The sequence below is a fragment of the Extibacter sp. GGCC_0201 genome (assembly GCF_017566055.1).
In the GTDB taxonomy this organism is placed as follows: domain Bacteria; phylum Bacillota; class Clostridia; order Lachnospirales; family Lachnospiraceae; genus Extibacter.
Map to the genome: position 1 here is coordinate 115,343 of NZ_JABFCH010000006.1, position 57,671 is coordinate 173,013.

52 protein-coding genes (2 of these 52 running past the window's edge) are annotated in these 57,671 nt (G+C 48.6%); 42 read left to right on the top strand and 10 right to left on the bottom strand.

The window, feature by feature from the left end:
* The 5 genes from HJV72_RS05985 to malQ all read right to left on the bottom strand — a co-directional run.
* A protein-coding gene (locus HJV72_RS05985; protein ID WP_208069506.1) for a UDP-N-acetylmuramoyl-tripeptide--D-alanyl-D-alanine ligase crosses the window boundary here: on the bottom strand, positions 1–336 show its 5' end (the start). Its footprint begins 1,038 nt before the window's first position; 336 of the gene's 1,374 nt are visible here — the first part of the coding sequence; the start codon lies at positions 334–336; the stop codon falls past the left edge of the window.
* A gap of 5 nt (positions 337–341) precedes the next feature.
* Positions 342–1,406 carry a D-alanine--D-alanine ligase family protein gene (locus HJV72_RS05990; RefSeq protein ID WP_208069507.1) on the bottom strand — a complete coding sequence of 355 codons (1,065 nt, stop codon included), beginning with the start codon at positions 1,404–1,406 and terminating at the stop codon, positions 342–344.
* Positions 1,407–1,424: 18 nt separating this feature from the next.
* Positions 1,425–2,879 carry a nicotinate phosphoribosyltransferase gene (locus HJV72_RS05995; RefSeq protein ID WP_208069508.1) on the bottom strand — a complete coding sequence of 485 codons (1,455 nt, stop codon included), beginning with the start codon at positions 2,877–2,879 and terminating at the stop codon, positions 1,425–1,427.
* Between the two features lie 136 nt (positions 2,880–3,015).
* Complete coding sequence (locus tag HJV72_RS06000) at positions 3,016–3,750, bottom strand: lysophospholipid acyltransferase family protein (protein ID WP_208069509.1); 735 nt, start codon at positions 3,748–3,750, stop codon at positions 3,016–3,018.
* Between the two features lie 26 nt (positions 3,751–3,776).
* Positions 3,777–5,288, bottom strand: coding sequence for a 4-alpha-glucanotransferase (malQ, locus tag HJV72_RS06005; protein ID WP_208069510.1), 1,512 nt, complete (start codon positions 5,286–5,288; stop codon positions 3,777–3,779).
* Positions 5,289–5,419: 131 nt separating this feature from the next.
* Here malQ and HJV72_RS06010 point away from each other — a divergent pair, with 131 nt between their 5' ends.
* The 13 genes from HJV72_RS06010 to HJV72_RS06070 all read left to right on the top strand — a co-directional run bounded on the left by HJV72_RS06010 (position 5,420) and on the right by HJV72_RS06070 (position 19,010).
* A complete protein-coding gene (locus HJV72_RS06010) occupies positions 5,420–5,827 on the top strand; it encodes a protease complex subunit PrcB family protein (protein WP_227188272.1) in 408 nt (135 codons plus the stop codon).
* 13 nt (positions 5,828–5,840) lie between these two features.
* On the top strand, positions 5,841–7,400 hold the full coding sequence (locus HJV72_RS06015) for a DUF3794 and LysM peptidoglycan-binding domain-containing protein (protein ID WP_208069513.1): 1,560 nt from the start codon (positions 5,841–5,843) through the stop codon (positions 7,398–7,400).
* 66 nt (positions 7,401–7,466) lie between these two features.
* The gene (gene ispE, locus HJV72_RS06020) at positions 7,467–8,342 is read left to right on the top strand and encodes a 4-(cytidine 5'-diphospho)-2-C-methyl-D-erythritol kinase (RefSeq protein WP_049729850.1); all 876 of its coding nucleotides are present in this window, start codon (positions 7,467–7,469) and stop codon (positions 8,340–8,342) included.
* A 2-nt stretch (positions 8,343–8,344) separates the two neighbouring features.
* Entirely contained in the window at positions 8,345–9,022 is a 678-nt protein-coding gene (locus HJV72_RS06025; protein ID WP_208069515.1) for a GntR family transcriptional regulator, read from the top strand.
* 89 nt (positions 9,023–9,111) lie between these two features.
* A complete protein-coding gene (gene spoIIR / locus HJV72_RS06030) occupies positions 9,112–9,792 on the top strand; it encodes a stage II sporulation protein R (RefSeq protein ID WP_208069517.1) in 681 nt (226 codons plus the stop codon).
* An 18-nt stretch (positions 9,793–9,810) separates the two neighbouring features.
* The gene (locus HJV72_RS06035; protein ID WP_208069519.1) at positions 9,811–11,007 is read left to right on the top strand and encodes a cation diffusion facilitator family transporter; all 1,197 of its coding nucleotides are present in this window, start codon (positions 9,811–9,813) and stop codon (positions 11,005–11,007) included.
* Between the two features lie 3 nt (positions 11,008–11,010).
* A complete protein-coding gene (locus tag HJV72_RS06040; RefSeq protein ID WP_049729854.1) occupies positions 11,011–11,721 on the top strand; it encodes an acyl-[acyl-carrier-protein] thioesterase in 711 nt (236 codons plus the stop codon).
* The gene (locus tag HJV72_RS06045) at positions 11,721–12,554 is read left to right on the top strand and encodes a CvfB family protein (protein WP_208069585.1); all 834 of its coding nucleotides are present in this window, start codon (positions 11,721–11,723) and stop codon (positions 12,552–12,554) included. The genes HJV72_RS06040 and HJV72_RS06045 overlap by 1 nt, the downstream gene beginning before the upstream one ends.
* Before the next feature lie 141 nt (positions 12,555–12,695).
* Positions 12,696–12,929 (top strand): hypothetical protein, encoded by a 234-nt coding sequence (locus HJV72_RS06050; RefSeq protein WP_006444854.1) that lies wholly within the window; start codon positions 12,696–12,698, stop codon positions 12,927–12,929.
* 160 nt (positions 12,930–13,089) lie between these two features.
* On the top strand, positions 13,090–16,569 hold the full coding sequence (locus tag HJV72_RS06055) for a DNA polymerase III subunit alpha (RefSeq protein ID WP_208069521.1): 3,480 nt from the start codon (positions 13,090–13,092) through the stop codon (positions 16,567–16,569).
* A 67-nt stretch (positions 16,570–16,636) separates the two neighbouring features.
* Positions 16,637–17,614 carry a 6-phosphofructokinase gene (gene pfkA / locus HJV72_RS06060; protein ID WP_049729857.1) on the top strand — a complete coding sequence of 326 codons (978 nt, stop codon included), beginning with the start codon at positions 16,637–16,639 and terminating at the stop codon, positions 17,612–17,614.
* Positions 17,615–17,742: 128 nt separating this feature from the next.
* Complete coding sequence (gene murI, locus HJV72_RS06065) at positions 17,743–18,558, top strand: glutamate racemase (RefSeq protein WP_198146310.1); 816 nt, start codon at positions 17,743–17,745, stop codon at positions 18,556–18,558.
* A gap of 8 nt (positions 18,559–18,566) precedes the next feature.
* Positions 18,567–19,010 carry a DUF1934 domain-containing protein gene (locus HJV72_RS06070; protein WP_049729859.1) on the top strand — a complete coding sequence of 148 codons (444 nt, stop codon included), beginning with the start codon at positions 18,567–18,569 and terminating at the stop codon, positions 19,008–19,010.
* A gap of 39 nt (positions 19,011–19,049) precedes the next feature.
* On the opposite strand, the gene HJV72_RS06075 is transcribed toward HJV72_RS06070, so the two are convergent.
* Positions 19,050–19,490, bottom strand: a complete 441-nt coding sequence (locus HJV72_RS06075; RefSeq protein ID WP_066572115.1) for a hypothetical protein — start codon at positions 19,488–19,490, stop codon at positions 19,050–19,052.
* A 143-nt stretch (positions 19,491–19,633) separates the two neighbouring features.
* Here HJV72_RS06075 and cls point away from each other — a divergent pair, with 143 nt between their 5' ends.
* Positions 19,634–21,109, top strand: coding sequence for a cardiolipin synthase (cls, locus tag HJV72_RS06080; RefSeq protein WP_049729861.1), 1,476 nt, complete (start codon positions 19,634–19,636; stop codon positions 21,107–21,109).
* Between the two features lie 126 nt (positions 21,110–21,235).
* Positions 21,236–22,312, top strand: coding sequence for a trigger factor (tig, locus tag HJV72_RS06085; protein ID WP_049729862.1), 1,077 nt, complete (start codon positions 21,236–21,238; stop codon positions 22,310–22,312).
* A gap of 174 nt (positions 22,313–22,486) precedes the next feature.
* On the opposite strand, the gene HJV72_RS06090 is transcribed toward tig, so the two are convergent.
* The 3 genes from HJV72_RS06090 to HJV72_RS06100 form a co-directional block, all read right to left on the bottom strand.
* On the bottom strand, positions 22,487–24,037 hold the full coding sequence (locus HJV72_RS06090; RefSeq protein ID WP_208069524.1) for a sensor domain-containing diguanylate cyclase: 1,551 nt from the start codon (positions 24,035–24,037) through the stop codon (positions 22,487–22,489).
* Positions 24,038–24,078: 41 nt separating this feature from the next.
* Entirely contained in the window at positions 24,079–25,758 is a 1,680-nt protein-coding gene (locus HJV72_RS06095; protein WP_208069525.1) for a bifunctional diguanylate cyclase/phosphodiesterase, read from the bottom strand.
* Positions 25,759–25,865: 107 nt separating this feature from the next.
* Positions 25,866–27,788, bottom strand: coding sequence for an endonuclease MutS2 (locus HJV72_RS06100; RefSeq protein WP_208069527.1), 1,923 nt, complete (start codon positions 27,786–27,788; stop codon positions 25,866–25,868).
* A 499-nt stretch (positions 27,789–28,287) separates the two neighbouring features.
* Between HJV72_RS06100 and spoIIID the strand changes: the two genes are divergently transcribed.
* The 20 genes from spoIIID (at position 28,288) to HJV72_RS06200 (ending at position 51,899) form a co-directional block, all read left to right on the top strand.
* Complete coding sequence (gene spoIIID, locus HJV72_RS06105; RefSeq protein WP_006444879.1) at positions 28,288–28,578, top strand: sporulation transcriptional regulator SpoIIID; 291 nt, start codon at positions 28,288–28,290, stop codon at positions 28,576–28,578.
* Between the two features lie 50 nt (positions 28,579–28,628).
* Positions 28,629–29,870, top strand: coding sequence for an ABC transporter substrate-binding protein (locus tag HJV72_RS06110; protein ID WP_243765537.1), 1,242 nt, complete (start codon positions 28,629–28,631; stop codon positions 29,868–29,870).
* On the top strand, positions 29,867–31,588 hold the full coding sequence (locus tag HJV72_RS06115) for a sensor histidine kinase (protein WP_049729866.1): 1,722 nt from the start codon (positions 29,867–29,869) through the stop codon (positions 31,586–31,588). Before HJV72_RS06110 ends, HJV72_RS06115 begins: the two co-directional genes overlap by 4 nt.
* Positions 31,585–33,105, top strand: coding sequence for a response regulator transcription factor (locus tag HJV72_RS06120; RefSeq protein WP_208069531.1), 1,521 nt, complete (start codon positions 31,585–31,587; stop codon positions 33,103–33,105). Before HJV72_RS06115 ends, HJV72_RS06120 begins: the two co-directional genes overlap by 4 nt.
* 193 nt (positions 33,106–33,298) lie before the next feature.
* A complete protein-coding gene (locus tag HJV72_RS06125; RefSeq protein WP_049729868.1) occupies positions 33,299–33,529 on the top strand; it encodes an HPr family phosphocarrier protein in 231 nt (76 codons plus the stop codon).
* 127 nt (positions 33,530–33,656) lie between these two features.
* The gene (locus HJV72_RS06130) at positions 33,657–35,018 is read left to right on the top strand and encodes an MATE family efflux transporter (RefSeq protein ID WP_208069533.1); all 1,362 of its coding nucleotides are present in this window, start codon (positions 33,657–33,659) and stop codon (positions 35,016–35,018) included.
* Between the two features lie 85 nt (positions 35,019–35,103).
* A complete protein-coding gene (gene guaA / locus HJV72_RS06135) occupies positions 35,104–36,651 on the top strand; it encodes a glutamine-hydrolyzing GMP synthase (protein ID WP_208069534.1) in 1,548 nt (515 codons plus the stop codon).
* Positions 36,652–36,778: 127 nt separating this feature from the next.
* On the top strand, positions 36,779–36,931 hold the full coding sequence (locus tag HJV72_RS06140) for a hypothetical protein (protein ID WP_208069536.1): 153 nt from the start codon (positions 36,779–36,781) through the stop codon (positions 36,929–36,931).
* Positions 36,932–36,991: 60 nt separating this feature from the next.
* On the top strand, positions 36,992–38,047 hold the full coding sequence (locus tag HJV72_RS06145) for a DNA cytosine methyltransferase (RefSeq protein WP_208069538.1): 1,056 nt from the start codon (positions 36,992–36,994) through the stop codon (positions 38,045–38,047).
* Positions 38,034–39,101 carry a DNA cytosine methyltransferase gene (locus HJV72_RS06150; protein ID WP_208069540.1) on the top strand — a complete coding sequence of 356 codons (1,068 nt, stop codon included), beginning with the start codon at positions 38,034–38,036 and terminating at the stop codon, positions 39,099–39,101. The genes HJV72_RS06145 and HJV72_RS06150 overlap by 14 nt, the downstream gene beginning before the upstream one ends.
* A gap of 2 nt (positions 39,102–39,103) precedes the next feature.
* The gene (locus HJV72_RS06155; RefSeq protein WP_208069542.1) at positions 39,104–40,615 is read left to right on the top strand and encodes a hypothetical protein; all 1,512 of its coding nucleotides are present in this window, start codon (positions 39,104–39,106) and stop codon (positions 40,613–40,615) included.
* Between the two features lie 1,005 nt (positions 40,616–41,620).
* Positions 41,621–42,721 (top strand): HNH endonuclease domain-containing protein, encoded by a 1,101-nt coding sequence (locus tag HJV72_RS06160; protein ID WP_208069544.1) that lies wholly within the window; start codon positions 41,621–41,623, stop codon positions 42,719–42,721.
* Positions 42,718–43,317 (top strand): class I SAM-dependent methyltransferase, encoded by a 600-nt coding sequence (locus tag HJV72_RS06165; RefSeq protein WP_208069546.1) that lies wholly within the window; start codon positions 42,718–42,720, stop codon positions 43,315–43,317. Before HJV72_RS06160 ends, HJV72_RS06165 begins: the two co-directional genes overlap by 4 nt.
* Positions 43,318–43,753: 436 nt before the next feature.
* Complete coding sequence (gene chvE, locus HJV72_RS06170) at positions 43,754–44,857, top strand: multiple monosaccharide ABC transporter substrate-binding protein (RefSeq protein ID WP_442899291.1); 1,104 nt, start codon at positions 43,754–43,756, stop codon at positions 44,855–44,857.
* 64 nt (positions 44,858–44,921) lie between these two features.
* On the top strand, positions 44,922–46,460 hold the full coding sequence (mmsA, locus tag HJV72_RS06175) for a multiple monosaccharide ABC transporter ATP-binding protein (RefSeq protein ID WP_208069556.1): 1,539 nt from the start codon (positions 44,922–44,924) through the stop codon (positions 46,458–46,460).
* Between the two features lie 17 nt (positions 46,461–46,477).
* Positions 46,478–47,629: a multiple monosaccharide ABC transporter permease gene (gene mmsB, locus HJV72_RS06180; protein WP_330618834.1), complete on the top strand. Its 1,152-nt coding sequence runs from the start codon at positions 46,478–46,480 to the stop codon at positions 47,627–47,629.
* A gap of 12 nt (positions 47,630–47,641) precedes the next feature.
* The gene (locus HJV72_RS06185) at positions 47,642–48,535 is read left to right on the top strand and encodes a 6-phosphogluconolactonase (RefSeq protein ID WP_208069557.1); all 894 of its coding nucleotides are present in this window, start codon (positions 47,642–47,644) and stop codon (positions 48,533–48,535) included.
* 19 nt (positions 48,536–48,554) lie between these two features.
* A complete protein-coding gene (locus HJV72_RS06190; RefSeq protein WP_208069558.1) occupies positions 48,555–49,583 on the top strand; it encodes a carbohydrate kinase family protein in 1,029 nt (342 codons plus the stop codon).
* Positions 49,584–49,618: 35 nt separating this feature from the next.
* Positions 49,619–50,680, top strand: coding sequence for an aldose epimerase family protein (locus tag HJV72_RS06195; RefSeq protein WP_208069559.1), 1,062 nt, complete (start codon positions 49,619–49,621; stop codon positions 50,678–50,680).
* Positions 50,681–50,744: 64 nt separating this feature from the next.
* Entirely contained in the window at positions 50,745–51,899 is a 1,155-nt protein-coding gene (locus HJV72_RS06200; protein WP_208069560.1) for an ROK family transcriptional regulator, read from the top strand.
* Here the strand turns inward: HJV72_RS06200 and HJV72_RS06205 are convergent.
* The gene (locus tag HJV72_RS06205; RefSeq protein ID WP_208069561.1) at positions 51,896–52,555 is read right to left on the bottom strand and encodes a DUF3298 and DUF4163 domain-containing protein; all 660 of its coding nucleotides are present in this window, start codon (positions 52,553–52,555) and stop codon (positions 51,896–51,898) included. The genes HJV72_RS06200 and HJV72_RS06205 overlap by 4 nt on opposite strands.
* Before the next feature lie 228 nt (positions 52,556–52,783).
* Here HJV72_RS06205 and HJV72_RS06210 point away from each other — a divergent pair, with 228 nt between their 5' ends.
* From HJV72_RS06210 to HJV72_RS06240, 7 genes are all read left to right on the top strand, one after another.
* Positions 52,784–53,299 (top strand): hypothetical protein, encoded by a 516-nt coding sequence (locus HJV72_RS06210; RefSeq protein WP_208069563.1) that lies wholly within the window; start codon positions 52,784–52,786, stop codon positions 53,297–53,299.
* Between the two features lie 29 nt (positions 53,300–53,328).
* A complete protein-coding gene (locus tag HJV72_RS06215; protein WP_208069565.1) occupies positions 53,329–54,054 on the top strand; it encodes a LytR/AlgR family response regulator transcription factor in 726 nt (241 codons plus the stop codon).
* 574 nt (positions 54,055–54,628) lie between these two features.
* Positions 54,629–55,357 carry a sensor histidine kinase gene (locus tag HJV72_RS06220; protein WP_198146293.1) on the top strand — a complete coding sequence of 243 codons (729 nt, stop codon included), beginning with the start codon at positions 54,629–54,631 and terminating at the stop codon, positions 55,355–55,357.
* Between the two features lie 63 nt (positions 55,358–55,420).
* On the top strand, positions 55,421–55,861 hold the full coding sequence (locus HJV72_RS06225) for a hypothetical protein (RefSeq protein WP_049729902.1): 441 nt from the start codon (positions 55,421–55,423) through the stop codon (positions 55,859–55,861).
* Between the two features lie 303 nt (positions 55,862–56,164).
* Positions 56,165–56,581: a YjdF family protein gene (locus HJV72_RS06230; RefSeq protein ID WP_208069567.1), complete on the top strand. Its 417-nt coding sequence runs from the start codon at positions 56,165–56,167 to the stop codon at positions 56,579–56,581.
* 104 nt (positions 56,582–56,685) lie between these two features.
* Positions 56,686–57,384, top strand: coding sequence for an alpha/beta hydrolase (locus tag HJV72_RS06235; protein ID WP_208069570.1), 699 nt, complete (start codon positions 56,686–56,688; stop codon positions 57,382–57,384).
* Between the two features lie 41 nt (positions 57,385–57,425).
* A protein-coding gene (locus tag HJV72_RS06240; RefSeq protein WP_208069593.1) for a very short patch repair endonuclease crosses the window boundary here: on the top strand, positions 57,426–57,671 show its 5' portion. The gene runs 207 nt beyond the window's last position; the window shows 246 of its 453 coding nt (coding positions 1–246); its start codon is at positions 57,426–57,428; its stop codon lies beyond the right edge, outside the window.

A 57,671-nucleotide genomic window follows, 5' to 3' on the forward strand; every position in this document is an offset into this window, starting at 1 on the left:
TCCTGTGATACCGACTACCGTCACATCAAAAGAGTCCCGGTACAGTTTGGCGATGTCCAGCAGCGCCTGCCCGGTGGACTCTACGAGAATATATGGGAAGTCCGTATCACCGAGATCCTCATGGGAGACGACGCAGAGAGCGCCCCTTTCAATTGTATCAGGGATAAACTTATGTGCATTGACATTCTCTCCGTCAATGGCGACAAACAGGTAATCCTTCTCGACTTTTCTGCTGTCGATTACGACACCTGCCACTTCCCGGCTCTTTTTGCTTTCATCGCCGTGGTACGTGCCGTGACAGGCGTCTGCAATATTTTCCAGTGTAAGGTTCTTCATATTCCTTATCCTCTTACTTTCATTGATTCTTCAATTATTTTCTCACACAGTTCTCCGTAATCCATGCCGGCATTCAGGGCAGCCCTCGGGAGAAGGCTTGTAGGAGTCATGCCCGGCAGCCCGTTCATCTCAAGGCAGTAGAACCTGCCGTCCGTCTCATCCACGATAAAATCAGCCCGGGCGTAGACATCCATGCGCAGCGCCTCGAACGCTTTCTCTCCGGCACGCTGGATTTTCTTCATCATCTTCGCGTCCAGGGAGATTGGCGGGCATATCTCGGTCGCCCCTCCGTCCTGGTATTTGTTTTCATAAGAAAACACCTCGTCTCTCGGTATGATCTCTACGAGAGGCAGCGCCTTGCCTGCAAAGATGCCGCATGCATACTCGCGGCCCCTGATAAAAGGTTCGATGACAACTTCGTCCTGATGGTCCTCGTCAAAAGAGCGGCGGACCGCCTCCTTATAATCCTCTTCGGTGTGGCAGATATATACGCCGAGGCTGGAACCGCTGGAACAAGGCTTTACGACGAGCGGCAGATAGTATCCGAGCTCATCGAGAGTCGTGTCTTTCGTCTTTTCTGTGAGAGAAGTCCCCCTTGGCGTAGGCACGCGTGTCATCTTGAACACCTGCTTCGCGACAAGCTTGTTCATGGACATGGCGCATCCGAGCGAATTAGGTCCCGTATACTTGATTCCGAGGACATCGAACGTGGCCTGCATCTTTCCGTTTTCCCCAACGGAACCGTGAAGTCCCATGAACGTAATATCGGCCAGACGACACAGCTCGACGACATTCGGACCAAGATAGCATTCAGACTGGTCTGGGCGGGAAGCTTTGACTGCTTCGATATCCGGTGCGGTCGTCTTGATGCCCTGGGCAATCTCAAGCCCCGCGCCCGGAAGGTCGAATACTTCTTCCAGCTTATCAGAATCGTAAGGTAATCCAAGATAGACATCCAGCAGAAATGCCTTGTGTCCCCGTTCTCTTAAGGTTCTGCAGATACCGGCGCCCGAGATAAGGGATACATCCCGCTCGGGGCTCAGTCCTCCTGCTAAAACGATAATCTTCATAAACAAATGCTCTCCTTTTTAGTTAGTCGTGCTGATCTGATCTAAGAGTGATTTCTTTACTTCATACAGATTCTGTGACAAATCTACATATACGCGGTGCGGGTAGAACAGCCGCTTCGTCTCTTCCCACAGAGTCCTCTTTTCCTGGCGGCAGTATGCGGCAATCTCCTTTACAGAAGGGGACTTATATACACATTCTCCGTTCTTGAATACAGGAACGAGTATTTCACGCATCGTGTAGGATCCACCCGGCAGCTTTGTCTTCTTCCATGTCTCAATCGGGTCGAACAGAAGCAGGTCGCTGCCTGTGTCATATTCTTCTCCGACAAAGCAGATCAGATCGGCTTTTACTTTACCTGTTGTTTTATCATAGATTCTATAAATCGTTTTGTTACCAGGATTTGTAATTTTCTCAGTGTTTTCTGAAATTTTTATCTTAGGTACGAATTCACCGTCCTCATTCATGATGGCCGCAAGCTTGTACACGCCTCCGAATGACGGACAGTCTTTGGACGTGATGAGGTTCGTCCCTACCCCCCAGGAATTGATGGCGGCACCCTGCATCTTCAGATCGTGGAGCAGATACTCGTCAAGGTCATTGGACGCAGTGATGGTAGCATCGGTAAACCCGGCTGCATCGAGCATCTTGCGGGCTTCCTTGGATAAGTAGGCAAGGTCGCCGCTGTCGAGGCGGATACCATACTTTTTAAAATGGACGCCCTTCTCCTTCATCTCTTGAAACACACGTATCGCGTTCGGTACGCCGGACTTGAGCGTATCATACGTATCCACGAGCAGGGTACAGTTATCCGGATACATCTCGGCATAGGTCCTGAACGCGGAATACTCGTCCTTAAAACTCATAATCCAGCTGTGCGCATGTGTCCCCATGACTGGCACGTCAAACAGCTGCCCTGCCAGCACGTTAGATGTTCCCACGCAGCCTCCTATCATGGCGGCTCTTGCTCCATACAGCCCTGCATCCGGTCCCTGGGCGCGGCGCAGGCCAAATTCCATAATACCGTCCCCGTTAGCAGCGAACACGATACGGGATGTCTTGGTCGCGATAAGAGACTGATGATTGATAATGTTCAGTATCGCCGTTTCCACAAGCTGCGCTTCCATAATAGGGGCGATGACCTTCAGAAGAGGCTCCTTCGGAAAGATGACAGTCCCTTCGGGAATCGCATAGATATCGCCGCTGAAATGAAATCCACTCAGGTAGTGGAGGAAATCTTCGCTGAAGATGCCCAGGCTCCTGAGATAGTCCACATCATCATATGTGAAGTTCAGATTCTTGATATAGTCAATCACCTGGTCAAGTCCGGCACATATAGAATAGCCGTTGTTACAAGGATTCTGGCGGAAAAACACGTCAAAAATCACAGTTTCGTTCTGTCCCTGTTCGTAATAACCCTGCATCATGGTCAACTCATATAGATCCGTCAGCAAGGTCAAATCTCTTCTGCTCATTTTCCTGTTAAAACTCCTTTTTTTCTCGGGGCAGTCCGTACTGCCCTGTCTATATGAATACCCGGCATGGGATATTCTGTCTTATTATATCACCAGACGCATAAAATGTAAAAGAGAAAAGTAATCAACCAGAGGCTCAGACAAGCCTTTGGTTCTTATTGATCGTCTCCTGTATGATATTCTGGCAGTACTGTCCGAGATGCTTCTTCGTCTCTTTGTCCAGGTCATTCGGATAGACAGGCGTGCCGTATTCCAGAATGACATGGGTCTTTTTGATGCGCGGGAACTGCTGCTCAAAGATGGCATGCGTGTTGTTGAGGCTCATCGGTATGATGGCACAGCCAGTCTTCTCTGCAATCTTGAAGGAACCGTCGTGAAACGGCAGCATGCTCAGTTCATCCCCGTCGTTGCGTGTTCCTTCGGGAAATATGCAGATGGAGATGCCTTCCTTCACATACTCTATCGCCTTCAGGATTGTTTTCAGCCCCTCTTTTGGCGTACTTCTGTCGAGAAACAGACAGTACAGCCGTTTCATCCAGTCTCTGAGAAGCGGATAGCGCAGCATCTCCTTCTTGGCAATATATCCGGTGAGGCGACGACAGCGGGAATAGGTGATGAGTATATCGAAGTAGCTTCTGTGGTTTCCGATAAAAAGTACCGGTTCGTCTGGAACATGTTCCTCACCTATGACGGTGACTTCCACACCGGAGATGCGGAGCATCAGGCGGAAGACCCACTGTACGAGACGCAGGGAGCTTACATCTGCAGTCCTGCGTCTGAACTTATGGATGATCCATTCCACTCCAAGTACCGGAATGCCCAGTACGAGATACAGCATCAATACGATTACAACACATATAAATCTTATCATCAGTATAACCTCTCTGTTTATGTTATTTAATATCTTCCATATAATATGGCCATGTCTTTCAGCTCTTTTGCAAGCGGCGCGCTTAATATCCCCTTCTTGAAGCGCCAGTTCCAGTTGCCGGCGGCAACCCCCGGTATGTTCATCCTGGCTTCCTTCCCGTAAGACAGGACATCCTGCATCGGTACGACCGCACAGGCGGCGATGCTGCCGAGGCAGAGACGTATGAATTCTTTATTGATCTTCGTGCCGTCCGAATTCGTATAGCGCCTTACCTTTTCCTGGCAGGCAGGATTCAGCGTCTCATACCATCCGAGCGTCGTGTCATTGTCGTGCGTCCCGGTATAGCAGACGCAGTGAGGGGTCGTAAACTGGTGGGGGAGGAAAGCATTTTCCTCGGTGCCCTCGAATGCGAACTGAAGGACTTTCATGCCCGGGAAGTGAAATTCATTCCGCAGCGCCTCGACTTCCGGAGTGATGACGCCAAGGTCTTCCGCTATTATCGGCAGTCCCTCTCCGAGCGCGTCTTCTATGGCATGGAACAGCTCCCGGCCGGGAGCTTTGACCCACTCGCCGTGTACGGCTGTCTCTTCTCCGTACGGGACAGACCAGTATGCTTCAAAACCACGGAAGTGGTCGATACGCAGAATATCAAGCAGCGTAAGCTGATGGCGTATCCGACAGATCCACCATGCAAAGCCTTCCTCCTCGTGGGCTGCCCAGTGATAGAGGGGATTGCCCCAGAGCTGGCCGGTCTCGGAAAAGTAATCCGGCGGCACGCCCGCCACTTTGACAGGATATCCCTTTGAATCGAGCTGGAACAGATGCTGGTTCGCCCACACGTCTGCGCTGTCCATGGAGACGAAGATGGGGATATCGCCGATGATTCGTATATCATGCCTGTTTGCATAAGCTTTCAGCTCTCTCCATTCTTCAAAAAAGAGGAACTGCAGAAATTTGTAGAACCCGCTGTCCTTTTCATAAGCCTCCTGCAGACGGGCTTTGCATTCCGGAGACGGATTTCTGCATTCGTCTTCCCATTCGAGCCAGCTTACGCCTCCGTGTGCATCCTTGCACGCCATAAAGAGTGCATAATCATCCAGCCAGGCCGCGTTCTGTCCGCAGAATGCTTCGTATGCCGCTAGGAGTTCCCGGTGGGCCTCCTGATAGGCAGAAGTGCAGAAGCGGCGGTAAGCATTCTGAAAGATACGCTGCTTCCAGGGGATGATGACGCCGTAGTCGACGTGTTCGTCGTCGCGTACGGGACAGTGTAAGATCTCATAACCTTGTACCAGCTCCAATTCTTTTAAATGTGCCGGGCTGATAAGAAGGGGCTGCCCTGCAAAGGCAGAGAAGCTCTGGTAGGGGGAATCGCCGTAACCGGTAGGGGTGAGCGGAAGCATCTGCCAGATATGCTGTCCCGCGCGTTCTAAAAAGTCTACGAACTCATAGGCATCTGCCCCTAAGTCTCCGATACCGTACGGGGACGGCAGGGAGGTAGGATGCAGCAGAATGCCGGAGATTCTGTTCTGTTCATTCATGTGGGTACGCCTGCTTTCTATAAAGATTAAGTAGTTTTATGACAAATATGCGTCTATTATACTACAAAATTGGAATTTTTCATAGCTTTGCTGTGTATGATGTTAAAGAGAATGTAGCTTTGAGGAATCTGATGAAAAGATTATGCTCCTATGTGCTTCTTCTGGCCTGCACATTCCTTCTGACAGCGTGTTCCGTCACAAAGACGGACAAAGACAAGATACGCGATATCGACTTCACCGTGGTCGATACGGAAGCTGTCCCGGAAGAGCTGGCCGCACAGATAGAAGAGGCGAAGGCGGAACCATTCAGGCTTACTTACGGGGATAATGGATATCTGTACATTGCCCGTGGATATGGGACAAAAGATACAAGCGGGTACAGTGTGGAGGTGCCGGAATGCTATGAGACATCCAATGCAGTCTGCATGAAAAGCAGTCTTCTGGGGCCGGACAAAACGGAAGAGGTAAAGAAAAAGCCGACTTATCCGTATGTAGTTATAAAAATGGAATACAGCGACAAAAACGTAGAATTTGATTAAGGAGGAATGAAAAATGGAATATATGAAAAAACAGGTACAGACTTACCGGACCGGGAAAGTCATTACCGACCAGTTCTACATTGACGATGATTATAATGTACCGGACGTGAAAAGTGATGTGATGCGCATCATACTCGGAGAGGGAATGCTGGATGTAGAGGACATGAAGGTCGTGGAAAATTACATCCGTGTGGCCGGAAAGATGAACTTCAAGGTGCTGTACGTGACCGAGGAGGGAGAATCGAGGCTGTCCTCCCTGGAAGGGAGGATTCCGTTTGAGGAGATGATATACACGGAACAGGTGCCGGAAGGGACGCCGTTTATCAAGGCTTCTAATATCGACCTGACAGTGACGACGATACATTCAAGGAAACTGAACCTGAAAGCCCTCGTGGAACTTCAGGTGTCTTCAGAAGGTATGGACGACCTGGAGGTGACGACGGATATTCTAAGCGATGCTCCAGTGTATAAGCGATATGCCGCAAAGCAGATGCTGCGCATGCTCACATCCAAGAAGGATACATACCGGATCAAGGAAGAAGTTGCCATCAGCGGGACGAAGGAAAATGTCGGCACGCTGCTCTGGACAGATGTCACGAGCCGCAAGCTCGATACGAGGCTTGGCACGGACGAGATGCTCATACAGGGCGAGCTGATGCTGTTCTGCTTCTATGAGTCTCTGGAGGGCAAGACAGACTGGATCGAACAAGTTATTCCTTATGAAGGACGTATAGAATGTTACGGTGCACAGGATAATATGTATCATCAGATATATCCGGAGCTTGCGGATGTCAACATCGATGTGCGCATGGATGAAGACGGCGAGATGCGCCTGCTCGGCGTGGAAGCCACGCTGGAACTCAGGCTTATCGTATATGAGGAAGAGAATGAGGATGTGCTGGAGGACGTATATTCGCTGGAGAAGACCTGCATCCCGAGAATAACAGAAGAGACATTTGAAAAGCTGCTCATGCAGAATCATTCAAAATGTAAAGTAATTGAACAGCTCTCCCTTCCGGAGATTAAGGACAGCATGCTCCAGGTGTGCCACAGCAGCGGAAAGATTCAGCTGGAGCGGACCGAGGTTGTGGACGGCGGTATACAGATAGAAGGCGTACTCCATATCAGCTTCCTCTATGTAAAAGCAGATGATGTCATCCCGTTTGACACGTGGCAGGGAATGGTTCCCTTTTCCTATCTTCTGGAGAGCAATGAAACGAGCAGTGACATGACCTATGACCTGACGTATGCGGTTGAGCAGCTTTCCATCGGCCTGCTCGGCAGCGACGAGATAGAGATCAAGGCCGTGCTGGCCTTCAACAGCTTCCTGAAACAGCCGGTACTGGTATCCAACATCGAAGAAGTAGACTTTGAACCGGTCGATATGGAGGAGATGGAACGGCGGCCCGGTATCGTAGGATATATCGTGCAAGATGGAGATATGCTCTGGGATCTTGCAAAACGATACAGCACGACGGTAGAAGGAATCATGGAAGTGAACGGCCTGGAATCAGAGCAGGTAAAACCAGGGGATAAGATATTGATTTTTAAGGAAAATATGAGTATACTATGAGTACACTGTATACAAGATACAACGATCTGAGGATAATGTAAACGTTAACTTACGAGGAGATAAAATATGGATAAACTGGAGTTGAAAGCACTGGCTAAGATAAACCTGGGCCTGGACGTACTCGGAAGGCGGAGCAACGGATACCACGATGTACGCATGGTGATGCAGACGGTGTACTTGTATGACCAGGTCATAATGGAGAAGAAGAAGGAGCCGGGCATCGAAGTGGAGACGAACCTGTATTTCCTTCCGGTCAATGAGAATAATCTCGCTTACAAGGCAGCAAAGCTGCTTATGGATGAATTTCACATAAAAGAGGGAATCAAGATTACGCTTAAGAAGCATATTCCGGTGGCGGCAGGTATGGCAGGCGGAAGTTCCAATGCAGCGGCAGTGCTCTATGGAATGAACCGCATGTTTGCCCTGAAGCTGCCGGAGAAAGCTTTGATGGAACGGGGGTTGACGCTTGGGGCGGACGTGCCGTACTGCATCATGCGGGGAACCGTGCTTGCAGAGGGCATCGGCGAGATTCTCACTCCTTTAAGCCCCATGCCGAAGTGCCATATATTGATAGCGAAGCCGCCCATCAGCGTATCGACCAAGTTCGTGTACGATGAGCTGGACTCCCGCGAGATAACAGCGCACCCGGATATAGACGGAATCATAGAGGGTCTGGATGGACAAGACCTGGCACGCACGGCCGGATGCCTTGGAAACGTGCTGGAGGAAGTCACGGTCCGGGAATACCCTGTAATCGAACAGATCAAGAATGTCATGAAAGGACAGGGGGCATTGAACGCCATCATGAGCGGAAGCGGCCCGACCGTATTCGGCATATTTGAGGAAAAGAGCAGGGCGAGGGAGGCCGGCAGAAAGATAAAGGAAACGGGATTAACGAAGCAGGTGTATGTTACGAACGTGCATAATGCAAGGAGGAAATGAGCATGGAACCAAACTTTCAAGTCAATATGAACGAATATCTCCCGCTCCGGGACGTCGTATTTAATACGCTCCGTCAGGCGATTCTGCGGGGAGAGCTGAAACCCGGGGAGAGGCTGATGGAGATCCAGCTCGCCAATAAGCTTGGTGTCAGCCGTACACCTATACGTGAAGCAATCCGTAAGCTGGAGCTGGAAGGACTTGTGCTCATGATTCCGCGAAAAGGGGCAGAGGTGGCAGAGATAACGGAGAAGAGCCTGCGGGATGTGCTGGAAGTCAGGAAAGCGCTGGAGGAGCTGGCGGTACAGCTCTGCTGTGACAAGATTACGAAGGATGAGATCAGGGAGCTTGAAAAGGCTGCGGAAGATTTTAAGACCGCCATAAGAAGAGGCGGCCTTACAGAGATAGCCGAGGCGGATGTCAAGTTCCACGATGTCATCTATATGGCAACGGACAACCAGAAGCTCATCCAGCTGCTGAACAACCTGCGTGAGCAGATGTACCGCTACAGGATGGAATATCTGAAAAGTGATGAAGTATATCCGCAGCTCATCGCAGAGCATAAAGACATTATCCGCCATGTCGCCGGCAAAGAGAAGGAAAAGGCGACCGAAGTCGTCAGCAAGCATATAGATAACCAGGTCGAGGGAGTCATCGATACGCTCCGCCTGAAAAAATTATAATTTTAAGGCCTGCTTTTGTATAAGCGCCGGAAAATGTGTACAGACTTCTTATAACATCCGAGGGGATTGTGAATAAGGAGGTACATATTATGCGGGAAGAAATTGAAAAGAGATATAGAAAGAAACAACTCATCTGTGTTATACTTGGTGTCTGTATAGCACTGATTCTGACAGGGAGCATCGTCAGCCGGCGGATGAAAGTAGTTGATGCGAAAGTGCGGGAAACCCAGGAGAAGCTGGCAGGAGAGGTGTTCCGGTTCCACGTGCTGGCGAACAGCGACAGCGAGGAGGATCAGGCGCTGAAGCTGAAAGTGCGGGACGCGGTACTGGCGTATATGAAAGCCGATATGAAAGGCGGGACGGCCGGCGAGCCGACCGCGGAGGATACGAAGAGATGGGCTCACAACCATCTGGAGGAAATTGAGGAGAAGGCGGAGGAGGTTATCCGTAAGGAAGGGTATTCCTACGGAGCAGAAGCGAATGTACAGTTCTGCCATTTTCCGGACAAGACTTACGGGGACATCACGTTTCCGGAAGGAGATTATGAGGCGCTGCGTATCGTGATCGGGCAAGGCAGAGGCCACAACTGGTGGTGCGTGCTCTATCCGAACTTATGCTTTATGAGCACGACGTGCGCGGTCGTAAGCGATGAGGGGAAAGAGGAGCTGAAAGAAGTGCTCACAGATGATGAATATGAAATGGTGACAGCCACTTCGGACTTTAAGATAAAATGGTTTTTCTTTGGAGGAGACGAGAAAGAGGACCGGTAGAGACATGGAGGCAGTTTCATGACTGAGTTTTTGGTAAGACGTTTTGTTAAGAATCATGAAGAGGTAGAGAAGGTGTCTGTCCGTACGGCCTATGGAGTGTTGGCGAGTGCGGTGGGCATCTTTTGCAATGTATTGTTATTTGTGGTCAAGGCGGCCGTGGGCTTCCTGCTCCACAGCATATCCGTAACCGCAGACGCTTTTAATAACCTCTCGGACGCGGGATCTTCCGTCATCGGGCTAGTGGGCGTCAAGATGGCAAGCAAACCGGCAGATAAAGACCATCCGTTCGGCCACGGAAGGATTGAATATATCGCGGCGCTGATCGTAGCGTTTCTCGTCCTGCAGGTCGGGTTTACCTTTTTCAAGGATGCCATCGGAAAGATACGTGAGCCGGAGATGATGAAGTTCAAGCTCATATCTGTTATCATACTCATACTGTCTGTCGGGGTGAAGCTCTGGATGGGCGTCTTTAACCGGAAGCTCGGACAGCGCATCAATTCGAAGGTCATGCTCGCAACGGCGGCAGACGCGCTCGGAGACGTGATAACAACGTCCGCCACGATCGCCTCTCTTCTGTTCTGGAAGGCAACCGGAATTAATATTGACGGCTTCGTAGGACTTGGCGTATCGCTAGTCGTCATGTGGGCGGGAATCGGCATTGCCAGAGATACGCTGGAGCCCCTTATCGGTGAACCCGTGGCGGCGGAAGAATATGTCAGGATATCGAGGTTCGTGGAGAAATATGACGGCATCGTCGGCAGCCATGACCTGATTGTACATAATTACGGGCCTGGGAGAAGCATGGCGTCCATCCATGCAGAAGTGCCGAACAATACGGATATAGAAGATTCGCATGAGATCATCGACAAGATAGAACGGGACGCGGCCAGGAAGCTTGGAATCTTTCTCGTGATACATATGGATCCTGTGGAGACGAAGGATGAGCAGGTGCTCGAGGCGAAGGAACATGTGGAAGAGGTGGTATCACGTCTGGATGGCAGGGCGAGCATCCACGACTTCCGCATGGTGGACGGCAGACACCAGATCAATCTTATCTTCGACCTCGTTGTTCCGAGAGAATACAGCAGGGAGCAGCAGAACAGCCTGAGCCACGCGGTCATGGAGGAACTTCAGAAGATAGATGAGAGATACCAGTGCGTCATTACGGTTGAGATGAGCTTTGTGGCAAGTGCACGGAAAGGACAGGAAGAATAAGAGATGTATTCATTTGACAGCAGAGTCAGGTTCAGTGAGGTGGACCACACGAAGCAGATAACCTTGCCAGGGGTTATCAATTATTTTCAGGACTGCAGCACCTTCCATTCGGAGAGTCTCGGCCTCGGGGTCGATTACTTCGCAAAACACAAGCGGGCATGGGTGCTGAACGCGTGGCAGGTCGTAACAGAACGCTATCCTAAGCTTGGAGAGCACATCACGGTCAGCACGTGGGCGACGGAATTCAACGGATTATACGGGCTCCGAAACTTCCGTATGACGGACGGTAAGGGCAGGACCACGGCATATGCCAATTCTGTCTGGGTATATATGGATATGGCGAAAGGAAGGCCGGTGAAGCCGCCGACCGAGGAGATTGAGGCATACGGGGAAGAAGAGCCCCTGGCAATGGATTATGCACCGAGGAAGATTGCCCTTCCGGATACATGGGAAGAAAAGCCCCCCTTTCCGGTGAGAAAGTATCATATCGATACGAATGAGCACGTCAATAACTGCCAGTATGTGCAGATGGCGCTGGAGGTGCTCGGGAAAGAGCCGGATATACGACAGGTTAGGGTAGAATACAGGAAATCGGCTGTCTATCAGGATATTATCAGCCCGCGCGTGTCAGAGGAGGAAGGCCGGACAGTCGTGTCACTTGGAGATGCACAGGGGAAACCTTATGCAATAGTAGAACTAAAGGAGAACTTATGATGACATTAGAAAAGGGATTAGGAAAAAAACAGGTGCTGAGCGTGATGAAGCTGGTGGACTTTGGGGTATATCTCGGAACGGAGGAAGAGAAAGTGCTGCTTCCGAAAAAGCAGGTTCCCGAAGGGACAAAAAAAGGAGACGAGATAGAAGTATTTCTCTATAAGGATTCTTCGGACAGGCTGATAGCCACGACGTCAGAGCCTGCACTGACACTCGGCGGGCTGGCCGTTCTGGCTGTAGCAGATACCGGACGGGTAGGAGCTTTCCTCGAGTGGGGGCTTGAGAAAGATCTGCTGCTGCCGTATAAGGAGCAGACGGCAAAGGTGGAGAAGGGGGACAAGGTGCTTGTGGCGCTGTATGTGGACAAGAGCCGGCGCCTCTGTGCGACGATGAAGGTGTATGACAGGCTGCTGACAGATTCACCTTATAAAAAAGATGACCATGTAAGCGGAACGGTCTATGAGTTCAGTGATAATTTTGGGGTGTTCGTGGCGGTAGATAACCGGTATTCCGCCCTGATACCAAAGAGAGAGGCATTTGGCAGCCTGAAAGTGGGAGATAAGGTACATGCGAGGGTCGTGAAAGTACATGCGGACGGAAAATTAGACTTAAGCATCAGGGAAAAGGCATTTATCCAGATGGACGCGGATGCCGCGGCAATTGTAAAACGGATGGAAGAATATGGGGGAGAGCTGCCGTTTACGGACAAGGCGGAGCCGGAACTCATCCAGAGAGAGTTCGGTTTGAGCAAAAATGCTTTTAAGCGTGCGGTAGGACGGCTGCTGAAAGAGGGCAAGGTAGAAATCAGAAATAGTTCCATCGTGCTCAAGTAATTATTACCAAAAACTGGTGTGAAAAATTGTGCACATTTTAAAAAGCGCCGAAAATCAACATTTGCCTTGATTTTGGCAGGGTTTTCGTATATATTGAGGGTGTAAAAAGAAAAGAGTAGAAAAGAAAAGGAGAGTAACAAGATGAAAGTTCAGAATATCACAAATATCGAAAAGTTTTTCGAAGTAGTAGACAGTTGCTCAGGTAAGGTGGAATTAGTAACAGGTGAAGGAGACAGACTTAATTTAAAATCTAAATTATCTCAGTATGTGTCTATGGCGAATATCTTCTCTAACGGAGAGATTCCGGAGCTTGAAATCGTAGCACATGAAAAAGAAGATATCGACAAGCTCGTTGCATTCATGATTAACGGCTAGAAATCAAGATCTTATATACAGGCTGGCAGACAGCGCAGGCGGCGGCAATATTTCCCTCGAGACGAGGAGAATATTGCCGCCGCCTTTTCTTATGCCGCAAAATTTGTTATAGTTATCTTATCAGTTACTATAAGACGACATTCACAGAACAGGAGTAATTATGAGTTTTGCACATTTACATGTCCATACGGAGTACAGCCTCCTGGACGGTTCTAATAAAATCAAAGAGTGTATAGCCCGGGTAAAGGAGCTTGGCATGGACAGCGTGGCAATTACGGACCACGGCGTCATGTTCGGCGTCATAGACTTCTACCGCGCGGCAAAGGCGGCCGGAATAAAGCCGATACTAGGCTGTGAGGTGTATGTGGCGCCTGGTTCCCGGTTTGACAAGGAGGCAGGAGGCAGCGGCGAAGACAGGTATTACCATCTCGTGCTGCTGGCAGAAAATGACCTTGGATACCACAATCTGGTGAAGCTTGTGTCGAGAGGCTTCACGGAAGGCTACTATTACAAGCCCCGTGTGGATCTGGAACTGCTTCAGGAGTACCACGAGGGGATCATTGCGCTGAGTGCCTGCCTGGCGGGGGAAGTGCAGCGCAATATCATGAGGGGGATGTACAGCGAAGCAAAAGCGGCAGCGGAGCGCTACGAAGGGATATTCGGAGAAGGTAATTTCTTCCTGGAGCTGCAGGATCACGGCATGCAGGAACAGAAGATGGTAAACCAGTCGCTGCTCCGGCTTTCCCAGGAGACAGGTATCGAGCTTGTGGCTACGAACGACATCCACTATACATATGAGGACGACGTCAAGCCCCATGACATACTGCTCTGCCTCCAGACGGGAAAGAAGCTTGCGGATGAGGACCGTATGCGCTATGAAGGCGGCCAGTATTATATCAAGTCAGAGACGGAGATGCAGCAGCTGTTTCCATATGCGCTTCAGGCGCTGGAGAACACGCAGAGGATTGCAGACAGATGTAAGGTAGAGATAGAGTTTGGCGTGACGAAGCTTCCCAAATACGATGTGCCGGAAGGATACTCGTCCTGGGAATACCTGAGAAAGCTCTGCTTTGAAGGGCTTAAGCGCCATTACCCGGACGGGGAGGATGCACTGGCGGAGCGGCTCGAATATGAGCTGTCTGTCATACAGTCTATGGGATACGTGGATTATTTTCTCATCGTATGGGATTTTATCAAATATGCCAAAGACCACGACATTATCGTCGGCCCGGGCCGTGGATCTGCGGCGGGAAGCATCGTGTCATACTGTCTGGACATCACGAGCATAGACCCGATAAAGTATCAGCTTCTCTTTGAACGTTTCCTGAACCCGGAGCGTGTATCCATGCCCGATATCGATATTGACTTCTGCTTCGAGCGGAGGCAGGAGGTGATAGACTACGTGGTGGAGAAGTACGGCTCTGACCGGGTCGTACAGATCGTCACCTTCGGTACGCTGGCAGCCCGCGGCGTCATCCGGGATGTGGGGCGCGTGATGGACCTGCCGTATGCATTTGTGGACAATATCGCCAAGATGGTTCCGACAGAACTCAATATGACGCTGGAACGTGCGCTCAGTATGAATCCTGAGCTGAGGAGGGTGTATCAGGAGGACGGGCAGGTGCGGGAGCTCATCGACATGTCGAAGCGTCTGGAAGGGCTTCCCCGCCACACTTCCATGCATGCGGCCGGAGTTGTCATCAGCCAGAAGGCTGTGGATGAATATGTACCGCTGTCGCTTGGCTCCGACGGTTCTGTCACGACCCAGTTCACGATGACGACGCTGGAAGAGCTCGGCCTCCTGAAGATGGACTTTCTCGGGCTCCGGACATTGACTGTCATACAGAACGCGGCGCAGCTGGCCGGAGTGAGCAGGGGCGGGCCGCTTGATATGGACAGCATAGACTATGATGACAAGGATGTGCTGAGCTCTATCGGAACAGGACGTACAGACGGCATCTTCCAGCTGGAGAGCGGTGGGATGAAGAGCTTTATGAAGGAGCTGAAACCGCAGAGCCTGGAGGATATCATCGCGGGTATCTCCCTGTACCGTCCGGGACCGATGGACTTCATCCCCCAGTATATAAAGGGAAAGAACAATGCACAGAGCATTACGTATGACTGCCCGCAGCTGGAACCGATTCTGGCACCCACATACGGATGTATCGTCTATCAGGAACAGGTCATGCAGATTGTGCGGGACCTTGCCGGGTACACGCTTGGGCGGAGCGACCTCCTGCGCCGCGCCATGTCTAAGAAAAAGGGAGACGTGATGAAGAAAGAGCGCCAGAACTTTGTGTATGGCAATGAAGAAGAAGGCGTTCCCGGATGCATCAAAAACGGTATAGATGAGAAGACGGCCAATAAGATATATGACGAGATGATCGATTTTGCGAAGTATGCGTTCAACAAGTCCCATGCGGCTGCATACGCAGTTGTCTCTTATCAGACAGCGTGGCTTAAATATTACTATCCGGTAGAATTTATGGCGGCACTTATGACCTCCTGCATCGACAATCCCGGAAAAGTGGCGGAGTATATCTATACGTGCCGGCAGCAGATGGGAATCGAGATCATGCCGCCGGACATCAACAAAGGGCTTGGGAACTTCACAGTTGAGGACGGCCGTATCCGTTACGGCCTGGCAGCCATCAAGAGCATAGGCCGGCCGGTCATCGACGCGATTATCAAAGAGCGGGGCACAGGCGGGCCGTTCAAGACGCTCAAAGACTTCATCGAGCGCATGTCCGGGAAGGAAGTCAACAAGAGGACGCTGGAGAACTTCATCAAATCAGGGGCCTTTGACAGCCTTGGTGGGACGAGGAAGCAGTTCATGGTAATCTACGTGCAGATTCTGGACCAGGTAAACCAGGAGCGGAAGTATTCCATGACCGGACAGATGTCCTTATTCGATATGGTGGACGATGACCAGAAGGCGGAATTTGATATCCCGCTGCCGGACGTAGGCGAGTACGAGAAGGAAAACCTGCTGTCTTTTGAAAAAGAGGTACTGGGAATCTACTTAAGCGGGCATCCTATGGAAGAGTATGAGGAGAAGTGGAAGAAGAGCATTACGCGGACGACGCTGGATTTTCAGCTCGATGAAGAGACCGGGAGGACGAAGGTACATGACGGGGCAAGGGAAGTCGTAGGGGGAATCATCGCCGACAAGACGACCAAGTACACGAAGAACAACAAGACGATGGCATTCCTCACGCTGGAGGATCTGGCAGGTACCGTGGAGATTGTCGTGTTCCCGAAGGATTACGAGAAGAACCAGCAATACCTCACAGAGGAGAACAAAGTGTTCGTAAGAGGAAGAGTCTCGGAAGAGGACGAAGCGGCGAGCAAGCTTATCTGCGAGGCAGTCATCCCCTTTGAGCAGACGAAGAAGGAGCTGTGGCTCCAGTATGAAGGAAAGGCGGACTTCCTGGCACGGGAAGCGGAGCTGTATGACTTGATAAAGGAGTCTGACGGCGATGATCAGGTCGTCATATACTGTAAGGCCGAGAAGGCGGTAAAACGTCTTCCGAGAAGCAGGAATATCCATGTAGAGCCGGAGATTTTAAGCAGGTTGACGAATTACCTTGGAGAATCTTGTGTAAAAGTTATAGAAAAACCCATTGAAAACATTTCATAGATAAGGTAAAATGAACCACGAAGAAAAGATAGAATGAGAATGATCACAATACGATGGAGGAATTGAAATGGCAGACAAAGTGATTCGTACGATAGGTGTTTTGACAAGTGGCGGAGATGCCCCTGGAATGAATGCAGCTATCCGTGCAGTTGTCAGGACGGGATTAGGAAAAGACTTGAAAGTGAGAGGCATCAGAAGAGGATATCAGGGTCTTTTGAACGAAGAGATCATAGACCTGTCGGCCAGAGATGTATCCGATACCATCCAGCGCGGAGGCACTATCCTCCAGACGGCAAGATGTGAAGAGATGCGGACAGAAGAGGGACAGCAGAAGGCTGCCGCCATATGTAAGAAATACGGAATAGACGGTCTGGTAGTCATCGGCGGAGACGGCTCTTTTGCCGGAGCGCAGAAGCTGTCCAGACTGGGAATCAATACAATAGGGCTTCCGGGTACGATTGACCTGGATATCGCCTGTACGGAGTATACGATAGGGTTTGATACGGCGGTCAATACGGCGATGGAAGCGATAGACAAAGTAAGGGATACGTCCACGTCCCATGAGAGATGTTCCATCATCGAAGTGATGGGAAGGGATGCAGGCTACCTCGCGCTCTGGTGCGGAATCGCAAACGGTGCGGAACGTATCCTCATGCCGGAGGAGCACGACTATAATGAGGAAGCCATTGTCGAAGACATACAGGAGTGCAGAAAGCGCGGCAAGAAGAACTATATCATTATCAACGCGGAGGGAATCGGCGATTCTATGAATATGGCAAAGAGAATCGAAGAGGCCACCGGCATGGAGACGAGGGCGACTGTCCTTGGCCACATGCAGCGGGGCGGAAGCCCGACATGTAAAGACAGGGTATATGCGTCTATCATGGGTGCTATGGCTGTAGACCTGCTTATCCAGGGCAAGTCCAACCGTGTCGTAGGTTACAGGCACGGAGAATATCTGGACTTTGACATCGACGAGGCACTCGGCATGAAGAAGGGTATTCCGACATATCAGTATGAGATCGCGAGAGAGCTGGCACTTTAGGATATCGGTTTTCAGGACAGCAGAGACGTTCAGGATAGAGAGTTTTCTTTCACTGGATGTCTCTTTTTTCAAATAGTACAGTCAGACAGAGTACACGAACAGAGTGAAAAGAGGGATACAGATTGGTTATGAATAAAGACAGGACAGCGCCTGTAGGCGTGTTTGACTCAGGCGTGGGCGGGCTTACCGTGGCAAGGGAGATCATGCGCCAGCTGCCCGATGAGAATATCGTATATTTCGGCGATACGGCCAGAGTCCCATACGGCAGCAAGTCGAAGAATAATATTATCAGGTTCTCCCGCCAGATTCTCCGTTTTCTTGAGACGAAGGGCGTGAAAGCAATAGTCATAGCATGTAATACGGCGAGCGCCCTGGCGCTTGACGTGCTGAAGGAGGAATCTGACATTCCGGTTATCGGAGTCATCACGCCGGGAGCACGGGCGGCGGTTAAGGAGACCCGAAGCAAGAAGATAGGTGTCGTCGGGACGGAAGCTACTATCCGAAGCCATACATACTCCAAGGTCATCACGGAGATGGAGCCTGAGGCGTCGGTAATCGGCAAGCCGTGTCCGCTGTTCGTGCCGCTTGTGGAGGAAGGGTTTGCAAAGCACCATGTCACGGATGAGATCATCGAATACTACCTGGATGAGATGAAGCATTCGGATATAGACACGATGATACTCGGCTGTACCCATTATCCACTGCTGAGATCGCGCATCATGGAATACTTCGGAACAGATGTCCACATCGTAAATCCGGCCTATGAGACAGCGATGGATTTAAAAGCGCTCCTTGAAGGGCAGGGTATGGACAACGACTCGGGGAACCTTGCCAGATATGAATTCTATGTAAGCGACACGGCGGAAAAGTTCAAGCACTTTGCCAATTCCATACTGCCTTACAACGTAGAGACGATACAGCAAATCAATATAGAGGAATATTAGGTGAGATTATGACGAAAGATGTACTGTTAAGCATATCCGGCCTCCACTTTGACGCCGCGGGAGGAGAGTCGGACGAGAATGAACCGATAGAAGTGATCACTCCTGCATCTTACTATAACAAGAACGGCAAGCACTATGTCATATATGAGGAACCGGTGGAAGGCATGGCAGGCACGGTCAGGAACACGATCAAGATTACCGGAGACAGCGTGTTTGAGATTATCAAAAGCGGTCTGGCCAATGCCCACATGGTATTTGAAAAGGATAAGATCAATATGACCCAGTATGAGACACCTTACGGGGAGCTGCTCGTCGGCATCCACACGAGGAAGATAGAAGTGGATATCAGTGAAGCCAACATAGCGGTAGCCGTAAACTATGCGCTGGACATCAATGATGAGAAGGTGGCAGACTGTAATATTGACATGAACATAAAAGCATTGGAACGCTAGTCCCAATGCTTTTTATAATGTGCCGTCTTCTGATTCTTACTATCTGCCTGTAATCCGTTTAAAGAAGCCTTTTTTCTTCGGCGGTGTCTCAAGCGGCCCTCTCAGACCCTTTACACCTGTGATGTATATGCCGCTCACCGTAGCTTTCACTTCTTTTTTGACAGGGATGAGCGGAAATACCTGGGCATCGCACATCAGTGTCATGACCTTTGGCCCCACCTTGGCCTTTACGACAGGAACTTTGGACCGGCGGAGATACTTGGGGGTGCCCTCCACAACGACCGGAGGGAAACCTGCGTCCTTAAGGCGCATCTTACCCTTGTCGATGATAAGCATAGACACGGTCTGCGCCACCGCGTCAAGTTGTTCCTGCTGGGCAGCCTGTTTCTTTTCCGCTCTTTTGCCGAGAAAATATAATACAACACATGCTATAATTAATACAATTAAGATAACGAGCAGTACGATAGTTAATGTACTCATGGGGACCTCCTACAAATAGACTTTTTCACGATGTACATTGTATCATTCTTTTTGGTTAAGTGCAAGAGATTTGACATTTTAGGGTTACTTTTCTCGGCGGATGACGTTATAATAGAACACATATATTATGAGGGAGTGAAGTTATGTTACAGAATATAGCGCAAGGGGTGGGAACGACTTACTGGTGGATTCTCGACCATCTGCTGTTTATCAATATTATATTTTCCCTGCTGATCATCTTTTTTCAGCGCAGGAATCCGACCACTGTCTGGGCGTGGCTGCTCCTGCTCTACTTTGTGCCTATCCTTGGCTTCATACTGTATCTCGTTCTGGGACAGAATTTCCGCAAGGAGCGGATGTTCAAGATGAAGGAGATCGAAGGGGAGATCAAGTACGCCGTCCGGCGGCAGGAGGAGTCCATATACCGCAGGAAGCTGAGGCTGCGCGATCCGGAGCTTGAACGGTTCAAAAGCCTGATCTTGTACAACCTGAACGAAGGGGAAGCGGTGCTGACGGACAATAACGATATCCGCATCTACACAGATGGCAAAGAGAAGTTCCAGGCGCTCATGACGGAGATGGAACATGCCAGGAACTATATCCATCTGCAATACTATATCATACGCAACGATGAGCTGTGGCAGGAAATCGAGGAGGTGCTTGTCCGCAAGGCCAGGCAGGGCGTGGAAGTGAGGGTGCTTTTTGACAGCATGGGCTGCAGAAGCATGCACAACGCAGACTGGGTCAGGCTTGAGAAAGCCGGCATCGAGGTGGCGGAGTTCTTTCCGGCAGTACTCGGCAAGCTTCAGCTGCGCGTCAACTACCGTAATCACAGGAAGATTGTCGTAATCGACGGCCGGATCGGCTTCGTGGGCGGATTCAATATCGGGCGGGAATATCTTGGGCTGGACAAGAAGTTCGGCTACTGGAGAGACACGCATATCTGTATCGAAGGCTCGGCAGTCACTTCGCTGGCGGTGAGATTCGTGCTTGACTGGAACTATGCGGCAAGGGAAAATCTCTTCCTGGAGGACCGCCTCTTTGAGATACCGACATACATCCGCAATGGCCGCGACCCGGTCCAGATCATATCGAGCGGCCCGGACTCGAGGAGCCAGGAGATACGGAACAACTATCTGCGGCTCATCCATATGGCGAGAAAAAGCATCTATATCCAGACGCCCTATTTTATACCGGATGAGGATATCAGGGATGCGCTCGTCATCGCGGCCAAGTCGGGCATCGACGTGCGTATCATGATTCCTTGCAAGCCGGACCACCCGTTCGTGTACTGGGCCACCTATTCGTACGCGGGAGAGATGATTGAGGCAGGAGCAAGATGCTACACGTATGACAATGGGTTCCTACACACGAAGTGCCTCTGCGTGGACGGACTTGTAAGCTGCATCGGAACGGCCAATATGGATATCCGAAGCTTTTCCCTTAACTTCGAGGTAAACGCGGTAATCTACAGCGCCAGAACGACGGAGAAGCTTATGGAGGCTTTCGTCAACGACATACCTAAGAGTACCCTCATAACGAGAAAAGGCTACGAGCGCCGCGGGCTCGTCGTCCGTGTCAAGGAGCAGTTCTGCCGTCTCCTCTCTCCGGTATTATAACGGCGCCTCTTTAAAAAGTGAAATAAGTGTGAAAAAGGTTTCAAATTCAAAGGGAATGTGCTATAACTAATAGTGTGTGTTTCGGACAGAAGGACATAAAAGATAAAGAATCGACGAGGTGTATTTATGAAAAAGAAGTTAACTGCCGTATTGGCATTGGTATGTGCCGGTTCCATGGCACTGGCAGGATGTGCAGGAAGCAATATGATCGATACCGATGCGGTGAAGGTGGAAGGATATAAAGGTATTGAGGTACCAGAGGTTGAGAAAGCTTCCAAAGTGACGGACAAGGACGTGGAGAGTACCATCCAGTCCACGCTCGAATCTAAGGCAACACAGAAAGAGATTACTGACCGGACGGTGGAAAACGGCGATACGGTTAATATAGATTTCGTGGGAAAGATTGACGGGGAGGCGTTCGACGGCGGAAGTGCAGAAGATTATCCGCTTACGATAGGCTCCGGCGTATTTATCGATGGGTTTGAGGAAAGCGTTATCGGGCATAACGTCGGAGAGACGTATGACTGGAACGGAAAGTTCCCGGACAATTACGGCAATGCAGAGCAGGCCGGAAAAGATGTCGTATTCACGATTACGGTAAATAAGATTACGCTGGACGAAGTTCCCGAACTGAACGACAAGTTTGTAAAATCCGTGTCCAAGAAGTCTAAGACTGTAAAGGAATATAAGAAAGAAGTAAAGAAACAGCTGGAAAAAGATGCTGAGGCTGCGTACAATGATAACCTGTCATCCGCAGTGTGGGAGGCAGTGCTAGACAAATCAAAGGTCAAGAAATATCCAAAGAAAGATGTCAAAGAGATAGAGGATAACCTCATTCAGCAGTATAAAGATGCCGCAGGGTATTATGACATGGAATATGAGGCGTTCATCCAGGAGCAGATGGGAGCTTCCGTAGAGGACTTTGAAGATCAGGTGAACAAAGCGGCGAAGTCAAGCGTGAAGCAGAGCCTTGTCACGAAAGCTATCGCGGATAAAGAGAACATCAAGCTGTCAGATGACGAATACAAGAAACAGCTCAAGAAGATGGCCGAGAATTACGGCTATGCGGATGCAAAAGCGCTGAAAGAAGCGGCACCAGAAGAAGATCTGAAAGAGATGGCGCTGAATAACCTCGTAAAAGACTGGCTTGCAAAGAACTGCGTGCAGGTGGCAAAGACAGAGTCAAAAGATTCAGAAGAATAAATAACCATCGGGTTATTAATCAGTAATATAATTATGAACGTGTAAGAAGAGCCGGAACCAGGCACAAGGATGTCATGTAAAAAAACATCCCCGTACCTGATTCCGGCTCTTTTTAGTAACAGCGGCTTTCGCATCGGAGCATCTGCTGCGCACCTCCCCTCCGGCGTCCACAACTTAACTGACATGGAAAACGCAGCTTTTTGACCGTCCCGTCTCTTTCGCCTTATACAGGGCGGTATCGCTCTCTTTGATTAAGTCGTCAATCTTCTTCAGCGGATCGGTCGTGTATGCGATACCGATGCTTGCGGACAGGACTTTGAAGCAGCTATTTGTATTAAAAGCGTCCTGCAGCCCGGCAATGAGCGTATCCGCCTGTCGGATGAGCTCTTCTTCCGTCACCGGGTCTGTCCTGGCAACGAGAAATTCATCGCCGCCAAGCCTGGCAATGAGCGTACCAGGGAAACACTTCTTCAATGTCGCAGCCACCATGATGAGCGCTTCATCGCCGATCTGGTGCCCGTAAGTGTCGTTTACCATTTTAAAGTAATCTAAATCTATGTAAAGTATAGATATCTGTTCATAATTATGGTTTTCAGAGAAGCACTCATAGAAGTAGCGCCGGTTGCACAGTCCTGTCAGAAAGTCTGTATTTGAATTATTGTTCAGTTGTTCTTTGAGCAGAGACTCTTCGGTTATGTCGCGGTAGATCGTCAGTTCACCGACGATGCTCTCAAAGATATCATAAATCGGCTCATGTGTGATTTCGATGATCCGGTCCGAACCATTACACGGCAGATGAATCTCTTCCGTATCATTTTTTTGTATAGTTTCAAGACCCTTGAACATCGTATCGTACCATTCGCAGTAAGGCCTGCCGACTGCCTTCTCCCTGCTGATATTGAAATATTCCTCAAATTTCAGGTTGACGTCTACGATGATGTCATCCCCGTCTTTTACGAGTATAGCAAAGGGCATGCTGTTCAGCAGTATCTCCATCTCTGTGCTCATATTTTCCAGGACGGTGACATCATGCCCGATTCCTACCGTTCCCATGATATTCCCATCCCTGTCAAATAAGGGCGATTTGTAAGTGCGGAACTGGCGCATGCCGCTTCTGCTTTTGACAAGCTCGTTAAACTGGCACGTTTTACGTTCCCTGCGTACTATCGCCTCTGTCGCTTCACAGTCGTCCACTTCTACATCCCATATCGTGCAGTGGTCTTTGCCGGTCACGTCTCTGCGCTCTTTTCCGACAGTGTGGCAGAACACATTATTTACCTTGACGTGTATGCCGCTGTTGTCTTTAAACCAGACGAGATCTGGCATGCTGTCTATGAGCACGTCCAGATATGTGCCGGAGAGCCACAGGTCCTCTTCCAGCCTTATCCTGTCCATTAAGCGGCGGATGCGCTTCTTCAGGTAGCCTGCGCTTACAGGGCGGGGCAGCAATTCATCAGCAGCCATGTCCATATCCTGGCAGACGTCATCAGCAGGGCTGTGGATATAGAACAGATAAGAGCCTGCTTTCATTTCTTTTTTGATAGATGCCAACTTTTCCACAGGAATATCACAAATGATAATATCGCTGTCCTGCCAACCAGTCTGCATAGATGTTGTTGTATAAACGATGTAAGTAACAGGCCCTTCTTCCATGACAGATTGAATCAGAGGTTCTAAGTCAGTATGTTCAGAGAAAATAGTTATTTTACGTTCTTCTTGATACATATTAAGACCTCTCCTTTTCTGAGTCCCAATGAATCCGGGCTCTAGCCGTTCCCGTATTTTTCTTCAAATTCTTCCGGCGTGACAGGCCTTGAGATATAATACCCCTGGATGCTGTCAGCATGCATGCTGCGTACCGTGTCCAGCTCATCAGCATACTCCACGCCTTCTACACAGACAGAGATTCCGATGCTGTGGCACAGATTGATTACCGCCTGTATGAAGGAACGGTTGAAAAAATGTTCTTTATCGTTGATCAAGGAGATAAACATACGGTCAATCTTGACGATATCCGCCAATGTCTGTGAAAGCATTCCAAGAGAAGAATAGCCCGTCCCGAAATCATCCATGGCGATACATATGTCAATATCCTGCAGGCGCTGGAACGTAGTTTTCAAGGTCGGCATATCGGTCACAAAATAGCTTTCCGTCATCTCGAGTACGATGTGTCTGGCAGGAAGGTCATATTTTTTCAGCAGCTCCTCTACATAAGATACAAAGTCATCTTCAATTATCTGCACGTAGGATACATTGATATTCATGACAAAGTCAGGCCATTTGGCAATCCATTTCCTGCACGTGCAGAAAGCCTTATCAAGTACCCATTTGCCGACAGTTACGATATTTCCGCTGGATTCCAGGAGTGGTATGAATTCCGCCGGCCCTACTTTTTCCACCTTAGGCGAATGCCAGCGCAGCAGGGCTTCCGCTCCTTTCAGCCTAAGCTCCTCTGACCGGACGAGCGGCTGATACACGACAGAAAAACCTTCCATGCCGTTCATCACGCACCGCTGCAGCTCATTCGTCAGCTCCATAATGTACAGGTTGGACTGAAGAAGGCCCGGAGTAAACGCGGTGCACATGTTCTTGCCCTTCTTCTTGGATGCTTCCAGTGCGCTCATGGCGCATTTGATGAGGTCAAGGTAGTTGTCCGCATCCGTGCCGAGCATGGCTATGCCGGCTGAGATCGTGCAGTAGTAGGAGATGCCGTCAATCTCGTGTTCTTTATTGGCATAGATATGTATCTTGGAATATAAGCTATACATGTCCTCGAGCGTGGCCTCCGGACAGAAGACAGCGCCTTCGTCTCCGTCGAACCGGAAGATTTCTGCCTTATGCGGTATCATATGCTGGATATCCTGAGCAATCTTGCGAAGTACGGAATCGCCGAAGGTATGGTTTTTTAAATTGTTGATCCGCTTGAAATCATCAATCCCAAGCAAAAGGAACCCTCCCGCGGTATTGCCAAGGTTCAGATATGCTTCGATATGGTTCTTGCATTCTTCCTGGGTGAAGAGCCCGGTCGTCCGGTCCATCTTTCCCTTGCTGCCGACCGGAGTGACGACTCCTGCGAACATGGTGGGTTTGCCGCTTTCATCCCTGGACAGCAGGCCGCGGCAGCAGACCCAGATATATTCGTTCTTCTTGTTCAAAATCTGGTATTCTACATTGTGCATATCAGTATACCCTGACAGCATCTCATCGATAGAGTCATAATAACGCTTCTTGTCCTTCTCGTGTATAAGCTCACCCCAAAGAGGTATGAGCCCCGGCACGAGCCGCCCGGGCAGGTCAAAATCACGAACCATGTTCTCGGACACAAGAGCGGTATCCGTCGACATATCCACGATATAGATATAATCTTCGGTACTTTTGACGATGGCATTATAGAAAGCATCTGTATCTATATGAAATGAATCAGGTATGCGTTCATGATGTTTCATAGGTCCCTCCCTTTACACGAACAATCTTTAAATTCATTGTAGAATACCGGGTATGTTAAATCAACTAAAAGTAGCAAAAAATATACTGTTTGTGTAAAATATGGAAGCTATTCGTCGAATACTTCTATCTCCAGGTCTCCCTGGTACTTCCGCTCCATCTGGTGCCGGGCCTTCCGGTGCTCCACCGTGTCAAAGATGATAGAGAAATCATAATCCTCAGGATACAGATGGGAAGCAGCAACCTTCAGCTTCAGGCGTTTTTTGTTAATGACAAGCTTCTCTTTCTGTACCTGTACGAGTACGTTACCGCGGCTGTCCGACGGCTGAATGACGATGCCAATCTTATTGTCCGGCAGAACGGTTACACTGTCACCTCTCGTGAAGCTGCCTTCCTGTACTGCCACGGGCTTCATATGATCAACAGGCTTCAAGTGCGGGGCAGATATCCTGCGAAACGGTTCAGATACCCCATGGTCCTTAAGTTCGGCGATGATATGTTCCCCACGCGGACCGTAAGCTTCTTTGGCCGCAGCGGCCAGCATGGCTTCGGGCACACCGAGCCGCTTGGCGATATACAGTGCGCAGCTGTCGCCGGATTCACCGATGGTGAGGCGGTAGAGCGGTTTTAATGTTTCCTTGTCGAATTCCATACGGGCATTGGCGATATCGGGGTGGTGACCCGCGTATTCCTTAACCTCCGGATAGTGGGTCGTCACAAAGAACAAGGCGCCGCTTTTGCGCAGCTCTTCCAGTATAGAGATGGCAATCCCCATGCCCTCGGCAGGATCCGTGCCGGAACCGAGCTCATCCATGACGACAAGGCTGTCCTTTGTCACTCTTTTTAAGATATCCAGCACATTTTTGATATGCGCCGAGAAGGTGGACAGATTGTCTGCGATATTCTGCCCGTCCCCGATGTCGCACAGAATCTGGTTGTTCATTGCAACGTCGGCAGACGTACATGGTACATGGAGGCCAGCGCATGCCATGGCGCTTACGAGGGCAACGGTCTTAAGGGCGACCGTCTTCCCTCCGGTGTTCGGTCCGGTTATGACAATGCCTTTTGTGCCGCGGCCGGCCTCGAAGTCGAGCGGCACGCACGTCTCCTTTTCCAGCATCGGATGCCGTGCGCCAGTGATGGAGATATAACGGTCAAGGTTGATGGCCGGTTCTGTCGCATCCATATCAATGCTCAGCTTTGCCTTGGCAAATACAAAGTCGAGGACGGCGATGACACGTACGTCTTCTTTTAAAGCCTCCTCATGCCGGGCAATCTGCTCGAGCAGCTCGTAGAGCACCCTGCGTTCCTCGGAATCTTCCTGGATTTTCAACACTTCCAGATCTTCCCGGAGGGAAGCGACAGACTCAGGTTCAATGAACAGGGTTGCACCGGAAGATGATTTATCTACGACACTGCCGGCTACTTTCGCACGGCATTCCTTACGGACCGGAATACAGAGCCGCCCATTTCGCTGGACGATAAAAGAATCGCTGGCGCAGGCGCCGGCAGCTTTCAGCGCGCGGGAGGCCTTCTCGCTGATCTTCTCTTCTGCGTGCTGGATCTGCCGCCTGATATCCTTCAGATATCCGGAGGCATAGTCGTCCACACGTCCTGCACGGATACAGCGTTCTATATTCTCCTTCAGTTCCTCGGGAAGATACAGGTTGTCATTGTAGAAAGCAATCCGTATGTGTTGTTCCTCTCCTTTTTTCAGATAGAGCTTCAGACGGCGCACAGCATTGAGGAAAAGTCCCATCTCCTCGAGCTGTTCAGGCAGGAGCAGCTCTCCAATCACCGCCTTTTCTATAAACGCTTCGATGTGTTCCATAGCAGGAAGAGGCGGCAGTCCAAGCAGCTCAACCATATCACGTGCCTGTGTCGTCTCACGCATGTTTTTGCGCAGCTCTGACTCAGACAGGAAGGGGTGGAGGGAACGTATCCGTTCTTTGGCACGGGCGGTAAGGGCACAGTCTGCCAGTTTTCCTGTGATTTCATAATATCCGATGGTTTCTAATGATTTATTGTACATGTGAATATTCCTTTCTGTTATTAAAATAAAAGACCACAGAAGCGCATCCGCCCTCTTCAAGGCATACGGCTTCTGTGGTCCGGGAAACAGACAGGCGGAGGAAATAAAAAACACAGCCCTTACAAGCTGTGCATTCCATAGCATCCGTTCACTGTCTATATAAACATGAAAGCGTATGAATGTGTATCGTAAGGCGGATATACCGGTCGTTTCGGACGCACCGGTATAAAGAGTACAATAGCCCAAAAGCCAGGGTACTCCGACAACGTATTTATTTCGCTGTATATCCCTTCACTGACACAATTAACATACACTACCTCATTCATTGATTATTCTATGATATAACGGGTTCATTATAACATATGGGATAAAGTTGTCAACCGGAAAAGTGGTTTTACATAATATTGGCATGCAATTACAGAAGATTGGGGCATAGCAAGTCATACTCGTTCGCCCCCCTGCATAGATTGTAAAAACAAATTGTGCAGGGGTTATTTATATGAAAGATTATATTCAGGAACGAGCAGTAGAGATTGCGTACTATATCATTGAGCACCAGGCCACGGTGCGGCAGACGGCAAAGCAGTTTGGCGTTAGCAAATCCACCATACATAAGGATGTGACAGAGCGCCTTCTGCAGATCAATCCGGCTCTGGCCAACCAGGCGCGCAAGGTGCTGGACATGAACAAGTCTGAGCGCCATATCCGCGGCGGGATGGCTACGCGTGAAAAGTATCTGCATAGCCGCCACGATGAGGGACAATGCGTTCATAGTGAAAGTATGGTATAATACATACATATACTGAAACGGGCTTGTATACGAATGAAGGAGATACAGAATTGAGAAGAACAGGAACGTCTGCATCTGTAATTCTGATCTGTCTGCTTGTGGTGGCTCTTGCGGCAGGCAGTATTACGGGATGTAAAAAGGAAGAAAAAGCAGAAACGAAGGAGAAGGCAGAGCTTGTCCTCTGGCATTACTGGGACCTTCCGCATCAAAGGAGAACGCTGGAAGCGCTTGTAGACGACTATAATCAATCCCAGGATGACGTCCGGGTTAAGACAAGGTATATACCTGACGCGGACTTCAAGAAAGAGCTTGCGCTAAGTATGGCGGACGGTAATACGCCGGACATCGCGCTCGTTGATTCCGTCGATTTCCAGTTTTTTAATTCTATGCAGCCGTTCGTGGATCTGACGGATGACATAGAAGAGCTCGGGCAGTATCTGCCGGCGGCGGTGGAGCCGTGTACGGCAGAGGGGCGCACGCTCGGGCTTCCTGCGGGACTTAACTGTACCGCACTGTTTTATAACGCAGATATGTTTGAAGCAGCAGGCCTGTCCGTTCCCGGAACCTGGGAAGCATTCTACGATGCAGCACGTCTGCTTACGACGGATGATATCTGCGGATACGCCCAGATTGCACTCAAGGGTGAGGAGAGTCTGTACGCATTCCTTCCGATTCTATGGTCTATGGGAGGAGATGTGGATGCGATAGATTCTCCGGAGAGCAGACAGGCTTTTGAACTTCTTAGGAAGATGGCCCGCAGCGGTTATCTCGGCAAAGAGAGCATCAGCCTGACCGGATCAGATCTGGCAGGGCAGTTCGCGGACGGAAAGGTGGCAATGATGTTCAACAGCATCATGATGGCTGATCATATACGCGAACGGAATCCAGAGCTGGATTTTGGGATGACATATCTTCCGTCGGACGGTGAGAGAGTATCTGCGGTTGGCGGAGAGATTTTCGGCGTGATGGAGGGGGATAATGAAAAGGCTTCTGTTGCGTTTTTAAGATATATAAGTGAGGTGGACAGGCTTTCCTCCTATATAGACGGGCTGGGGCTTCTGGCACCAAGGAAGGATGTCATGGACAGGCAGTTCGCCGGCGACGCGCTTCTGCGCGAGGGTGCCGATATCTTCAAGACAGCCAGGATGCGGGAAATCAGTCCGGAATGGCCCCGCGTATCCGCCGTCATTGCAGAGGCCATCGATGAGGCCATCGCTGGCGGCAAGAGCGTAGAAACGATATTGGATGAAACGAGCGGCGCCATCCGGGGTATCAGGGAGGGTGCGCGATGAAGAGAGAGAGAACGCTGCGCCAGAAGCTGACCCCGTTCTTCTTCCTGGCGGTAGCCATACCAATCATCATATTTGCCTGCCTGTCGATGTACAGGCTGGAACGGAGCATACGGGCAAGCCTGGACAGGCAGATAGCCGGCAACATGAATAAGGCGGACCAGTGTCTGGACATGGTGCTCGACAAATACGGCACGCTGCTCTATGACCTGTGTACGGATGATGAAGTAATCTCCCTTGTGGAGGAAATCAACCGGAACCAGGACGGGCTGGAGGTAAACAGCAATTATCTGCGGCGTGAACTGAGCCATATCTGCAACCGCAACAGAGGTATCGAGGGCATTACGGTCATCACGGCAGAGGGAAGGACGATCTATTATGACCATCTGTCTGCCTCGTCTGCAGGCAGTTCGTGGGCGTCGGAGGTCACAGCCCCCGCTGTCACGGAAGGGCCGGTGTACGAAGGGATAACGGAGCCGGTCACTTCAGGTAAGGAGAGCGTTTATATGCTGCGCATAGCACGGCGGCTCGTGGATTACGAGGATATCCACAAAGAAGTCGGAACGGTCGTCATGAGCATGAATGAGGATCTGCTCACAGAAGCGCTGGATGCGTGGGACATTGCGGAAAACTATCTTGTACACGACAATCTTATCATCAGCGCACCAGACAATAATGACATCGGAAAAACTATAGATGAGATCAAGAAGGAAGAATATGAATATACGTCAGTGGTAAATGAAAGGACCGGTTTTACGATATACAACCGGCAGTCGCTGAAGGCATACCATGACACGTTTTATGAGCAGGGAATCTTCTGGCTGCTCATAACCGCGGCGGCGGTCGGCATCGTATTCGTACTCGTCTATGTGCTTACGAGGCCGTACCTGAAAGAAATCGACACGATTGCAGATGCCATGAATGAGGTGGAACAGGGCAATTTCAGAACAGAGGTGGCGGTCAATGATAAGATGCCGGTTGAGATACGTAAAATCTGCAACGGCTTTAATGAGATGGTAAAGCACATCGAGATGCTGATTGAGCAGGTGAAAGCGGCAATTCTGGAACAGAAGAATGCGGAGCTGTCCGCACTGGAGGCCCAGATTGATCCACATTTCCTCTATAATACGCTGGACACCATCAACTGGAAGGCGATTGAAAGAGGCGAATTTGAAATCAGCGAGATGGTTGGCGCGCTGGCGGATATCCTGAGGTACACGGTAAAAAATGCCGGTGGCGAGACGTCTATGGAGCAGGAGCTGTACTGGCTGCGCCAGTATATCATACTGCAGAGCGCCAAGGCAGGCAAAGAGATACTCGTCCGGCTGGATGTACCGGACAGCCTGAGAGGATGCCGCATACATAAGCTGCTGCTGCAGCCTTTTGTGGAAAATGCCATCAAGCACGGAATGAAGCGCAAAGAAGGGGAGTGCAGGATTGACATCTCCATGCACGGTACGGAACATCAGATACACATCATTATAACGGACAATGGAACCGGAATGGACACTTCCACGCTTGCAAGGCTCAACTCACAAGAATTTGAAAACGATACGGAATATGCCAGCAACCATCTTGGAATCACGAACGTCAGAAAGCGGCTCAGGCTATATTACGGGGAGCAGGCAGATGTCTATTTTGAAAGCAGGCCTGGCTCCTATACGAAGGTACATCTGTTTATTCCGGCGGTACCCGCCGGGGAAGGAGGAACACGGGCATGAGAATTGTAGTGGTAGAAGACGAGGCGCCAATCAGGAACGGCATGAGCAGGCTGCTGGAGAAGATTAATCCCGAATATGAGCTTGCGGGTACGGCAGAAAACGGATTGCAGGGGCTGGAGCTGATTGAGCGGGTAAAACCTGATCTCGTCATCATGGATATACATATGCCGGATATGGACGGGCTTACGATGCTTGCCAAAGTCCGGGAAAAGGGGATGAACTGCAAAGCCATGGTCTTGTCTGCATATTCTGACTTCTCTTATGCCAAGATAGCGATTGAGCTTGGAATTGAGAACTATCTGCTTAAGCCGATCAAGATACCGGAGCTGAAGCGGGCGCTGGAACAGGTGGAGAAAACGCTCATAGAGCAGCAGAGCAAGGAGGAGTTCTTCACGCTGGAAAATATATTTTACCGCAGCGCGACGGGGCAGTTTAGATCTGACAGACAGACGGATATCACATTGGAAGAACACTTCCGTATCGCACCGGATGAGGAGATTACGATTCTGCTCGTCAAGCTCGGCGGCTGCTACGCCGTCTACCATGATACGGTCCGGTCGCTGCTGGAAGAGACGGGAATCCATAAGGGGACGTTCTCTTCCTGCCTGCTGGAATTTGAGGAGAGAGAAAGCGTCATCATGCTCCTCTATAAGCTGGAGGACAGGGAGGAGCTGCGGCAGTATTTTCAAAAAACTGTCATGCCCATGCTCTGCGGACAGGTTAAGGGCAGCATCACTGCCGTCTGGCAGTCATGCGAAGGTCTGGCGGAAGTGAATCCGACACTGGCGAAGATGAGGGAAGCCCTGGAATGGAATCTCGTCTTTGGGCGGGAAACGCTCATAAGCGAAATGCGGATAGGCCAGACGGAACCTGTGCCGGTCAAGTATCCGATGGACATAGAGACACAGGCCAGACAGGCGGTCGTCTCTAACAACAAGGTGGAGTTTGACGCCTGCACGAAGCGGCTCAGAGAATACTTCCTGGCGGCTATCCACTTTCCAAAAGAGATTAAGGAAGCCTGTATCCGTTACTGCATGGCAGTGTATCATACCGCCAAGGAGGCGGGCAAGGTGTCGGAGGACATATCGACCCAGGATATCATGAACAGGATTACTCGCGCTTATACGTGGGAACAGATAGGTGAGGCATACCGCCAGTTCTTTGAAGGGCTCAGGTTCCACCGGGAAGAGGAGGCCACAAGCCTTATGGTGCAGCGTGCGGCGCAGCTCATACAGGAATACTATAACCAGGGGATCACGCTGGAAGAGATTGCACGTAAGCTGTGCGTTTCGGAGGAATACTTAAGCGCCCAGTTTAAAAAAGAGACGGGCAGGACATTTACAGAGACAATCCGCGGATTCCGGATAGAAAAAGTGAAAGAGCTGCTTCTCCAAACACCCCTGAAGCTGAACCAGATAGCAGACCTGGCCGGCTATACGGATCCAAAATATATGAGCAAGGTATTCAAAGAAGAAGTAGGAGTGACGCCTGCGGAATACCGAAAGCTGAATAATTAAGGAAGAAAAATGTCGAAATCTGGACAAATCCTGCTAAAAATTTCCACCTTTTTGAAAAATTTCCCCCTTTTTAATGAAACAATATATGGTAACATGGCAATAATAAAATAGAACATATGGACTAGATATTGAAAAGCTTATTGAACATTCACCGTTCTGTGAGCATAGATTAAAAAGGTAAGGAGAGATTATTATGAGTAGAAAGACAGTGGTATTTGAAAGACCTGACGATGTCTTAGACTTTGTTAACAAGGTGGGCAAGTATCCTTTTGACATGGATATGAAGCGCGGCAGATTCATCGTAGACGCAAAGTCTATCTTAGGACTTATGAATCTCGGACTAAAGAATAAGATTGAGCTGCAAGTGTATCATGACAGCTGTGACGAGCTGTGGCATGACATCGAAAAATACATCGCAGCGTAATATAGCACTTGAAGGAGGAAACCCCTCGGCGTATAATATATAGTTACCGGACTGTAAATGTCTGGTAAGTATATATCTGTCCGGCAGTTTATGCCAGACAGGATGTACGGTGAGGAGTTTTTTTATTATGGAACATAAAGTAAAGACAGACAGGAGCGGATATCTTTTTGACAACAAGACGCTTCTGGCATTGATTCTTCCGCTTATCGTCGAGCAGCTTCTTGCAGTGCTCGTCGGCATGGCGGATTCTATTATGATTGCAAGCGTGGGCGAACCGGCCGTGTCGGGCGTATCTCTCGTAGACCAGATAATGGTGCTGCTCATCAACCTCTTCGGAGCACTGGCGACGGGCGGGGCGGTCGTAGCCGGACAGTACCTTGGACAGAAAAATGAAAAGCAGGCGTGCAAGGCAGCGACACAGCTTGTATGGTTCATCACGATCAGCGCGGTCGCCATAACGATAGTCGTGTACGCGTGCAAATATGTCATACTGCACGGCGTCTTCGGAAAGATTGAGCAGGACGTCATGGGCCATGCCAATACATATCTGATGATCGTGACCGCGTCCATTCCGTTCATGGCGCTGTACAACGGCGGGGCAGCTATCTTCCGGGCCATGGGCAATTCCAAGGTGTCTATGCAGGTCTCCATCGTAATGAACATAATCAATGTAACGGGAAATGCCGTGCTGATCTACGGCTTCCACAGGGGGACGGAAGGTGTTGCCATCCCGACGCTCGTGTCCCGTATCGTGGCGGCGGTGCTCATCATGGCGCTGCTTGTGAATAAGAAGAGGACGCTGCACGTTGAAAAGACGCTGCGTTACCGTCCCGACTGGCGGCTCGTCAAGAAGATATTAAGCATCGGCATCCCTAACGGGCTTGAGAACAGCATGTTCCAGCTCGGCAAGATACTCGTGCTGAGCCTCGTATCGACGTTCGGCACATATGCTATTGCTGCCAACGCGGTATCCAATGCCGTGGCGCTGTTCCAGATACTTCCGGGCATGGCGATGACACTTGCGGCTACGACGGTCATCGCGCGCTGCGTAGGTGCAGGCGACTATGAACAGGTCCGCTATTATAATAAGAAGCTCATACTGATTACCCATGTCTGCATGGTGGTGACAGTGGGGGCCATTTTCCTCATACTTGCATTCATTTTGAAAGCATACCATCTGTCAGACATAACGGCGGGAGTCACGAGGCAGATCTTGTATTTCCACGGAATCAGCGCTATCTTCATATGGCCTGTATCCTTCATTCTGCCCGCTACGTTCCGGGCATCGGGGGACGCAAAGGCCTGTATGTACATTTCCATCCTGTCCATGTGGATATTCCGTATCATCTTCAGCTATATTCTCGGCAAATACCTGGGACTTGGCGTATTCGGCATCTGGGTGGCGATGATCATCGACTGGATATTCCGCGCGGTCTGCTTTGTCATACGGTACATCCGGGGGAGCTGGAAGAAAAAAGCAATCGTATAATCGCCCAAAGTTACAGGTTACCCTTGTAAATGCAAGGGTGCTCGTATATAATTGAAAAATAGTTTAGACATAGGAGGAACTTCTTGTGAAGAGAGATTTGGTAATCGTGATAGATTTCGGCGGCCAGTACAACCAGCTTGTAGCCCGCCGCGTCAGAGAGTGCAATGTATATTGTGAAATCTATTCTTATAAAACAGAGATTGAGAAGATTAAGGAACTGGATCCGATGGGCATCATCCTGACGGGCGGTCCGAACAGCTGCTATGAGGCGGACTCGCCGACTTACAGCAGAGAGCTGTTCGAGCTCGGGATACCAGTGCTCGGCCTCTGCTACGGCGCACAGCTCATGATGCATCTGCTTGGCGGCAGGGTAGAGAGGGCGGATGTCAGGGAGTACGGTAAGACGGAAGTTATGATAGATAAGCTGGAGTCAAAAATATTTGAGGAAGTCGTTTCCCCGACCATATGCTGGATGAGCCATTTTGACTCTATCTCGAAGGCCGCGCCCGGATTCGAGGTTACGGCCCATACGGCGGACTGTCCCGTGGCCGCGGCAGAGAACGGGGCGAAGAGGCTCTATGCTATCCAGTATCACCCGGAAGTACTCCACACGGCAGAAGGCACGAAGATGCTGTCCAATTTCGTACACGGCGTGTGCGGATGCGCCGGTGACTGGAGGATGGACTCTTTCGTGGAAGAGTCTATCAGGTCTATCCGTGAAAAAGTAGGGGACGGCAAGGTGCTCTGCGCCCTCTCCGGCGGCGTGGATTCCTCTGTGGCAGCAGTCATGCTCTCCAAGGCAATCGGAAGCCAGCTCACATGCGTGTTCGTAGATCACGGCCTGCTCCGGAAAAATGAAGGCGACGAGGTAGAAGAAGTCTTCGGGCCGGAGGGCAATTATGACCTCAACTTCGTGCGCGTCAATGCACAGCAGAGATTCTACGAAAAGCTTGCCGGCGTGACAGAGCCGGAAGAGAAACGGAAGATTATCGGTGAGGAATTCATCCGCGTGTTTGAGGAGGAGGCGAAGAAAATCGGAGCTGTGGATTTCCTCGTACAGGGGACGATATACCCGGATATAGTAGAAAGCGGCCTCGGCGGAGAATCCGCCGTCATCAAATCCCATCACAACGTGGGAGGCCTGCCAGATTATGTGGATTTTAAGGAGATTATCGAGCCGCTCAGAGATCTTTTCAAGGATGAGGTCCGCAAGGCCGGGCTGGAAATGGGGATACCGGAGTACCTCGTGTTCCGCCAGCCGTTCCCGGGGCCTGGACTTGGTGTCCGCATAGTGGGAGAAGTGACGGCCGAGAAGGTGAAGATGGTCCAGGATGCGGATGCAATCTACCGGGAAGAGATTCAGAACGCCGGACTTGATAAAGGAATCGGTCAGTATTTTGCCGCACTTACAAATATGAGGAGCGTCGGGGTCATGGGCGACGAGAGAACGTATGACTATGCGGTGGCCTTACGGGCGGTGAATACGGTCGACTTCATGACAGCGGAGGCTGCGGAGATACCGTGGAGCGTGCTGCAGAAGGTGACGAGCCGGATTGTGAATGAGGTGGCGCATGTGAACCGGGTGCTGTATGATTGCACTGGGAAGCCGCCGGGGACGATAGAGTTCGAGTAAATTCTATCATCCTTTAGTGTGGTGGAATTTAAAATTTCATTAATAGGACCAGAAGAAAAAATTTGATGAAGTGCAATAGGGATGTTATAATTTTGTTATATGTTTGTAATGTAAATGGAGGTAAAATATGAATTTAACTAATGATATTAAAATAGTTCGCTCCAAAAGTCTGCTCAGTCAAGAGACATTTGCAAAAACGCTGGGAGTTTCATTTACAACTGTCAACAGAAGAGTAGCAAAAAAGCAAATTGTCAAATATAACGAAGAGACTGATAGATGACTTTTGCGAGCAGAATAAGATTGATATTAGTATCAGTCAAAAATTTTTGGAGGATTGATAATGAGCTATAAGACAATAGATTTGTTTTCTGGCGCAGGAGGGCTGCATATCGGCTTTGAAAATGCAGGCTTCGATATAAAGCTATGCATTGATAATGATAATCTTGTTGAGCAAACTCACAAGAGGAACTTTCCTAATATTCCGATAATCAATAGGGACATTAGAGAGATTACTGTAGACGAGATAAAACAATATATCGGCAACGGTACACTTGATGTAGTAATAGGGGGGCCGCCTTGCCAAGGTTTTTCTACGATTGGCAAAAGGGTATCTTCGGATCCGGAAAAAAGGGCAAAACATGATTCCAGGAACGATTTAGTGCTCGTTTATGCGAATCTCATCAAAGACTTTCGTCCAAAGTTTATTGTAATGGAAAATGTCAAAGGGATATTGACATTGAAAAATGGAGAGTATCTGAAGAATGTAATGAAACAGCTTGAAGATGCGGGATATGATGCCAAGTATAAGCTTATTAACATGGCAGATTATGGAGTGCCAGAAATAAGGGAGCGAGTAATCATTATAGGTAATCGCGTGGGGCTTCCAGTGTCATTTCCTGAACCTGATCATTCGGACAATCCTGATGACGATCTTCCAGGGTGGAATAATTGTTGGGATGCCATTAAGGATTTGGAACTACTTGGAGACAAACCAGCTATAAACCATGTTGCGCTAAAGCATACTGCGAAAAATATTGCTAGATATAAACTTATACCAGAAGGTGGCAGATTGCCAGAAGATGATTTGCCTCCGGAATTGTATAGGCGCAACTTTGGCAATACATATAAACGGCTAAGCAGGACGAGACCGGCATTGACTATGGTGCCAGGAAATGATGCATTTCCGATTCATCCGACGTTGCATAGAAGCCTTACTGTTAGAGAAGCTGCCCGAATTCAGACTTTTCCGGATTCGATTATCTTTGAGGGAAACCGAAGACAACAAGGGCATCAAGTAGGAAATGCGGTGCCGCCAATGTTTTCGGAAAAATTGGCCAACTTTATTCTTAGTGAAATACAAAAAGCAAAGGATAGTGGATTATATGAATGCGATTGATTTGTTTTCAGGTGCTGGGGGATTGTCTATCGCCTTAAGGGATAGTGGGTTTAAGATAATAATGGCAAATGAAATCAATCCTCGTTTTGCTGAAACCCACAAGCATAACCTCCCGGATGTGCCTTTAATCGTAAAGGATATAAATGAATTGACCACAAAAGATATAAAAAAGGTTATCGGAGATACTGAGGTTGACCTTGTAGTAGGAGGACCTCCGTGTCAGGGATTTTCGGTTTTTGGCAAGCGTCGCTTTATCAATACACAGGAATATGATCCTCATGAGGACCCAAGAAATTTTCTGGTCTATCAGTACATTAGAATTGTAAAAGAGTTGAAACCTAAATTTTTCTTTATGGAAAATGTGAAGGGATTTACCAACCTTGATAAGGGGCTTTTTGTAGAAGAGGTAAAAAAACAATTCAGGAGTATCGGCTTTGAAAATATATGGTGTGAGATAATCTGTGCCTGTGATTACGGAGTGCCTCAAGAGAGGTACAGAATGTTTATGATTGGAAATCGTTTGGGAATTGATTTTGAGAAGCCGGCCCCAACGCATTTTTCCAAAGAATCTGGATTGAAACCGGAATATATGACAGTAGGTGATGTTATTATGAATCTGGTGGGCAAAGAAAATGAGGTACCCAATCATATTCCACTTGCACATAAAACCATTGTGGCTAGAAGATTTGGATATGTTAAAGAAGGAAGTAAACTCAACGTGAATGATTTACCTCCAGAACTTGCAGTTGCAACGCGAAAAGATTCAAAAACTGGAGTTGTTTCTAATTACAGCCATGTATTTAAGAGACTTGATAGGAAGAAGCCTTCAACTACGATGGTGCCAGGACATAATGCATTTCCTATTCATCCCACACTTAACCGAACATTGACTGCAAGGGAGGCTGCCAGAATTCAAACATTTCCAGATGACCATATCTTTTTTGGAACAAGACAGGAGCAGTGTATTCAGGTGGGAAATGCTGTACCTCCTAAAATGGCTGTGCCATTTATAAAAAAGATAAGAGAGTACATCGAGTCAAGCGAGGAGGAGTAAATATGAGCCATGACACAGAGGCAGCATATGCGTCTTCAGAAGTAGCAGATTTAATAATGAAAAATCAAGGTTTTTATTTTGGGAATATGGGAACTACAGGAACTTGGTCAGTGTTTGCTGGGCGTGAAGGAGGCCGCCAGTGGCCGCTTGCTGACGGTGTGATTAGTGCACAGAATACCACAGTACCCGAAATAAACATTGCGTTTGAATATAAAAGACCAAATGAGGGTGTGCATGGAATTCTCACTGCATTAGGGCAGTCACTTGCCTATCTCGAAAAAGGATACCGTGCTTCAGTAATGGTGGTTCCTGAAAAGTTTTCTTCGCATATGGATCCAGGAGGGCATATTAAACGTGTGATTGATACAACAGTTCCAGATATCCCAATATCGATATATACTTACTCGCAACCTAATTTATCTGCTACAAGACCTTTCTTAGGAAAATTGAAATGCGTTAGGGATGTTTCACTTCCGTCTAGCAGGATAATAGCTAGGACAGGGACAGGAACTAAGATTTCTGGAAGCGTGACTACTCTTTGGGCGCATATGCGAGAAGGAATGAGTCATCCGGATGCGTTCTATAGATACTGTCAGGCCGTAAAAGTAGTTACAGCGAGCTCAGAGGATTTGGCAAATATTGATATACCTCCTGAACTGGTAGCGGCAATCCACCGTATAGATTCAACTGCAGATGAGTTCAAGTATTTGTCGAACACTGTAGGTGATGAAGTGTCAGATAAAGCCTGGCGGTATGTGTGGTTCAATTATTATTTTTGGAACAATTTGATGCCAATATATAAAGCAAGAATGCCATACACTGTTAATGATACATCTACACGTATCAAAAAGAGCGAGACCGAATACCAGAAACTATTCTTTGGCCGAACTGATTCAATCAAGCAAAAGTTAGTTGATGCATTAAATGCTGGCTCAAAAGTTGAAGGTGATGCTTGGGAGGAATATGCCCGAAAAGTACGTAGCGATGCTCATAGTTATCGCGAGGTTATAGATTCAGGATTATATCATATCGGTTTCTTGTCGCCTGATGGGACACTCACGGATTTGGGATATAAATATGTGGATGCATGTGAGAGAATAGATAATGCATACATGGGAATCCCGCTGGAGATATTGAAAGCCTCCGTTCTTCAAAATGGGCAATATGGGGCGATGTTACATTACATTTACAAATTATCGGAGGAAAGATTCAATCAGAATCTTTTTGAATTTGCCACAAAAAATCCGAATGCAGGAGAATATAAGTTTGAGCCTACGGACTATTTGCTATGGCTTGACGATGAATTTACGAAGCTTCATTTATCTAAGAAGTCGTCAATTCGTGCCGGGGGCACAAGGAAGCCGTTTCAAGCAGAAATATCTTTTCTTAAAAAGATGGGTTTTGTAAAATCGTCTGGTTTGACTAGAAGGCTTACTGCTTATAGAGTGGGGCTGGGACTAGAAATTGATTGGCCGCAAGTACAGAATAGTATGATGTATTTCCAGAGCCTGTAACCTGAGATGCCAAGGAGACTTAAGTATGAAGCGAAGCAGATTGTTTACGGGAATTGTGAAAAACAATCTAGACAATCAGTTATAGGGGATATGGATGACTATTTGGTAAAAGTTGATTTTTCCTTGTTTAATTAACGCTTAAATTAGTTACAGATATCGGAGAGATTGAATATACTACACAGAGGTTTTGTTTATAGAAGTGTCAGACCTTCCAAAAAGTAGAATTGCATTTGATATGGTTTTAGATGCCACACTGGTAATGTACAACTAAGATAGTTATCATAATGATGAATCAGAAGTGAAACATCCGTATTTTATGATTCATTGAGAGAGATTTAGAGTGCAAATTATAGGATAAATAGACTTAGACATTTGTGTGTATCTGGTGCACAATAACCAGAAGAGGCCAATATCGAGTTCTCTTGCCCTGATTATTTGCATGGAAAAGATGGATAAGGAAGCGGATGAATTTTTGCCGAAGTATTTCGTGAAGGCAAAGTTACAACCCATGTGGCTGAATTTAGTAAGGCTCGCCAGGAATGTGGTTCTTACAGTTCTTAGATATAGTATTCCTGAGGGTGAGGACATATTTGGTTAGACTTATTTTTGCGATAGTAATACAAAACTTTATAACAGGGATGCAGATAAAGAAGTGATAATCCTCGTCAAATCAAGAAGCATAGTTGTGGATACTATATTTTCTTTAAAAGAATTATTGGTGCATATAGTAATACGATTATACATGGGTGTATACATTAGGCTCTTCATAAAGAGCTTTCGCCTTAAAGTGGCTGTTTGATGAAGATATGTTAAAAATTGAGGATTTTGTGCCGTCAATACTGTTAATTAGTTTTCTTGTTCGTTTGCGCAGACAAAAATTCTACAGTGTACTATTCTGTTTCATTATTATCAAGAGGGACTTTTCCGTTATTTAGGAATAATTTTAAAGCAGCCTTCTGATTGATACTATAGAAACATACTGCCAAAATACTAAGAGGAAGAAGCATGCAGTTACCAACCGCCCCAACATTAAAAACTGAACAATTATCCCGTCTTTTCAGCAAAATGAGTGAATGCTACAAACTCTTCTGGTTCCAAGCGCTGATTAATAAAGTAATGGAAGGAAAAATCATTATCTCCTTTAATGAACTGATTAATGAGATGATAGCTGATGCATGGTATATGGTTTCGGAGTATAAGCTGAACTTAGGGCCGGCTGACACTTTGGAAGCATTGGTACACCATGTGTTCAACACAGGAAGATTAAAATCAAATGAAAAGAAAGGGCACATCATCCAGTTCCTTGATGCAAGTAAAGACAAGAAACTGCTGAAGATGAAGAAAACATTGACCGACAACGTCCCCTACCGGTTGCAGGCGCCATTCATAGAAGGATTCAGCGGCGTAGGCTGGAGGGTATCTGAAAAGGTACTGGCCGAAAAGATAAACCGGGAAAAGCATTTGATTTATTATTATTTAAAAATAGATGGCTTAAATAGTCAGATAGAAATTAAAGAAGAGTGGGCTGAATATATCAAGCGTAATTACCAGATATTGTGTGGGTGGATCCGCTATAACTTGATTACATATCTGCAGAAGCGGAATCCAAGCGTCCCGGGGATAGTAAATAAGCTGGAGCCACCGATGGAACGTCAGATGGAGAAGGTAAAGAAGTATTGGAAGCTGCTTATAGGAATTAGTCCAGTACATGAAATATATTCTGGCCAGCTGCTTACGGCAAAGGATATCTCCATTGACCATTTTGTCCCGTGGTCTTATGTAGCGCACGATGAATTCTGGAACCTGCATCCGACAACGAGAAGTATTAACAGCCAAAAAAGCAATCAGCTGCCGGATTGGGAGAAATATTTCCCATTATTAAGTGAAATAGAATATTATTCTTATCAGAAGATGTGGGAATATGAAAAGGTGCATAATGAATTTGAAAAGTTGCAGAAAGAGCATGTAAATAACATGGAAGTGCGGATGAAGCTGTACCGTAAAGGACTGGACAGGCAGGAATTCACCGGCAATCTGGAAGAAGTTATCCTTCCGGTTTACCAGGCTGCACAGCATATGGGATTTCGCAATTGGGTATGTAAATGAAAAGAACAAGCATTGATTATTATGAGAAGTATGCAGAGACATTCTTTGAAACAACAGTTTTGGCTGATATGCAGATGGTGTATCAGCCCTTTCTTTCCTTGGTAAAACCACAGGGGAGGATTCTTGACCTTGGCTGTGGAAGCGGAAGGGACAGCAACTATTTCATCCGGCGCGGGTATCAGGTAACAGCGCTAGATGGTTCACCGACGCTTGCAAGGCTTGCATCCGATTATATCGGACAAGAAGTAATCTGCAGCAGGATAGAAGAATTGGCGTATGAGCGGGAATACGATGGCATCTGGGCGTGTGCGTCGCTGGTGCATATGGAAAAGAAATACATGCCAGAGATGCTTGGAAAAGTGAAACGAGCGTTGAAGGATGATGGGATTCTATATGTATCATTGAAGTATGGCAGCGGTGAAGGAGTCAAAGACGGACTTTATTTTAACTATTACGATGAAGCCCAATTACGGACAGTTATTGAAGAGCTGAAGGATATGGCAATTATGAAGCTGTTTAAAACAGAGGATGTAAGAAAAGAGCGGAACCAGGAATTCTGGATAAATGCGTTGATAAAACGAAAGACAAAATGCTAAGAATATACGCAATCTTTTATAATTAAGAAAGCTGGAAGATTCCATTACCATGGAATCTTCCAGCTTTCTTTCATTTCCAGGCAATACAACATTCCGTTTCCCTTGCACACTTCCCTCTCTATGGAAATATATAACATAGTAACAAATTTGGTTGACAAATCTCCACTTATAAAATATAATTAATTTAACTTTAATAAATATATGCAGATAAAAATGCATAGAAGCACAAAAACATGCCGAATACGATATCAATACGGTATTTTTTTGCCATAATTATGAAATAAACTTTAATAATTACAAAGTTTGTTTCATAATTAAGAGTCCAGAAAGGGGGATGCCGCAGAAATCCATTACAAAAACAGCCTATTTTGGCATACAACGGTAATTGTATTTAAACAACATTAATTTATTCTAAAAGGAGAAGGGTATGAAGAACATTTATAAGAAAGTAATTGCGGTTTTATTGGTTTTGACAATGATGTTATCTCTCGCTGCCTGCACAAGCGGAGATTCCGGCAGCAGTGGAAGTTCTTCGGGCGGCAGCAAGAAAGATAATAAGAAGGTCGGCATTGCCATGCCGACGAAGGATCTGCAGCGCTGGAGCGAAGACGGCGCCTACATGAAAGAGGCCATGGAAAAGGCGGGCTACACGGTAGATATCCAATATGCCAATAACGATATCGGTGTCCAGGCTTCACAGATTGAGAACATGATTACGGGAGGATGCGGAATCCTCGTTATCGCCTCTATCGACGGCGGAGCCCTTTCGGAAGTGCTGGAGAAGGCCAAAGCCGCCGACATCCCGGTCATCGCATATGACCGGCTTATCATGAATACAGATGCGGTCACGTATTATGCAACCTTTGACAATGAGAAAATCGGAATTATGCAGGGACAGTACATAGCGGATAAGTTAGACCTGGAACATAAGGACGGGCCGTTTAACATAGAGTTGTTCACCGGGCCGACCGATGACAACAATGTGAATTTCTACTTTGGCGGTGCCATGTCCATCTTGCAGAAATACGTAGACGAAGGCAAGCTGTTAATCAAGTCCGGGACAGAAGCATCGCTGGCCGCATGTGCCACACCAAACTGGTCGACAGAAGAGGCGCAGAAGCGGATGGAAAACATCATCACGAAGAGTTATACCGGAGGCGAGAAGCTGGATGCCGTGCTGTCATCCAACGATTCCGTGGCAAATGGCATAACGAACGCTCTGGTTGCCGCAGGCTACACAGCGGAAGATTTTCCGATTATCACCGGACAGGACTGTGAGATTACATCAGTGAGAAACATGATCAAGGGGCTGCAGTCGATGTCTGTCTTTGTGGATACGAGAGAGCTGGCTAATGTGACGGCCGACATGGTGGAAGCCATCATGAAGGGCGAAGAGCCGGAGATTAACAATACGGAAGACTATGATAACGGCACTGGTATCATTCCGACTTATCTCTGTGAGCCACAGGTTGCCGATATCGACAACTACAAAGAAGTGCTCATAGATTCCGGCTATTATACAGAGGACAGGCTTCAATAGCAGATTTACAGACTGACAGGGCGGCTGCGGTATGCAGCAGCTCCTTTAGAAAGGAAGAGATAGTTTGAGCAGAATACTAATGGAGATGAAGGGGATTACCAAAACCTTTCCCGGAGTCAAGGCTCTGGATGATGTAAACCTGCAGGTGGAAGAAGGCGGGATACACGCGCTCGTAGGTGAGAACGGGGCCGGAAAGTCAACCTTGATGAACATTCTAAGTGGGGTGTATCCATATGGAAGCTATGAAGGGAAAATCATCTATGAAGGGGAGCGCTGCGAATTTCAAAAGATCAAGGACAGCGAAAGAAAAGGGATTGTTATTATCCATCAGGAGCTGGCGCTCGTGCCATATATGACGATTGGAGAAAACATGTTTCTGGGTAATGAACGGGGCAGCCGATACAACGTGAACTGGAACGCCACGTTCAGCCAGGCAGAAGAGCTTTTAAAGACCGTCGGCTTGTCCGAGCCGCCGCAGACGCTCGTCAAAGATATCGGGGTCGGCAAGCAGCAGCTCGTGGAGATTGCCAAAGCACTGGCAAAAGACGTCAAGCTTTTGATTTTGGATGAGCCGACGGCTTCTTTGAACGAGTCGGATTCCAGAAAGCTGCTGGATCTGCTGCTGGCGCTGAAGAAGAAGGGGATGACCTCCATCATCATATCCCATAAGCTGAATGAAATTGCCTATGCAGCGGACAAGATTACGGTACTGCGGGACGGCATGACGATAGAGACGCTGGATAATGAGGCCCACGTCATCGATGAAGACCAGATTATCAGGGGAATGGTCGGAAGAGAACTGACAAACCGGTTTCCGGCAAGAGAGAATGTGGCAATCGGCGAGGTGAGCATGGACATCAGAAACTGGACGGTCCACCATCCCCTTGCCCCGGAGAGGAAGGTGGTCGATAACGTAAGCATGTATGTCAGACGCGGCGAGGTAGTCGGCATATCCGGCCTGATGGGAGCGGGGCGTACAGAATTTGCCATGAGTGTATTTGGCAGGAGCTACGGTGTGAATATCAGCGGAGAGATGACGCTTTCCGGCAGGAAAGTGAAACTGAATTCCGTCCAGCAGGCGATAGACAATAAGCTCGCTTATATTACCGAAGACCGTAAAGGCAACGGCCTCATATTAAGCAACCCGATCCGGGTGAACACGACGCTTGCGAAGATGGATAAGGTGAGCCGTTTTGGAGTCATTGACAAGAACAAAGAATATGAAGTGGCTGAGACGTATAAAGAGAAGCTGCGGACGAAGACACCTACCGTGGAACAGAATGTCGGCAACTTAAGCGGAGGCAACCAGCAGAAGGTCCTGCTCGGAAAATGGATGTTCACGGAACCGGATATTATGATTTTGGACGAGCCGACGAGGGGAATCGATGTCGGCGCAAAATATGAGATCTACAGTATTATCAACGCACTGGCTAAAGAGGGGAAGTCTATTGTCATGATATCTTCTGAACTACCGGAAATCCTCGGTATGTGCGATCGGATCTATATCATGAACCAGGGCAGGTTCGTAGGCGAGCTTGGCAGGGAAGAGGCGACGCAGGAAAAAATCATGACACTCATATTGAAGCAGGGCGGGGAGCAGTAAAGGAGGAGAGGATTAAGGTGAATAGTGTAAAAGAGGTACTGAAGAAGAATACAATGTTATTTATTCTGCTCATAGTCGCATTGTTTTTCGGATGGAAAACGAACGGGGTGTTATTCGATTCTCAGAATGTGACAAATCTGATAGCACAGAACGGCCATGTGGTAATCCTGGCGGTCGGCATGCTGATGTGCATATTGACCGGAGGCAATATCGACCTTTCGGTTGGCTCGGTTGTAGCATTCATAGGGGCTGTGGCAGGTAAGCTGATGGTTACATATAAGATGAATTTTGGACTCGTTATCGTCATCTGCCTTGTGCTTGGCATCTTGATAGGCATGTGGCAGGGCTTTTGGATTGCTTATATCAGGATTCCGTCCTTTATCGTAACCCTGGCAGGAATGCTCCTCTGGCGCGGCGTGGCGCTCATTATCCTGGACGGGCTGACGATATCGCCGTTTCCGGATGCATTTAAGATGATATTCAACAGCTATATCGCGAATCCCTTCGGGGGCAGCATCAACGTGACGTGCATGCTGGCTGCTGTGCTGGCGTGTCTGGCCTATCTCTTCGTATTTATTAACAGCCGCAGGAACAGGCAGAAAAAGGGATATGCGGTAGACAGACTGGCCCCCTCTGCCGGGAAGGCGGCTGTCATCTGTCTCGTCATCCTTCTGGCAGCCTACCGTATGGCACAGTTCCAGGGGCTTCCGACCATCCTCGTCATCCTGGCGATAGTCGTCGGCGTCTATACGTATTACACATCCAAGACGGTCGGCGGCCGTTATCTTTATGCAGTCGGCGGCAATGAGAAGGCGGCTAAGATGAGCGGGGTCAATACGAACCGCGTGCTGTTCTTTGCATTTACCAATATGGCATTTTTAAGTGCTGTCGCCGCACTCGTATGTGTGGCCAGATTTAACTCGGCGGCGCCGACAGCGGGCAAGAACTACGAGATGGACGCCATTGCTTCCTGCTACATCGGCGGGGCCTCGGCCTACGGTGGCACGGGAACGGTGATGGGAGCCGTAATCGGCGCCGTATTTATGGGTCTGCTCAATAACGGCATGTCCATCATGGGTGTAGATTCCAACTGGCAGCAGGCAATCAAAGGGCTGGTTCTCCTGGCCGCAGTTGCCTTTGATGTAATATCGAAGAAAAAAAGCAGATAAGGAGTGGCAGATATGGATTTAAAAAACTTATATAAATGGTGCAGCATTCCGGCCAAAGAGCTGGCGGGGAGAGAGGACTTGAAAGTTCCCCTGCGTATAGTGAAGGATTCCGATGAACTGGGAACGGTGATGGCCCGCGATTTGGTGGACGAGATAAAGAAAGCGAACGAAGAGAAGCGCATCTTCCGGCTCATCGTACCGTGCGGACCGAAAGAATGGTATGCGCCGTTTACCGATATGGTGAATGAAGCACATGTTTCGCTGCGGAATATGGTCTGCTACCACATGGATGAGAACCTGGACTGGGAAGGGAAACTGCTGCCGAAAGAGGACCCCAATAATTTCCGTACTTTCATGGAACGGTATTTCTATGGCGGCATAGAAGAGGAGCTGCAAGTTCTGCCGGAAAACCGGCATTATCTGACCCCGTATAATATGCAGGAGATGTCCCGGATGATTTCTGAGGTGGAGATCGATTACACGCTGGGAGGATGGGGCCAGGACGGACACATCGCGTTCAACCAGGCGAACCGCAATCCATATGTAGAAGTGTCGTTAGACGATGTGCGTAATTCCACCGCAAGGATACAGAACAACAATAACGATACGATACTTGCGCTGTCCCAGAGGGGATTGGGAGGGGCCTGGCAGTTCATGCCGCCTATGTCTATTACATTAGGGGTCAAAGAGTGTATGAAGGCTAAGAAAATAAGAGTCTATTCCGCCACAGGAGCGTGGAAGCAGACTGCCCTGCGGGTTGCACTGTTCTCGGAGCCGACCGTGGAATATCCGATGACGCTCCTGCAGGAACATCCAGACGCCTTGATTACAGCGACGAAAGAGACGGCCTCCCATCCCATCAGTGAACACCCGGAGTGGGAGTTCAGAGCCGTAAACAGTAAATAAGGGTAAAGGTGGGAGATATATGAAGTTTGACAAGATTATAGCGACCGGAGGCATCGGCACCGGCATGCTGTTCCTGAGCAGCCAGCAGAAACCTCTTGGACGGAGCGAGTCACGTTCCGTAACATTGAGCCCTGCAAAAGATTATTGCAAACAACAGATTGTCCTGTATTATACAGCGTCCCTGCTGAAGGACAAGATACCGGTGTACCCCGTCGGATATGTCGGGGCCGATGGCAGCGGCAGCGCGATAATTGAGGAAATGCGTCTGCAGGGCATGGATGTAACATACATATCCCAAAGCCCGGAGTATCCGACGACCATCAGCATCTGCCTGCAGTATCCGGACAGAGAGACATGCAACTTTACAGCCGGCAACAGCGCTTCGGGCCTCGTCACGCCGGAATATGTTAAAAACGCCATGATGCAGATTGGCGTAGATGAAAGGACAATCGTCTGTGCGATTCCGGAAGTACCGGTTGCTTCCCGGGCAGAGATGGTAAGAGCCGGAAAGATGAAGGGGGCCCTTACCGTCTTGTCGGTACCTGTTTCAGAGGCAGAGGAGTTTGAAGAGCTATCCATATACAGGTATGTGGACATCCTTGCCGTCAACTTGGAAGAGGCACAGGCAGTCGCCCATAGCAGCGAGACGGGGGAGATACTGCTCAGGCAGCTGGCAGATAAGTTGGGAAATTGGAACCCTTGTCTGTCAATCCTGATGACATGCGGCAGAGATGGGGCATATACTTACGCCAGCCAATCGGTGGAAAGGATTCCCCCATTACTTGGCAACGCTATAAATACGACCGGTGCCGGAGATGCATTTCTGGGCGGCGCCCTTGCCGGTATTGCCCGGGGCATGGAACTCCGGAAGGAACGAAACGACCTCGTGTTCGGAGAAACGACACTCAGAAGCGCGCCGGAGCTTGGAACGATCTGCGCCGGGATGGCAGTGGAATGTGAGGACAGCATCGCATTCCATGTGAGCCCTATGACGATTCAAGGTCTGATCTGCAAAAATGGATGGACTGCAGAAAATCATTTTATCTAAATAGCAAAATAACATTTGGGAAGAGGGGAAGATATATGGCACATATAAAAGTCCGGCCGTTTGGCAGGCTGTCTGGCGGACAGGATGCGTTTCTCTACACGCTCAAAAATAAAAACGATGTGACGGTCAGCATCACAGACTTTGGGGCTGCCTTGCAGGCGGTCCGGCTGCCCCAGAATGACGGGCGGCCGAGGGATGTAGTGCTTGGATTTGACAGCGCCGGCGGATATGAGCGTACAGGCCTCTACCTGGGGGCGACGATTGGCCGGTATGCGGGACAGATACGAGGCGGGAGCTTCTGGCTGGACGGAAGGCAGTATCGTTTGTTTAAAAACGACCATGAAAATACCCTCCACGGGGGAAAACGCGGCTTTGACAAGCACCTTTTTGCGGCCGGCCTTGATGAGGATAACAATAAAGTAACATTTCATGCATTGATAGAAGACGGAGAGGAAGGCTTTCCGGGGAATCTGGAAGTAGAATCGAGCTATGAGCTGACGGACAATGATGAGGTCATAATGATACACCGTGCGCTCAGTGACAAGGACACGGTGCTGAACATGACGAACCACAGCTATTACAATCTTGACGGGCATGACAGCGGCAGCATAGAAAATCACAGGCTGAAAATCTACAGCAGCCAGTTCCTTGAATTGTCAGAGGACTGCTGCCCCAATGGCAATGTGCTGGATGTGTCCGGGACACCGATGGATTTTCTCACCATGACAAGAATTGGTGAACGAATCGGACAGCCGTATAAGCAGCTCGATATCAGTGAAGGGTATGACCACAACTGGAATATCGGCGGGCCTGCGGGCACGGTAAGGAAAGTTGCAGAGCTGGAAAGCAGCAGCAATGATGTACGGATGGAGCTGTATTCCGACCTTCCGGGCCTCCAGTTTTACAGCGGCAACTATCTGAACGGCGGTGAAACAGGTAAAGGCGGATGCCGCTATGGCTTCCGGGGAGGGTTGTGCCTGGAGCCCCAGTACTATCCCGCGGCTCCAAACTACAGACAGTTCCCGCCGGCCGTGCTCAGGAGAAATGAGACTTATGAACATACGATCAGGCTGAAGTTCTCCTACACCGGAGGGTAAACTGGGAATTGTTGTAAATCAGGCCGCACCATGGTATAATTGGCGTTAAACAGGAGGGTATGAGATGAAAAAAGGAGGCAAACCTGAAGATCTTGGCGAGGCGAACAGAATGCTGATTCTGAACTACCTTCGCTTGAATGGAAGTATGTCCAAAGCCGATCTGGCCAGAAGGCTTGGAATGAGCTTTCCGGCGATTTCAGCAAATGTGAAGATATTAATTGAACAAGGTCATGTCAGGGAATCCGGAGAAGGCGACAACTCACTGGGACGAAAGTCCATGCTTCTGTCATTTAATGAGGAGATGGGATTTGTCATCGGCGTCGACATCGGCAGGTTTTGGATCCGGGCTATGGTTGCCGACCTGATGGGAAAGGTATTGGGCTATGTGAAAGCTCCCGCCGTCTCTGGCGGGGATGCACAAGAGCTGCATGATGCAGTCGTTGACGTTGTCAGGCAGGCGCTCGCAGAAGGCGGAAAGACGGAAAAGGATATCCTCTGTATCGGAATCGGTCTGCCGGGGGTAATCAGAGGCGACACGATACTGCTTGCTCCGTATTTCCCGGATATAGATTTGAAACAGTTTAAAAAGAGGATTAAAGAAGAATTTGAAACTGAGCTGATACTTGAAAACAGTGTCAATATGGGTGCCATAGGAGAACAGGCGGAGGGCGCCGGGAAAGGGTATGGCAACTTTATCGTCATCAACTATGGGGTCGGGGTCGGCTCGGCACTCGTCCTGAACGGCAGGATATATTCCGGCAGCCATAACGCCGCGGGAGAAATCGGATACATGGTGGCAGAGCCTATGAAGCTCAGGGATTCGTTCGAAGAAGTAGGCGTGCTGGAAAGTATTATCTCTAAAGAGAAGATAGAGAAGTTTATCTCACATGATAACTTCCAGCAGGAAGTGGAACTGCTCGTGGAAAGATACCGGGCAGATGATTTGTATGTCCGTTCGGTTCTGGATGAAATATCAATCAATATCGGGGTGACATTGATTAATTTATGCGCTGCATTAGATCTGGAGGCGGTCATCATCTCCGGCGGCCTGGGAACAGCATTCGGCAACGTGTTCATCGACACGTGGCGTTCCATGCTAGGCAACCATATCCCGTTTCCGCCGAAGATTGTCCTCTCAGAGCTGGATAACAAAGAAGGCGTTCTGGGAGCGATACATAAGAGTATCGAACACTTATTTACTGCTGAAAGCATTATCTAGACAGGAGGACTGCTATCCTTAAAGTGCAGCTCGAATTCAGGCAGTCCGCTGGAATAAGGAGCGATATCATACTGCTGAAAGTATAGGACGATTCCGTCGGCATTCATATAAAAGTTGTCCTTATGAAAGTTCTGCCGTATGAGTTCGGGATAATTGTCAAAATAGGTCGAAGGGGCAGCCTTAAGCCTCTGGGCAGTCTGTTCCTCTATACAAGCCTTTATGCGGTCTGGATAATCACGGTTCTCGGGATAGAAATCGGACAGCTCGATTCGGCGGCCTGAACTGAAGTCCCACGTGTCGGATGTCCGTTCGGTGGCGCCATGGGCTCCTCCCATGTACGTATACTGCTCGGTATAGAGGCTTGTGATGCAGCGCTCGTTATAAGTGACCGTGTACACTTCCTCCAGCTCATAGCTGTGAAACGGAGGATTGTTCTTCTGTATATAGCGGGCGCTTTCTACCGCTTCATCATACAGCACGGTGCGGCAGTATTGTTCCAGCTTTTCTGCTTTGGCGGCATAATACGCATTGATGCCGCGGGCAGCAGAGGTGCTGCACGTAGTGAGGAAGAACGGGTAGTCTATCTTGTAGGTAAAGACGGCAATGTCATTGTAGAACAGGATGTCTTTCAGTGTATTGTTACGGATTTTCTGCATAGGACCCTCCAACCATATATGAGGCAGGCCAACAATATCCCGCCCCGGTTTCATATCATATATAATATATTGCCTGGTGGCTTGTTGTATGAATATTTCAGATGCTGTCCGGGCCGTACCGTGTATATCACAGCTTCGCATCTGTACCCACCGTCCATATACCTTGCAGCTTGTGTTTTTCCTGATTATTCTTTATAATAAAAAGATATTGACAAGGGAGCAGACAGTATGAGAAAAGTAGTCATCATTATTAACGGAAATGGCGGGGTAGGTAAGGACACGCTGTGCGATCTGGCGGCTGAGGCCTTTAAAGTCACGAATATATCTTCTATCACCCCGATTAAGGACATAGCGGCTGAATACGGCTGGAAAGGGGAAAAGGACGCCAGGTCCAGAAAGTTCCTGGCAGACCTGAAGAAAGTATTTACGGAATACAATGACCTTCCTACAAGATACCTCGTGGAGGAATACCGAAAGTTTCTGGACAGCGAATCTCAGATTCTTTTCGTCCATATAAGAGAGGGCGAAGAGATAGACAAGTTTAAGAGCAAGGTGGAGACGCCATGTGCCACGCTCCTTGTCTGCAGAAGCCATATGGAGCATGCAAGATGGGGCAATGAAGCAGATGATAATGTGGCTGGCTATGCCTATGATTTTCAATATGACAATGACAAGCCGCTGCCGGAGGCAGGCCCTGACTTTGTCAGGTTCCTGCAGGAGCTCATAGAAGCTGTCTGGAAATAGAAAGTTTTATAGATGACGAGGGAATCAAGATGATAGTATTTGCCGTTTGCGATGACGAACCTTTTATGCTGGATGATGTTGTGTCCAGGCTTTCAAAATATGCAGAAGAAAGGCATATAGAGCATAAAATACTACGTTTCGATAGTGGTAAGGCGCTTCTGGAGAGCAAACTAGCATATGATATCTTATTTCTTGACATTCAGATGGAGCAGCCAGATGGTATGAAGACTGCAAAGTATTTACGGCAGAGGGGATTCCAGGGGCTGCTCATTTTTATTACCATTCTAAAAGATAACGTATTTGATTCGTTTGAGGCAGAACCATATGATTATCTTCTTAAGCCGCTGGACGAAGTCCGCTTTCGCCGCACATTAGATAGAGCAAGGAATACTCTGCTGCAGGAGGACGTACACACGCTAACGATTCGAAAAGGGAATACCTGTCAAGTGATTCCTTTTTCCCAGCTTATATATTGTGAAGTATTAGGTCGGAAGATATATCTGCATCAGCAAGGTGGCGGGACGATAGACTTTTACGAGAAGTTTGATAATTTAGAAAAACAGATGGACAGCCGTTTTTTCAGGTGTCACAGAAGCTATCTCGTCAATCTGGATTATGTACGCGGGTGTCGTGACGGACGGGTTCAATTGTCGGAGGGTGGTGATATACCTGTTTCACGTCTGCGGGAACAGGGACTTGCACAGGCTCTTTTGCTACATATGAAAGAAAGGCGGCAATACCGTGGATTGGTTTGAATTTTTCATATACAACGTAATATATATATGCGGAATCGGCATCTTGCAGCTTTTTTTCGTCTGTCGTGCTACAGGTGTCCGCATAAAGATATGGCAGTCTGCAATTTACCTTTCTTTTTTTTATGGCGTCTGCTGCATAAGCGCAATGCTGCCGTTTCATGACATGGGTTATCTGCTCAACATATTGCTTATGTACCTGGTGAATCGTTCTGTGCTGAAAAGCAGCCGTTCTGTATCCGGCGTATGGGCAGTTCTGGCGGCATACGTATCGCAAGTTTCGTTTGGCATTATGAATCCGATGTTATCTTTGGTCTTACCCCTTATGCTTGATCATTCCTTTTGGTTCTATGCAGTTATCATATTATCAATACTTCTGCCTCTCGCATTATGCTATGGCTGTTACCGGCTTATTTATCAGTGCTTTCTGCCACGGCAGAGTCAGAGTGAACACTGTATCTGGCTGCTTCTGCCACCGGGTATATTTCTCTTTGCAGTAGAGATGTATCTTCTATCCGCCAATTATGGAAACACCGTGACCATACCCGCACTGCCCGAATTGGACAGGCACCTTACTATGCTGATATTACAACTACTTGGAATCATGGTGATGTTCAGCTCCCTCTATGCTTACCGACGTGTCTATGATGGGTTTCAGACAGAATCCGCGCTGGCTTCGCTGATGCAGGAAACCCGTGCGCAAAAGTCCTATGTTGTGGAGGCACAGGCGCGATACGAAAACACAAGGGCATTCCGGCATGACGTTAAAAATCATCTGACGGTATTGGATGGTTTTTTGAAGGCTGGAAACATCGGGCAGGCACAGACATATTTACAAAAACTAGATGCGGCAACAGGTGAATTATCGTTTCCTTTTACGACCGGCAATCCAGTGGTGGATATTCTGCTGGAGAATAAATTGGCGTTATGCAAGGCGAATACAATCAAGCTCGACGTCTCTCTTGCGCTTCCATCCACCTGTGTGGTCACGGATTTGGACTGGTGCGTCATCTTTGCAAATGCACTTGATAATGCCATACAAGCGTGTAAGAAGGCAGATGCACCGGGCATGATACATATTGCCGGCGAGCGGCAAGGTGATTTTTATATGATGGAATTTGAAAATACTTGCCGAAAAGAGCGGCTGCCTGTGCCTGGCTTCGGAATCGGATTGAGCAATATAAAGACAGTCTCCGAAAAATATGGAGGATTTATGACGGTGGAAAGAAAAGAAGGAAAGTTTGTATTAAGTATCTTGTTAAACATCTCAATACGACCAGAAGACATTTCATTACATAATGATTGAAATTGTTGTCGATACCTCTACAATGAACTCATGGGCAAAAGAAGTGCAAAGGAGGATATTGACATGATAACTGATGTAACGCCAACTGCTTATACAAATTATACAAAGGGAAAAGAAATGCCTGCTCCTAAGCGGCAAGAGAAGACGCAGGAGGCAGCGCAGGCGGAACCGGTGGAGACAGGAGCTGAACTTACACCGGGAACTGATACGCCGTCTCCAAGATTCGATGAATACATACATGAGGAAGAAGGCATGCCAAAAGAGGAAAAGGACTCTCTGCCTGATGTAAAATCAGAGATGGTATGTACGGTAAATACAGATAAGGTAGACGCTGAAATCAAAAGCTTAAAAGAGAAGAAAGCACAAATTGAGCAGCAGATAATTAAGGCGGAAGATAATACAGAGCGTCAGTATAAACTGGAAAGACAATTACAACAAATAGAAAACGAACTCAGAGCAAAGGATAATGATTCCTACAGACGGCAGCATGCGGAATATAAATAGTCTTGAAGCGTCTGTGAATCTGTTTGGCGGCGGCCTTGGTAATAGCAAGGCCGCCGCTTTTCGTTTACAGATAGATTCATGCGCGGCTGGAGAATTTGGCAGCCAATACGAAATAACAGCGGCGGCAGCCCAATAAACAAAGAGCCAATCTTGACAGGGGACCGGAAAGAGATTAGCATTAAAGTAGCAGAGATAAAAACACAGTCTGGTTGGTAGTCCAGGCATATCCGGCAGGATATCAGTAACCTTCCTCCTTAGGTCGTCCATTCTTTGTCTGTGAAAATATATTAAGGAGGAATCATCATGGACAGAGTATCGGTATCAGTATGTGTGTATTTCGAGGATCCATTCTGGGTCGGGGTGGTGGAGAGAACCACAGAGGAAGGGCTGTCGGCCAGCAAGGTTACATTCGGGCCGGAGCCGAAGTCCTACGAGGTATATGGATTCTTACTTGAGAATTACTACAGGCTGCGATTCAGTCCGGCTGTGGAGACGGCTGTCAAGGAGCTGCATGTGAACCCGAAGCGGATGCAGCGCAAGGTGCGTAAGCAGATGGAAGACTGGGGGACGGGGACCAAATCCCAACAGGCATTACAGCTGCAGCATGAGCAGATGAAAACAGAGCGGAGGGGATCGGTTAAAGAGCACAGAGAAGTCGAAAAACTGCGTAAGTTTGAGTTGAAGCAGCAGAAGAAGAAGGAAAAGCACCGGGGCAGATAATGCCCCGGCGCTGCCTGCATAAAGAGGAAAGGAGGCTATATGATGTTAATGCATAGGAACAATGGTTGGGTGCGGAGGACATCTCCGTTTTAAAGGAGAATGACATGATAACAGAGAAATTCAGAATAGATGGCATCCCTGCGATTCTGTGGGGAAAAGAAAGCAGCAAGTGGATGATAGCGGCGCATGGAAGCCATTCGTCCAAAATCGATGACTGCATATGGATACTGGCAGAGGAAGCGCAGACCTTGGGGTATCAGGTGTTAAGCTTTGATTTCCCCCGGCATGGCGAGCGCGTATATGAGACAAGACATTGCATGGTGCAGCAGTGCGTGCGGGAACTGGCAAAGGTTATGGAGCATGCAAGGAAGAGGGCGGACCATATAAGCGTCTTCGGATGCAGCATGGGCGCTTACTTCAGCCTTCTGGCTTACGGGCAGGAGAAGATAGAATGTGCACTGTTCTTATCACCGGTGACGGATATGGAACGTGTGATTCAGAACACGATGAGACAGTTTCAAGTGTCTGAGGAACGGCTACGGGAAGAGAAGGTAATAGAGACGCCCTTCGAACCGCTTATCTGGGACTATTACTGTAATATTAAAGAACATCCCGTCCTGTCGTGGAACCATCCAACGTCTATCCTGTACGGGGAACATGACAATATCTGCGAATATGAATACGTAAGCGCATTTGCCAAGAAGAATCATTGCCATCTGGAAGTACAGCCGGGAGGAGAGCACTGGTTCCACACGAAGGAAGAGCTGGCGTATTATAGAGACTGGCTGAGACTCAGGTTGTAAGTTCTGCCATATGAAGGCGGATATGAAGGTTGGTGATAATAATGACGGATGTTATGACGAAGGAGCAGCGGAGCAAGACGATGAGCCGTATCCACAGGCAAGACACCAGTATCGAAGTGAAGCTCAGAAAAGCGCTGTGGAACAAGGGATATAGATACCGGAAGAACTATAAAGAGCTGCCAGGTTCTCCTGATATCGTCCTCACGAAATATCATATCTGCATCTTCTGTGACAGCGAGTTCTTTCACGGAAAGGACTGGCTCGTCCTTCGGCCGAAGCTTGAGAGG

What these genes read in the sequence shown, in the direction of transcription:
- HJV72_RS05990 (WP_208069507.1), bottom strand. Translation starts at nt 1,406, where the DNA reads ATGAAGATTATCGTTTTAGCAGGAGGACTGAGCCCCGAGCGGGATGTA.
- HJV72_RS05995 (WP_208069508.1), bottom strand. Translation starts at nt 2,879, where the DNA reads ATGAGCAGAAGAGATTTGACCTTGCTGACGGATCTATATGAGTTGACC.
- HJV72_RS06000 (WP_208069509.1), bottom strand. Translation starts at nt 3,750, where the DNA reads ATGATAAGATTTATATGTGTTGTAATCGTATTGATGCTGTATCTCGTA.
- malQ (WP_208069510.1), bottom strand. Translation starts at nt 5,288, where the DNA reads ATGAATGAACAGAACAGAATCTCCGGCATTCTGCTGCATCCTACCTCC.
- HJV72_RS06010 (WP_227188272.1), top strand. Translation starts at nt 5,420, where the DNA reads ATGAAAAGATTATGCTCCTATGTGCTTCTTCTGGCCTGCACATTCCTT.
- HJV72_RS06015 (WP_208069513.1), top strand. Translation starts at nt 5,841, where the DNA reads ATGGAATATATGAAAAAACAGGTACAGACTTACCGGACCGGGAAAGTC.
- ispE (WP_049729850.1), top strand. Translation starts at nt 7,467, where the DNA reads ATGGATAAACTGGAGTTGAAAGCACTGGCTAAGATAAACCTGGGCCTG.
- HJV72_RS06025 (WP_208069515.1), top strand. Translation starts at nt 8,345, where the DNA reads ATGGAACCAAACTTTCAAGTCAATATGAACGAATATCTCCCGCTCCGG.
- spoIIR (WP_208069517.1), top strand. Translation starts at nt 9,112, where the DNA reads ATGCGGGAAGAAATTGAAAAGAGATATAGAAAGAAACAACTCATCTGT.
- HJV72_RS06035 (WP_208069519.1), top strand. Translation starts at nt 9,811, where the DNA reads ATGACTGAGTTTTTGGTAAGACGTTTTGTTAAGAATCATGAAGAGGTA.
- HJV72_RS06040 (WP_049729854.1), top strand. Translation starts at nt 11,011, where the DNA reads ATGTATTCATTTGACAGCAGAGTCAGGTTCAGTGAGGTGGACCACACG.
- HJV72_RS06045 (WP_208069585.1), top strand. Translation starts at nt 11,721, where the DNA reads ATGACATTAGAAAAGGGATTAGGAAAAAAACAGGTGCTGAGCGTGATG.
- HJV72_RS06050 (WP_006444854.1), top strand. Translation starts at nt 12,696, where the DNA reads ATGAAAGTTCAGAATATCACAAATATCGAAAAGTTTTTCGAAGTAGTA.
- HJV72_RS06055 (WP_208069521.1), top strand. Translation starts at nt 13,090, where the DNA reads ATGAGTTTTGCACATTTACATGTCCATACGGAGTACAGCCTCCTGGAC.
- pfkA (WP_049729857.1), top strand. Translation starts at nt 16,637, where the DNA reads ATGGCAGACAAAGTGATTCGTACGATAGGTGTTTTGACAAGTGGCGGA.
- murI (WP_198146310.1), top strand. Translation starts at nt 17,743, where the DNA reads ATGAATAAAGACAGGACAGCGCCTGTAGGCGTGTTTGACTCAGGCGTG.
- HJV72_RS06070 (WP_049729859.1), top strand. Translation starts at nt 18,567, where the DNA reads ATGACGAAAGATGTACTGTTAAGCATATCCGGCCTCCACTTTGACGCC.
- HJV72_RS06075 (WP_066572115.1), bottom strand. Translation starts at nt 19,490, where the DNA reads ATGAGTACATTAACTATCGTACTGCTCGTTATCTTAATTGTATTAATT.
- cls (WP_049729861.1), top strand. Translation starts at nt 19,634, where the DNA reads ATGTTACAGAATATAGCGCAAGGGGTGGGAACGACTTACTGGTGGATT.
- tig (WP_049729862.1), top strand. Translation starts at nt 21,236, where the DNA reads ATGAAAAAGAAGTTAACTGCCGTATTGGCATTGGTATGTGCCGGTTCC.
- HJV72_RS06090 (WP_208069524.1), bottom strand. Translation starts at nt 24,037, where the DNA reads ATGTATCAAGAAGAACGTAAAATAACTATTTTCTCTGAACATACTGAC.
- HJV72_RS06095 (WP_208069525.1), bottom strand. Translation starts at nt 25,758, where the DNA reads ATGAAACATCATGAACGCATACCTGATTCATTTCATATAGATACAGAT.
- HJV72_RS06100 (WP_208069527.1), bottom strand. Translation starts at nt 27,788, where the DNA reads ATGTACAATAAATCATTAGAAACCATCGGATATTATGAAATCACAGGA.
- spoIIID (WP_006444879.1), top strand. Translation starts at nt 28,288, where the DNA reads ATGAAAGATTATATTCAGGAACGAGCAGTAGAGATTGCGTACTATATC.
- HJV72_RS06115 (WP_049729866.1), top strand. Translation starts at nt 29,867, where the DNA reads ATGAAGAGAGAGAGAACGCTGCGCCAGAAGCTGACCCCGTTCTTCTTC.
- HJV72_RS06120 (WP_208069531.1), top strand. Translation starts at nt 31,585, where the DNA reads ATGAGAATTGTAGTGGTAGAAGACGAGGCGCCAATCAGGAACGGCATG.
- HJV72_RS06125 (WP_049729868.1), top strand. Translation starts at nt 33,299, where the DNA reads ATGAGTAGAAAGACAGTGGTATTTGAAAGACCTGACGATGTCTTAGAC.
- HJV72_RS06130 (WP_208069533.1), top strand. Translation starts at nt 33,657, where the DNA reads ATGGAACATAAAGTAAAGACAGACAGGAGCGGATATCTTTTTGACAAC.
- HJV72_RS06140 (WP_208069536.1), top strand. Translation starts at nt 36,779, where the DNA reads ATGAATTTAACTAATGATATTAAAATAGTTCGCTCCAAAAGTCTGCTC.
- HJV72_RS06145 (WP_208069538.1), top strand. Translation starts at nt 36,992, where the DNA reads ATGAGCTATAAGACAATAGATTTGTTTTCTGGCGCAGGAGGGCTGCAT.
- HJV72_RS06150 (WP_208069540.1), top strand. Translation starts at nt 38,034, where the DNA reads ATGAATGCGATTGATTTGTTTTCAGGTGCTGGGGGATTGTCTATCGCC.
- HJV72_RS06155 (WP_208069542.1), top strand. Translation starts at nt 39,104, where the DNA reads ATGAGCCATGACACAGAGGCAGCATATGCGTCTTCAGAAGTAGCAGAT.
- HJV72_RS06160 (WP_208069544.1), top strand. Translation starts at nt 41,621, where the DNA reads ATGCAGTTACCAACCGCCCCAACATTAAAAACTGAACAATTATCCCGT.
- HJV72_RS06165 (WP_208069546.1), top strand. Translation starts at nt 42,718, where the DNA reads ATGAAAAGAACAAGCATTGATTATTATGAGAAGTATGCAGAGACATTC.
- HJV72_RS06185 (WP_208069557.1), top strand. Translation starts at nt 47,642, where the DNA reads ATGGATTTAAAAAACTTATATAAATGGTGCAGCATTCCGGCCAAAGAG.
- HJV72_RS06190 (WP_208069558.1), top strand. Translation starts at nt 48,555, where the DNA reads ATGAAGTTTGACAAGATTATAGCGACCGGAGGCATCGGCACCGGCATG.
- HJV72_RS06195 (WP_208069559.1), top strand. Translation starts at nt 49,619, where the DNA reads ATGGCACATATAAAAGTCCGGCCGTTTGGCAGGCTGTCTGGCGGACAG.
- HJV72_RS06200 (WP_208069560.1), top strand. Translation starts at nt 50,745, where the DNA reads ATGAAAAAAGGAGGCAAACCTGAAGATCTTGGCGAGGCGAACAGAATG.
- HJV72_RS06205 (WP_208069561.1), bottom strand. Translation starts at nt 52,555, where the DNA reads ATGCAGAAAATCCGTAACAATACACTGAAAGACATCCTGTTCTACAAT.
- HJV72_RS06210 (WP_208069563.1), top strand. Translation starts at nt 52,784, where the DNA reads ATGAGAAAAGTAGTCATCATTATTAACGGAAATGGCGGGGTAGGTAAG.
- HJV72_RS06215 (WP_208069565.1), top strand. Translation starts at nt 53,329, where the DNA reads ATGATAGTATTTGCCGTTTGCGATGACGAACCTTTTATGCTGGATGAT.
- HJV72_RS06220 (WP_198146293.1), top strand. Translation starts at nt 54,629, where the DNA reads ATGCTGATATTACAACTACTTGGAATCATGGTGATGTTCAGCTCCCTC.
- HJV72_RS06225 (WP_049729902.1), top strand. Translation starts at nt 55,421, where the DNA reads ATGATAACTGATGTAACGCCAACTGCTTATACAAATTATACAAAGGGA.
- HJV72_RS06230 (WP_208069567.1), top strand. Translation starts at nt 56,165, where the DNA reads ATGGACAGAGTATCGGTATCAGTATGTGTGTATTTCGAGGATCCATTC.
- HJV72_RS06235 (WP_208069570.1), top strand. Translation starts at nt 56,686, where the DNA reads ATGATAACAGAGAAATTCAGAATAGATGGCATCCCTGCGATTCTGTGG.